At 57.1% G+C, this 47,234-nt stretch carries 44 protein-coding genes and 3 tRNA genes (1 of these 47 running past the window's edge); 19 read left to right on the top strand and 28 right to left on the bottom strand.

Features of this window, described 5'->3' with window-relative positions; translation table 11 throughout:
- Positions 1-450 precede the first annotated feature (450 nt).
- The 9 genes from ACP2AU_RS12880 to ACP2AU_RS12840 all read right to left on the bottom strand — a co-directional run bounded on the left by ACP2AU_RS12880 (position 451) and on the right by ACP2AU_RS12840 (position 10,263).
- Positions 451-738 (bottom strand): helix-turn-helix domain-containing protein, encoded by a 288-nt coding sequence (locus ACP2AU_RS12880; protein ID WP_264995585.1) that lies wholly within the window; start codon positions 736-738, stop codon positions 451-453.
- A 33-nt stretch (positions 739-771) separates the two neighbouring features.
- A complete protein-coding gene (locus ACP2AU_RS12875; RefSeq protein WP_426376608.1) occupies positions 772-1,017 on the bottom strand; it encodes a hypothetical protein in 246 nt (81 codons plus the stop codon).
- A gap of 398 nt (positions 1,018-1,415) precedes the next feature.
- Positions 1,416-2,150, bottom strand: coding sequence for a M48 family metallopeptidase (locus ACP2AU_RS12870; RefSeq protein ID WP_426376607.1), 735 nt, complete (start codon positions 2,148-2,150; stop codon positions 1,416-1,418).
- Entirely contained in the window at positions 2,147-5,287 is a 3,141-nt protein-coding gene (locus ACP2AU_RS12865) for a type I restriction endonuclease subunit R (protein WP_426376606.1), read from the bottom strand. The genes ACP2AU_RS12870 and ACP2AU_RS12865 overlap by 4 nt, the downstream gene beginning before the upstream one ends.
- Positions 5,288-5,453: 166 nt before the next feature.
- On the bottom strand, positions 5,454-6,599 hold the full coding sequence (locus ACP2AU_RS12860; protein ID WP_426376605.1) for a Fic family protein: 1,146 nt from the start codon (positions 6,597-6,599) through the stop codon (positions 5,454-5,456).
- 8 nt (positions 6,600-6,607) lie between these two features.
- Positions 6,608-6,802, bottom strand: a complete 195-nt coding sequence (locus tag ACP2AU_RS12855; protein ID WP_426376604.1) for a hypothetical protein — start codon at positions 6,800-6,802, stop codon at positions 6,608-6,610.
- An 18-nt stretch (positions 6,803-6,820) separates the two neighbouring features.
- Positions 6,821-8,104 carry a restriction endonuclease subunit S gene (locus tag ACP2AU_RS12850; protein ID WP_426376603.1) on the bottom strand — a complete coding sequence of 428 codons (1,284 nt, stop codon included), beginning with the start codon at positions 8,102-8,104 and terminating at the stop codon, positions 6,821-6,823.
- The gene (locus ACP2AU_RS12845) at positions 8,097-9,839 is read right to left on the bottom strand and encodes a type I restriction-modification system subunit M (protein WP_426376602.1); all 1,743 of its coding nucleotides are present in this window, start codon (positions 9,837-9,839) and stop codon (positions 8,097-8,099) included. The genes ACP2AU_RS12850 and ACP2AU_RS12845 overlap by 8 nt, the downstream gene beginning before the upstream one ends.
- Positions 9,840-10,176: 337 nt before the next feature.
- Positions 10,177-10,263, bottom strand: a tRNA-Leu gene (locus ACP2AU_RS12840).
- A gap of 273 nt (positions 10,264-10,536) precedes the next feature.
- Between ACP2AU_RS12840 and rnr the strand changes: the two genes are divergently transcribed.
- The 8 genes from rnr (at position 10,537) to alr (ending at position 18,653) form a co-directional block, all read left to right on the top strand.
- Positions 10,537-12,984, top strand: coding sequence for a ribonuclease R (gene rnr, locus ACP2AU_RS12835; RefSeq protein ID WP_426376601.1), 2,448 nt, complete (start codon positions 10,537-10,539; stop codon positions 12,982-12,984).
- 25 nt (positions 12,985-13,009) lie between these two features.
- Positions 13,010-13,747 carry a 23S rRNA (guanosine(2251)-2'-O)-methyltransferase RlmB gene (rlmB, locus tag ACP2AU_RS12830; RefSeq protein WP_426376600.1) on the top strand — a complete coding sequence of 246 codons (738 nt, stop codon included), beginning with the start codon at positions 13,010-13,012 and terminating at the stop codon, positions 13,745-13,747.
- A gap of 245 nt (positions 13,748-13,992) precedes the next feature.
- The gene (gene rpsF / locus ACP2AU_RS12825) at positions 13,993-14,409 is read left to right on the top strand and encodes a 30S ribosomal protein S6 (protein WP_426376599.1); all 417 of its coding nucleotides are present in this window, start codon (positions 13,993-13,995) and stop codon (positions 14,407-14,409) included.
- Positions 14,410-14,434: 25 nt separating this feature from the next.
- Positions 14,435-14,665, top strand: a complete 231-nt coding sequence (gene rpsR, locus ACP2AU_RS12820; RefSeq protein ID WP_011785848.1) for a 30S ribosomal protein S18 — start codon at positions 14,435-14,437, stop codon at positions 14,663-14,665.
- Positions 14,666-14,690: 25 nt separating this feature from the next.
- Complete coding sequence (locus ACP2AU_RS12815) at positions 14,691-15,557, top strand: hypothetical protein (RefSeq protein WP_426376598.1); 867 nt, start codon at positions 14,691-14,693, stop codon at positions 15,555-15,557.
- A gap of 20 nt (positions 15,558-15,577) precedes the next feature.
- Complete coding sequence (gene rplI, locus ACP2AU_RS12810) at positions 15,578-16,024, top strand: 50S ribosomal protein L9 (RefSeq protein WP_426376597.1); 447 nt, start codon at positions 15,578-15,580, stop codon at positions 16,022-16,024.
- Positions 16,025-16,173: 149 nt separating this feature from the next.
- Entirely contained in the window at positions 16,174-17,580 is a 1,407-nt protein-coding gene (dnaB, locus tag ACP2AU_RS12805) for a replicative DNA helicase (protein WP_426376596.1), read from the top strand.
- Entirely contained in the window at positions 17,580-18,653 is a 1,074-nt protein-coding gene (gene alr / locus ACP2AU_RS12800) for an alanine racemase (RefSeq protein ID WP_426376595.1), read from the top strand. The genes dnaB and alr overlap by 1 nt, the downstream gene beginning before the upstream one ends.
- On the opposite strand, the gene ACP2AU_RS12795 is transcribed toward alr, so the two are convergent.
- Positions 18,622-18,984, bottom strand: coding sequence for a hypothetical protein (locus ACP2AU_RS12795; RefSeq protein ID WP_426376594.1), 363 nt, complete (start codon positions 18,982-18,984; stop codon positions 18,622-18,624). The genes alr and ACP2AU_RS12795 overlap by 32 nt on opposite strands.
- Positions 18,985-19,153: 169 nt before the next feature.
- Here ACP2AU_RS12795 and ACP2AU_RS12790 point away from each other — a divergent pair, with 169 nt between their 5' ends.
- A complete protein-coding gene (locus ACP2AU_RS12790; RefSeq protein WP_426376593.1) occupies positions 19,154-20,026 on the top strand; it encodes an SDR family oxidoreductase in 873 nt (290 codons plus the stop codon).
- Between the two features lie 29 nt (positions 20,027-20,055).
- Here ACP2AU_RS12790 and fnr read toward each other — a convergent pair whose 3' ends face one another.
- Together fnr and ylqF are read right to left on the bottom strand one after the other, a co-directional pair.
- Complete coding sequence (fnr, locus tag ACP2AU_RS12785) at positions 20,056-20,802, bottom strand: fumarate/nitrate reduction transcriptional regulator Fnr (protein ID WP_426376592.1); 747 nt, start codon at positions 20,800-20,802, stop codon at positions 20,056-20,058.
- A 270-nt stretch (positions 20,803-21,072) separates the two neighbouring features.
- Positions 21,073-21,996 (bottom strand): ribosome biogenesis GTPase YlqF, encoded by a 924-nt coding sequence (gene ylqF, locus ACP2AU_RS12780; protein WP_426376591.1) that lies wholly within the window; start codon positions 21,994-21,996, stop codon positions 21,073-21,075.
- Positions 21,997-22,230: 234 nt separating this feature from the next.
- Here ylqF and ACP2AU_RS12775 point away from each other — a divergent pair, with 234 nt between their 5' ends.
- Positions 22,231-22,680 carry a Spy/CpxP family protein refolding chaperone gene (locus tag ACP2AU_RS12775; RefSeq protein WP_426376590.1) on the top strand — a complete coding sequence of 150 codons (450 nt, stop codon included), beginning with the start codon at positions 22,231-22,233 and terminating at the stop codon, positions 22,678-22,680.
- A gap of 56 nt (positions 22,681-22,736) precedes the next feature.
- On the opposite strand, the gene ACP2AU_RS12770 is transcribed toward ACP2AU_RS12775, so the two are convergent.
- The 5 genes from ACP2AU_RS12770 to ACP2AU_RS12750 all read right to left on the bottom strand — a co-directional run bounded on the left by ACP2AU_RS12770 (position 22,737) and on the right by ACP2AU_RS12750 (position 30,276).
- Positions 22,737-25,214 (bottom strand): efflux RND transporter permease subunit, encoded by a 2,478-nt coding sequence (locus ACP2AU_RS12770; RefSeq protein ID WP_426376589.1) that lies wholly within the window; start codon positions 25,212-25,214, stop codon positions 22,737-22,739.
- Between the two features lie 48 nt (positions 25,215-25,262).
- Positions 25,263-26,483, bottom strand: a complete 1,221-nt coding sequence (locus ACP2AU_RS12765; protein ID WP_426376588.1) for a methyl-accepting chemotaxis protein — start codon at positions 26,481-26,483, stop codon at positions 25,263-25,265.
- A gap of 9 nt (positions 26,484-26,492) precedes the next feature.
- Positions 26,493-27,539 (bottom strand): lipoyl synthase, encoded by a 1,047-nt coding sequence (gene lipA / locus ACP2AU_RS12760; protein ID WP_426376587.1) that lies wholly within the window; start codon positions 27,537-27,539, stop codon positions 26,493-26,495.
- A gap of 130 nt (positions 27,540-27,669) precedes the next feature.
- Positions 27,670-28,947, bottom strand: a complete 1,278-nt coding sequence (locus ACP2AU_RS12755; protein ID WP_426376586.1) for an O-acetylhomoserine aminocarboxypropyltransferase/cysteine synthase family protein — start codon at positions 28,945-28,947, stop codon at positions 27,670-27,672.
- Positions 28,948-29,064: 117 nt separating this feature from the next.
- The gene (locus ACP2AU_RS12750) at positions 29,065-30,276 is read right to left on the bottom strand and encodes a serine hydrolase domain-containing protein (protein ID WP_426376585.1); all 1,212 of its coding nucleotides are present in this window, start codon (positions 30,274-30,276) and stop codon (positions 29,065-29,067) included.
- Positions 30,277-30,561: 285 nt separating this feature from the next.
- Here ACP2AU_RS12750 and ACP2AU_RS12745 point away from each other — a divergent pair, with 285 nt between their 5' ends.
- Entirely contained in the window at positions 30,562-31,365 is an 804-nt protein-coding gene (locus ACP2AU_RS12745; RefSeq protein ID WP_426376584.1) for an amino acid ABC transporter substrate-binding protein, read from the top strand.
- Positions 31,366-31,386: 21 nt separating this feature from the next.
- Here the strand turns inward: ACP2AU_RS12745 and ACP2AU_RS12740 are convergent, their stop codons facing one another.
- From ACP2AU_RS12740 to ACP2AU_RS12695, 10 genes are all read right to left on the bottom strand, one after another.
- Positions 31,387-31,821: a PACE efflux transporter gene (locus ACP2AU_RS12740; protein WP_426376583.1), complete on the bottom strand. Its 435-nt coding sequence runs from the start codon at positions 31,819-31,821 to the stop codon at positions 31,387-31,389.
- A gap of 108 nt (positions 31,822-31,929) precedes the next feature.
- Positions 31,930-32,006, bottom strand: a tRNA-Met gene (locus tag ACP2AU_RS12735).
- A gap of 91 nt (positions 32,007-32,097) precedes the next feature.
- Positions 32,098-33,189 carry a redox-regulated ATPase YchF gene (gene ychF, locus ACP2AU_RS12730; RefSeq protein WP_426376582.1) on the bottom strand — a complete coding sequence of 364 codons (1,092 nt, stop codon included), beginning with the start codon at positions 33,187-33,189 and terminating at the stop codon, positions 32,098-32,100.
- Positions 33,190-33,273: 84 nt separating this feature from the next.
- A complete protein-coding gene (gene pth / locus ACP2AU_RS12725) occupies positions 33,274-33,864 on the bottom strand; it encodes an aminoacyl-tRNA hydrolase (RefSeq protein WP_426376581.1) in 591 nt (196 codons plus the stop codon).
- A 33-nt stretch (positions 33,865-33,897) separates the two neighbouring features.
- Entirely contained in the window at positions 33,898-34,536 is a 639-nt protein-coding gene (locus tag ACP2AU_RS12720; RefSeq protein ID WP_426376580.1) for a 50S ribosomal protein L25/general stress protein Ctc, read from the bottom strand.
- A 163-nt stretch (positions 34,537-34,699) separates the two neighbouring features.
- Positions 34,700-35,650 (bottom strand): ribose-phosphate diphosphokinase, encoded by a 951-nt coding sequence (locus ACP2AU_RS12715; RefSeq protein ID WP_426376579.1) that lies wholly within the window; start codon positions 35,648-35,650, stop codon positions 34,700-34,702.
- A gap of 52 nt (positions 35,651-35,702) precedes the next feature.
- Positions 35,703-35,777, bottom strand: a tRNA-Gln gene (locus ACP2AU_RS12710).
- Between the two features lie 22 nt (positions 35,778-35,799).
- Positions 35,800-36,663, bottom strand: a complete 864-nt coding sequence (gene ispE / locus ACP2AU_RS12705; RefSeq protein WP_426376578.1) for a 4-(cytidine 5'-diphospho)-2-C-methyl-D-erythritol kinase — start codon at positions 36,661-36,663, stop codon at positions 35,800-35,802.
- A gap of 3 nt (positions 36,664-36,666) precedes the next feature.
- Entirely contained in the window at positions 36,667-37,293 is a 627-nt protein-coding gene (gene lolB, locus ACP2AU_RS12700; protein ID WP_426376577.1) for a lipoprotein insertase outer membrane protein LolB, read from the bottom strand.
- On the bottom strand, positions 37,290-39,047 hold the full coding sequence (locus tag ACP2AU_RS12695) for a tetratricopeptide repeat protein (RefSeq protein WP_426376576.1): 1,758 nt from the start codon (positions 39,045-39,047) through the stop codon (positions 37,290-37,292). Before ACP2AU_RS12695 ends, lolB begins: the two co-directional genes overlap by 4 nt.
- A gap of 234 nt (positions 39,048-39,281) precedes the next feature.
- Between ACP2AU_RS12695 and hemA the strand changes: the two genes are divergently transcribed.
- Genes hemA through ACP2AU_RS12675 form a run of 4 tightly spaced genes read left to right on the top strand, consistent with a single transcriptional unit; the run spans position 39,282 to position 43,261 of the window.
- Positions 39,282-40,571 carry a glutamyl-tRNA reductase gene (hemA, locus tag ACP2AU_RS12690; RefSeq protein ID WP_426376575.1) on the top strand — a complete coding sequence of 430 codons (1,290 nt, stop codon included), beginning with the start codon at positions 39,282-39,284 and terminating at the stop codon, positions 40,569-40,571.
- Positions 40,568-41,659, top strand: a complete 1,092-nt coding sequence (prfA, locus tag ACP2AU_RS12685) for a peptide chain release factor 1 (RefSeq protein WP_426376574.1) — start codon at positions 40,568-40,570, stop codon at positions 41,657-41,659. The genes hemA and prfA overlap by 4 nt, the downstream gene beginning before the upstream one ends.
- Positions 41,646-42,503 (top strand): peptide chain release factor N(5)-glutamine methyltransferase, encoded by an 858-nt coding sequence (gene prmC, locus ACP2AU_RS12680; RefSeq protein WP_426376573.1) that lies wholly within the window; start codon positions 41,646-41,648, stop codon positions 42,501-42,503. The genes prfA and prmC overlap by 14 nt, the downstream gene beginning before the upstream one ends.
- 11 nt (positions 42,504-42,514) lie before the next feature.
- On the top strand, positions 42,515-43,261 hold the full coding sequence (locus ACP2AU_RS12675; RefSeq protein WP_426376572.1) for a HesA/MoeB/ThiF family protein: 747 nt from the start codon (positions 42,515-42,517) through the stop codon (positions 43,259-43,261).
- Positions 43,262-43,408: 147 nt separating this feature from the next.
- Here ACP2AU_RS12675 and phrB read toward each other — a convergent pair whose 3' ends face one another.
- Positions 43,409-44,800, bottom strand: coding sequence for a deoxyribodipyrimidine photo-lyase (phrB, locus tag ACP2AU_RS12670; RefSeq protein WP_426376571.1), 1,392 nt, complete (start codon positions 44,798-44,800; stop codon positions 43,409-43,411).
- A 150-nt stretch (positions 44,801-44,950) separates the two neighbouring features.
- Here phrB and ACP2AU_RS12665 point away from each other — a divergent pair, with 150 nt between their 5' ends.
- The 4 genes in view from ACP2AU_RS12665 to rimK are tightly spaced (at most 23 nt apart) and all read left to right on the top strand, a layout consistent with a single transcriptional unit that may run on beyond the window.
- Positions 44,951-45,763, top strand: coding sequence for a hypothetical protein (locus ACP2AU_RS12665; RefSeq protein ID WP_426376570.1), 813 nt, complete (start codon positions 44,951-44,953; stop codon positions 45,761-45,763).
- 23 nt (positions 45,764-45,786) lie between these two features.
- On the top strand, positions 45,787-46,671 hold the full coding sequence (locus ACP2AU_RS12660) for a mechanosensitive ion channel family protein (protein WP_426376569.1): 885 nt from the start codon (positions 45,787-45,789) through the stop codon (positions 46,669-46,671).
- Complete coding sequence (locus ACP2AU_RS12655) at positions 46,652-47,143, top strand: ATP-dependent zinc protease (protein ID WP_426376568.1); 492 nt, start codon at positions 46,652-46,654, stop codon at positions 47,141-47,143. Before ACP2AU_RS12660 ends, ACP2AU_RS12655 begins: the two co-directional genes overlap by 20 nt.
- A gap of 2 nt (positions 47,144-47,145) precedes the next feature.
- Positions 47,146-47,234, top strand: partial view of a 30S ribosomal protein S6--L-glutamate ligase gene (gene rimK, locus ACP2AU_RS12650; protein WP_426376567.1) — the start only. 817 nt of this gene lie beyond the right edge of the window; the window shows 89 of its 906 coding nt (coding positions 1-89); the start codon lies at positions 47,146-47,148; the stop codon falls past the right edge of the window.

Here is a 47,234-nt window from a genome sequence, read left to right as displayed (position 1 = left end):
GTCGGTGAATCGAGACTTCTTCATCTGTCGCTCCTTTTGCGATCATTGTAAAAGTCTCTACTCAAAACCTCGATTATTTTCTGGGGGGGTTACAGGAAGAAGTCTTTAATATCCTCGGTGATTAGTACCTTTTTCCCACTGTGTATCTTTGCATGAGCGTGGCAGCTTCGAGGGTTAACAGGGTCGGCAATTCCACCCAGCATGTAATATGGGTACGAGATTTTCTTAAGAATACGGTTTTTGATGCGCTCGTGAATGGTTTTCAGAGGTTCTTCCGCATCGTGAGTTGGTCTGGGATCACCGTTCTTTTTTTTGAGGGTTTTTCCTGGTCGATGATACGAATCAACTGAGTTGGCAATCTGAAGAAGCTGGGCTTCTGGGATGGAAAGCAGTGACGCTAATGACTGGAGGGTCCCATATTTGGGAAGGTGAGCAGTGACGTCTACGCTCCTAAGCGGCGTCATTGCTCATAAGACCTTTGATTGCATCGGTAATTGATTGGAAGTGCTGCTGTTCGAGTTCCGGTGTTTCGCTTTCTTCAGCGGCAAGAAAGACCAAAACGCTAACAGGTATACCGAGTGCTTTCGCTAATGACTCGACAAGCTGAAGGCTAGGATCACGTTTATTCTTCTCGACTAGGCACAAATGCGAGACTGAGACCCCGGCAGACTGAGCAAGTTGGGCTTGAGTCATTTTTTTTAAACGGCGTACTCTGGTTATTGCTCTACCTAAATCCATAAGAGTTACCAATGTAAAATAGGGTTCGTTGCGTCAGTTACCTGACAGCAGTTCCAGAAGTCTTGCGATACCTGGTAGGCTTTGGAAAAACCTGCCAAGACACTCAAGGGCTTTGAGTTTGATCGCCTCGCTACTTTCGTCACTGTCATGAAGGCGCTGAAGTTCGCCAATGGCTTCGTCCAGTGCCTCACTAACGCCGGGTTCCGCTGTATCACGTGTAGCTGCTTTCACTTCTTCGAGAAGAACTAGCAACTTCTTTAAAGACTCTGCATTACTCATGCATCTATCCTCGTGTTGATGGGTTTCCTCGGTGCAATTGCACCAGTCGCCACAACGCAATTGGGACCGAAAGAAACACAGCGGAACGCCACGAACCCTTTTTACCGACCGGAGGTCGCCAGTCGCCCACATCTGTCAATCGAATCGCTGACATGGAGCAATGGCTACGCGCCACCGGAGAGAGATGCCTTAATCAAAGCGCATCGACCAATCAAAATAGGGTTGATCCTTGTCTGGTCACCAATTATCACGAGATAAGTCTTTTAAAGAACGCCTGGACGTTGTCATCCAGTCAGATGCCATCTTACACGAAAATTTGCTTAGAGCAAATAAGTTTGCTCTAAGCAAATCTTGGCCGGGCAGCCAATGAAGCTGAATGAGTTAGGGGGGCGTTTGCCTTATAGGCTAAAGTTGAAGGCGTTGTCCTTCAGCCACTCCCGGCAATGCGGGTACTCCGGCATCACCCGCGCCATTTCCCGCCAGAACTCCGGGGAATGGTCATGGCGTATCAAATGGCACAGTTCGTGTATAACCACGTAATCCACCATTCGGTTAGGCGCCATCATGATCTGCCAATTGAATTCCAGCTTGCCTTTGGCGGTGCAGCTGCCCCAGCGGGATTTGAAGGTGCGGATGCCAACCCCGGCAGGCTCTACGCCAACCATGGGCGCGAAGCGGTTCACTTTCTCGGTCAGCTTCTGTTCAGCCTGCCGTTTGTACCAGCGTACAAGTGCATTGCGGACCATGTGGGGCTGCTCGGTTCCTGTGGGTGCGGTGACCACCAAACGTCCATTCATCAGCTTCACAGGCGCGAAATTGCCCGTTTCCACTTTAAGCCGGTAGTTGCGCCCCAGATAGCTGAACGCTTCGCCAGAGACATAGCGTTTGCTGCTGGCGGGTGTCATCTCCCGGTGCAGGGTGATCTTTTCTTTGATCCAGCGGCGTTTTGCTTCCAGTAGCTGGTCAATCTTTTCAGCAGGGGTGTTCACGGGGACCACCACAGACACGGCACCATCTTCCACGCGAATATCCGCAGATTTCCGTCGGTTGGTGCGGATGACTTCGGCAATGAAGCCGTGTCCGTCCCGGTACTCAGGTTGCCGTGAAGCGGGTTTCTGCGCAGCTGCCATCATTTGAACTTGTTCTTCGCCAGTTCCATGAATCGGTCCTGAACCACGTTAACCAGGGCTTTTTCGCCAAACGAACAATCCAGAACCGCCCGTTTGATTTCTTTCTTCATCCGCTTCACTTCGTCCGGCTTGCTGAAGAAGTCCACAATCTGGGTGGCTTCATCGAACATGCCCACAAGGTCCTGACTGGTTGCCTTGATCTCGTCGTGGACGGCTTCGCTGACGGCATCTTCACCGGCATGGCTGGTCACTTCTGCCATCAGGATGTTGTAGAAGGCGAACTCCGTTTCACTCAGCCCCAGATCATCCGCCGCCTGTTTGTGTTCAGACTCCATGCTATCGACCATCTGAAGCAGCATTTCCAGCTGCTGGTCCCACTTGCCCGCCGTTTTTTCGATAATGTCCCGCAGGCGAAGGCTCAGGGATTTGTAGTATTCCGGGTCTTCATCCAGATTCACGGTGATGTGGTGTTTTATGGCGCTTTCGATTTCGGAAGCGCGGGATTCGGGGGATTTGATCTGCTCCACCGTGTCCTTGAAGTTTGCAGCCATCAGGTCCACCGGCGGGATCTTTGGGTCTACCCCGGTGCTGATGATGTGTTCATCCACCAGCTGGCGGACCTTTGCCCCGGCATCGCTGATGTTCAGTCCGGGGTCCCGGTAGCGATTACGGGCAGCATTCTGCACCTTGCCCCATAGCTTCAGGTCCGGGATGAAGGGCTTGGCGGCAGTATCCGGCAGAATCACATCCATCTGCTTGGCGAATTTCTTGAACGCCAGTTCGAACTGCTGGCGGGTGTCTTCGTCCTTCAGGTGCAGAACGTAATCATCTACGTCTGTGCCTTTAACACCGGCAAAGATCGAAGCCACGCGGGTGTGAGCCGCCTTCAGGCGTGGTATTTCATCCTTCAGCGTGTGGTAGGTGCCTTCCACGTCTTCACTGCTGAACTGGTTCAGAGCGTCGGTCAGGTAGTCCGACAAGCCGTAGTAATCCACCACGTAGCCGCAGGCTTTCCCTTTGTAGGTCCGGTTTACCCGTGCGATTGCCTGCATCAAGGTATGATCCTTCAGGCTCCGGTCGATATACATCACCTGTGCAATGGGCGCGTCGAAACCGGTCAGCAGCATATCTTTGACGATCAGGAAGCTGGTGGGGTCTTCCTTTTCTTTATCCGTACCCAGTGGCTTGGTGAAGTTCCTGATCACCTGTTTCTGGTGGGCGCTGTCGGTGTATTGGCTCAGGTATGCCGGGTCGTTGTGGGCGCCGGAGATGATGACTTCAGAAGGGGGCGCTTCCAGGTCGTCCAGGGTCTTTTTGAATACCGTGGCAGCATGGCGGCTGCCGACCACAATCATGGCTTTGAAGCCATTGGGCTGAATCTTTTCCCGGTAATGTTTCAGCAGGTCGATACACACCCAGCGAATGCGGGCAGGGGCTTCCCGTACAGCGCGCTCCACACCGTATTTCTTTTTGATTTCCCGCTTTTCGTCGTCGCTTTTGTCTTTGAAGTATTCTTCAAACAGCGCGTCCAGCGAATCCCCCACCACATCGCTCTGAACCTGACGACCTTCGTAGATAATGCGCACAGTGGCACCGTCATCCACCGCTTCATTGATCTTGTACTTGTCGATGTACCCGCCGAAGGCTTTGTCCATCTTCTGGGATTTCAGCAGGGGAGTACCGGTAAAACCGATCTTCGGGGCGTTGGGCAGGGCGGCATTGATGGTCATTGCCAGCCCGCCAAACTGAGTACGGTGGGCTTCGTCCGCCAGCACGATGATCTTGTCGCTGGGGTTCAGGTCCGTGAAATCGCCTTCCTGTTCCGCTTCCTGAAATTTCTGCACCATGGCGGTCACAATGTCGGAAGAATCTTTGGACAGCAGTTCCTTCAGTTCCGCCACGGAGCCAGCGTTGTAGATGGTTTCATTCTGGGCATCCCGGAAGGTTTTCGAGAGTTGCCCGTCCAGCTGAGTGCGGTCGGTCACGAACACTAGCTTGTACTGCTTCAACTCCGGATCACGTCGCATCTTAACAGCCAGCATGACCATCGTCAGGGACTTTCCTGACCCTTGGGTATGCCAAACTACCCCGGACCTTTCTTTGCGCGTGGCGCCGTTCTTGAGGCGTTCTATGACCTTGTTCACTGCCCGGTATTGCTGATACCTCGCCACCTTTTTGATCAGGCGGCCATCCACCGGTTCGAACAGGGTGAAGTTCTGCATTAGGTCCAGGAAGCTGGCGGGGTTGAACATACCCGCAAGCAACCGCTGTTGTGGGGTAACTTCGCTGGACCCAGCCCCGACACCAGAAGCGACCTGTTTCGCGGCAACCAGATACTCTGGTGAGGGCACGTCACCGGTCTTGTGGCTGGATGCTGTCGAGCCTGTAGAGATGAAGGCAGGCTGCTGCACCACCGCCTGAATATCCGCATCCGTAAACGGGTAAGCATCCTTCCAGTCCCCGTAATGCTGGGCACTGGAACTGATGGTGCCCACCTTTGCCTGATCCCGACAGGTAGAGACCATCAGCTGGTTGTACCAGAACAGCTTCTGGGCACCTTCATTGTCTTCCGGAGAACGTAGGTTGGCGTATCGGCGCAGCTGGTTGATGCCTTCGGCTACCGCGTCGGCAACATACGGCGATTTGCACTCAATCACCGCCAGCGGCAAGCCGTTCACGAAGCAGACAATATCGGGGATGATGTTCTGGTTGATGCCTTCAACCTTGAACTGGTTGGTGCACAGAAATTCGTTGTTTTCAGGGTTGTCGAAGTCGATGACCTTGACGGTCTGCCCCTTGCGACCGGCTCCCAGGTCCTGTTCCACCGACAGGTAGTTCACCAGCAGGTCATAGATGGACTGGTTGTATTCCATCAAACCCGCGTGATTTGGGTGGGTGAACTCCCGGACCACTTTGCGCAGGTTTTCCTCACTGATCCACGGATTCAGTCGGAGCACGGCAGCTTCCAGGCGTTTGAACAGCACCACGTCCCGGTAGTAGCCCCGTTCGCCTGACTCTGCATCGGGCACAGCGCCTGCGGCTGTCGGAGCCAGCGCCGATCCCGGTAAATAATTCCAGCCAAGGCGGGTTAGTTGCTCAATGGCAGGCAGTTCGACTTTTTCGATTTCGTCCTGGTACAACTTTGTCTCCCGCTAGCGTCTAAAAATAACGTTAGGCAATGTGGAATCGTAAAGAGTCGCTCAAATGGAGATAGAGGAAACCTTGTGTAAGGATTTCAGGGTATCCCTTACATAAGGTTTTCTCTATGTAAGGGATATGATTTCTTCTTACAAAAGGCTGTCAATTTCAGTCTGAGAACAGCTCCAGGTAACGAGGGAACATGAATACCCGATTGCGCTGATACCCGGTGATTTCTGTCAGAATACTATCAGACACCATTTTTTTGAGCAGTGCAGACGCTGCCTGATGGCTTACGTCCAGTAACCTGGCTGCCTCGTTCGCCGTGATAGCGGGACGGCGGTAAAGGCTGCGCATCAATATCTGAGCGTTCTCTGCCCGTTTGCCATAGCTGAGGATCAGTGCGTCTATCTCTTGCCTCAGTACTAAAATACGTTGGAACGTTTCCTTGCCTTTGTTGGCTGTCTCAATGACGGCATTCAAGAAAAAACGCACCCAGTGAGAGACATCGTTGGACTCGCGTACCCGTGTAAGAGCGTCGTAGTAGCTGCCACGATTGCGTTCAAAAAAGTGCGACAGATAAAGTGACGGCTTACGTAACAACCCTTTATTAACAAGGTACAAGGTGATCAGCAGCCGGCCAATGCGACCATTACCATCTAAAAACGGGTGAATCGTTTCGAATTGGTAATGGCTCAAAGCAATACGAACCAATTCTGGTACATTGATGTTCTCGTTGTGCCAGAACATCTCCAGATCACCCATCAATTCGGGCACTTCACTCTGGTGAGGGGGGATAAATGCCGCATCTTTCAATCCACTGCCGCCAATCCAGTTTTGGCTGACACGAAACTCGCCTGGGGTCTTGTTTTCACCACGAACACCTTGCATCAGGATGGCGTGAGTATGCTTGAGTAACCGGTTTGAAAGCGGCAAACGATCCAGCTCATCAATCGCTTCGTTGATCGCCTGGATATAATTTCTGACCTCGCCCCAGTCATCTCGCTTTTCCGGCGAAAGCTGCTCCGCCTCCAGCACCGCTTCATCCATTTGCGTCTGGGTGCCTTCAATGCGCGAAGAGTTGTTGGCTTCCTTGGTAATGTGCATCTGAATGAACAGATCCACATCTGGAACGATAAGAGTGAATGCATCCAGCTCCGCCAGCGCCCTCGATGCCCGTTCCAGCAAGGTGTTGATGACCGGGTCTTCCCAGTGCCACTCGCGGTTAACCGGAACCGGGGAAAAACTCTTATACTGATATTGTTGTACCCAGTCGCCGGATTTGAAGGTTTCAAACTTCACTGGTTCTTCCATGGCTTACTCTATTTTCCTCTGATTGTTCTCGTTTCCAGGCGTTTGGACAGCACCACATCCCGGCAGTAGCCCCTTTCACCAACCGGTGCACCATCAACAGGCAACACCGGCGCAAGGTCTGCACCGGGCACGTAGGTCCAACCAAGGCGGGTCAATTGCTCGATGGCGGGCAGTTCGACTTTTTCGACTTCATCCTGAAACATATCGGGGCAGGTGCCGGGTCAGGCAACCGCTGACTCCTTTTGATCGACTTTGACTCTGACCTTGCCGGTCAGCAGGTCTTGCATAAGGGCTTTCTTTGAGCCGATAAGTGACTGTAATTTCCTGTTTTTATGATACAGAGTGTGGTCAATTTGGGTGATTGATTTAGCTATAATTTTTTGCTCTTCCAAGGAAGGAAGCGGAATAATGAAGTTCCTAATATCTGCTTGACCGATGTTTTTTTGACCGCTTGATCCGCCCCAGCACAATTCAATTTGCTTTCTTGTTGAGCGCGCGTTAAAAACATGCAAAAGGAACTCATTGAAGAGTTTCTCAGTCGGCTTTAAGCGCAATATTTTGTCTGACATCATGAGCTTGGCTTGCGGTTCTCTACGGACGATCACGCATTTCCCGACCAACTCTGCGACTCCGTTGGCGCGCGTCAAAAGCACGTCACCTTTGTGAACCTGAATTTTTTCTCGGGGAGCTAAATGTTCGGGCAATGTCTTCGATTCGCTTTCCAGAAACTCTCCGCGCGTTACAGCACTGACTTTAAGCACGCCCCATTCACTTGTACCGGGGCTACGGTCACCGCAACTAGGGCTCCACCCGGAGTCGATGCCAGTTAGGACTTTGCCTAGCTCGATAAGGCTCCATGCCTTTGGTATCCGCCCCAAAGGCGAATCCTTAAACTCCGTATGCCCAATTCCTTTGGTCAACAACTCCTGCATCATGCCGGTTTTCAGGTCTTTCAGCTTGTCGATCTGTGCGCGTGTTTTTTCGATCACGTCATCGACGGATGACAGGATGGCTGCGATTTTTTGTTGCTCGGGGAGTGGGGGAAGAACGAACTCCAGATCAAAGAACTCTCCAACCCCTACATTCAGTAAGCCGTGATTCCTCGCACCTTCTTTTGCGATTTGGTTGATTTCGTCGATAAACCATTGGCTGTCGAAAAAAAGTTCGGCATATCGTTCATCAACTTCCGATGATGACATGTCGAAACAAATGTATAGCGGTGACAGAATCCCAGATTGATACCGTTTCAAGCGCCTGACTACGCCAACAGGGTACCCATTTGAATAGCTTTTGTTGTACGCAAATTCTCCGCTTTTCAATAGAAAATAATTGGAAAGGTTCTCACTGGCGACGATTTTATTGAAGAACTCTTTTTGGTTTACCAGACCATGAACCGCCGAGATGGTTAGAACGTTAGTATTGCCCGTAGTATTGCGGCGCCTAACACGTTGTCCCAGCGATGATAAGGGGACCCGTCGCCATGCTGCCGGAAGCGTTTCAAACATACCCCAGCTCCTTCAGGTACCCCTTCATAACGCTCTCAGCGTCAGCCACCTGTGAATCCAGTTCGTTCAGTGACATCCGGTACTTGTCCCACCACCGTTCAAGCTGACTGATCACCTTGGCGTCTACATCACCCACGGCTTCCCGAATGGCTTCTTTGGTGTCGATCTCCGGCTTGAAGTCGTAGTACTCTCCATTGGCTGAAGGCTCCGCATCCCGCTTCACGAACACCGTGGACACGTCGAAGTCTTCCAGAATTTCTTCCCGGATGTACTCGCTTTCCACTTCTCGCACCGGAATGCCACCGTGCAGGATGGCTCGCACGTCGAAGATTTCCGGGGGTGGGCTGGTGTCGGCGTAGCGGCGGATGTTCAAGTTGTAATCGTTTTCGGCGATTTCAGCCAGAGTAACCACTTTTGAATAGCGTTTGATTTCCGCGTAGTTGTCGAAAGTCTGGACGATCTTTTCAATGTCCTGCTGGCGGAGTTTGTTCTGGTTCTTGCCTTCTTCGTATTCCAGTTCGCTGTTGATGAACAGCACCTTGCCTCTACGCTCTGCTTGTTTGTTCTTGTTGATGATCAACAGGCAGGCGGGAATGCCGGTGCCGTAGAACAGGGCGGCGGGCAAGCCAACCACGGCTTCCAGCAGATCATCGTTCAGAATGCCCTGGCGAATGGCTTTTTCGCTGGCACCACGGAACAGAACGCCGTGGGGCATCACCACACCCATCATGCCTTCAGAGTTAAGACTGGCGATCATGTGCTGGACGAATGCCAGATCACCGGCATCCTTGGGCGGTGTGCCGTAGGGGAAGCGCCCGTAGGAATCGCTGTCCGCTTCTTCCTTGCCCCACTTCTTCAGGCTGAAGGGCGGGTTGGCAATGACCCGGTCAAAGGTCATCAGTTCGCCGCCTTGGGTGTGCTGGGGTTCGCGCAGGGTGTCGCCCTTGCGAATGTCGGCACTGTAGACCCCATGCAGGAACATGTTCATCTTGCAGATTGCCCACGTATTCAGGTTCATCTCCTGAGCAAACAGGGACAGGTTGGATGGGTTTTCACCGTGGGTCGCCAGATAGTTGCGGGTCTGCACCAACATGCCGCCAGAACCGGCAGTGGGGTCGTATATACGCATTCCGGCATGGGGTTTAAGCAGGGCAACCAGCAGCTGTACCACTTCAGACGGGGTGTAGAACTCACCGCCTTTCTTACCGGCGCTGTCCGCAAACATCTTAATCAGGTATTCGTAGGCGGTTCCCAGTAGGTCCGGGCGCTCAAAGTCTTCGTTGCGCAGACGGTAGCGGCTGAAGTGGCTGAGCAGGTCGCGCAGCTTTTTGTCAGATAGCTTGTTCTTGATGTTGAAGTCGATGGAAACCAGCACCCCTTCCAGAACGGGGTTGTATTCTTCAATGGCTTCGGTGGCGGTATTCAGTTCAGAGCCAATGTCGTGCTTCAGGTCTTTCAGAGCACTCCAGCGGGCAACGGATGGGATATAGAAGGTCTTGTCGTATTCGTCTTCATCGTCCGCCAGTTCGCGGGCTTGTTCTTCGGACTTGCCTTTGTCCATGTAGTACCGGACAACGCCCTCCTGTGCTTCTTCAAAGCGATCCGACAGGCGCTTCAGAAACATCATCCCGAAGATGTAGTCCTTGTATTCAGATGCGTCCATGTTACCGCGCAGAATGTCGGCGGCTTCCCACAGGAAGGATTCAAGTTGCTGAAGGGTGATGTTGTGGCTCATTCAATGGGTTCCATCTACTGCAATGAGCATGGGGCGTGTGGTGCCCATGCGGGTCAAAATGCCTTTGAGTGTAGCGGCGGGGGCGTACACGGGCAATGCTGCAAGAGAGTAGGGTATTGAATGAAGGCGACAAACAGCGTCGTTAGGTGAATAAAGGAAGAAGGAAAAGTGCGTTAACGGCAGCCCAAAGGTGGCTGAACAATCACGGCGGAGTAGGGAAATAGAAATGGTTTAATCAGGTGTGTTAAAGTTAGGCTTTTCTAACCCAAACACCTGTCTGTAAGACCACTTGTGAAGCTTATAAGGTATTGATTCGACCACTTCCTGAGGAAGGAAGTGGTGCCGAGGAGAGGACTTGAACCTCCACGGGGTTGCCCCCACTAGCACCTGAAGCTAGCGTGTCTACCAATTTCACCACCTCGGCAGGTGATTTGCAGATCCGCGTTTAGTTTATTGAAAACTTAGCGTTTCTGCCAGTGGTGAGGAGTTGCCCCTCAACCGATGGCGCGTACTTTAATAATTCCTTCCGGAGCTGTCAAACACTTTCTGCAAAAAATATCAGAGGCGGAGGTTGGACGCCGTCAGGGTATTTGTGCCTATATTGATGCCCTTGTTAGGCAGCACTCCCGTCTCAACGTTATACTGCAGTAAATACGAATGATGCCGCACGGTTTGCGGCGAGATAGAAAGGATCCGAATGGTTTCCAGAAAGAACAAGCAAAATGATCCTCACGCTCAGCGCGAGGCCCAGAAATACGACAACCCCATCCAGAGCCGGGAATACATTCTCGGGCACCTGAAAGAGCGGGGTGCACCCGCCACGCATGAGACCTTGTGTCAGGAGCTCGGCCAGACATCGCCAGAGGGCATTGAGGCTCTGCGCCGCCGCCTGATCGCCATGTGCCGGGACGGGCAGTTGATCTGCAATCGACGGGATGCGTTTCTGCCCATAGAGGAAGCAGATCTTGTAACCGGCCGTGTGGTTGGCCATCGTGACGGTTTCGGTTTTCTGATTCCGGATGATGGCGGCTCCGATCTGTTCCTGACCGCCCGTCAGATGCGGCAGGTTTTTCATGGCGACCGGGTTGCGGCCCGGGTAGACCAGGTGGATGACCGTGGCCGTCGGGAAGGCAAAATCGTGGAAGTGCTCGAGCACCGTACTTCCCAGATCGTCGGGCGCTTCTTCAAGGAAAGTGGCATTGCCTTTGTGGTACCGGAAAATGCCCGGATAAACCATGAAATCCTGGTACCGGACGAGCAAGCCGGAAGAGCGGTTCATGGCCAGTATGTGGTTGTGGAGATTGTGCGTCAGCCGACGATTCGTACTCAGCCGACAGGCCAGGTGATTGAAATTTTGGGTGAGCATATGGCGCCGGGAATGGAAATCGATGTTGCGATCAGATCCTATGAAATTCCCCACGGCTGGCCCTCTGCCGTCGGTGAACAAGCGGCTTCGATTCCGGCGGAAGTAGCCGAGAAAGACAAGGCCAACCGGGTAGATATCCGCAATATGCGGCTGGTCACCATCGACGATGAAAGTGCCCGGGATTTTGACGACGCCATCTACTGCGAGCCGCGTCCCCGCGGCGGTTACCGGTTGGTTGTGGCCATTGCCGACGTGTCGCACTATGTTCGCCCGGGCTCGCCCCTGGATGAGGAAGCCATCCAGCGCGGGAACTCGGTGTATTTTCCCGACCATGTGGTGCCCATGCTGCCGGAGAAGCTCTCCAACGGTTTGTGCTCTCTGAACCCGGATGTTGACCGCCTCTGCATGGTGGCGGACATGACGATCAGCGCCGCCGGTAACATCAGTGGGTACACCTTCTATCAGGCCGTCATGCGCAGCCACGCGCGGCTGACCTATAACAAGGTCAGCGCCATGCTGGAGCATCCGGATACCGAGCAGGGCTACAAGCTCAGTGCCCACTATGCCGATTTGTTGCCGCATCTGCACAATCTCTACGATCTCTACAAGCTGCTGCGCAAGGCCCGTACTGAGCGCGGGGCTATCGATTTCGAGACAACGGAAACCAAGATTGTTTTCGACCCTGAGCGCAAGATTGAGGAAATCGTTCCGGTCACCCGCAACGATGCCCACAAGATTGTCGAAGAGTGTATGCTCTGCGCCAATGTGGCTACGGCCCGTTTCCTCAAGAAGCACAAGATTCCGGCCCTGTACCGGGTGCACGATGGCCCCTCGGAAGAGCGCCTGGGTAACCTGCGCCTGTTCCTCGGGGAGTTGGGGCTACAGCTTGGGGGTGGCGACAAGCCGACCTCGGCAGACTATCAGGCCTTGCTTGGGCAAGTGGCCGATCGTCCGGATGCCAATGTGATCCAGATGGTTATGCTGCGCTCGCTCAGTCAGGCCGTCTACAGTCCGGAAGAGGCGGGGCATTTTGGCCTTGGCTTCCCAAGCTATACCCATTTCACATCGCCGATCCGTCGATATCCGGATTTGGTTGTACACCGTGCTATCAAGTCACAGATCCACAACCCGGAAGTCACCAAGGACGTTGTATCTCCGAAACAGGCCGATCCCGAACTGGCAGAGTATCCTTACGACTATGCCCGGATGGAGAAACTGGGTGAGCATTGCTCCATGACGGAGCGCCGGGCCGATGACGCTACCCGGGATGTCATGGCATGGCTCAAGTGTGAGTTTTTGCGTGATCATGTCGGCGAAGAGTTTGACGGAATCATTGGCGCCGTTGTGCCGTTCGGATTCTTTGTCGAGCTGGCGGATATCTACATCGAAGGGTTGGTGCACGTTTCCACGCTTAATGGCGACTATTTCCACCACGACGCCGCCAAGCATCGTTTGATTGGCGAGCGCACGGCCATCAGTTTCCGTCTGGGTGATGAAGTGCGCGTTCGTGTGGTGCGTGTCGATCTCGAGGATCGCAAGATTGATCTCGAGCTGGTCAGTACGCCCCAGCGGCGAAAGGCTGACCGTGATGCGTTGGAGGTTTCCAAGCGCGAGCCCAGAGGTAAGGGTAAGAGTGACCGCTCGGGTAAAGGACGAAAATCGGGCAAGCCGGCCAGCGCCAAGGAGAAACTGGCCTCGGAGGCTGCCCGAGAGGCCAGGTCCACATCGTCCAAAGGCAAATCATCGAACTCGGGCCGCAAGCGCAAGAGTCGGAAATAACACGCTACGCAGGAATAGATAGTCAGTGTCTCAGGAATATGTGTTCGGCTGGCACGCCGTTGACGGGGTGCTCAAAAAAGAGCCGGAGCGGCTGCAGCAAGTCTGGATTCAGACCGGGCGTCAGGATAAACGGGTGAAATCCATCATGGATGCCCTGGACGGACTGGGCGTTCCGTGGGGAATGGTGCATCGCAAAGAGCTGGATGCGCGGGTGTCGGGTGTTCACCAGGGAGTGGTGGCTGCCGTCTCCGAGAGCCGGGAATGGACAGAGGGTGATCTTCTGGCCCAGCTGGCGGCGGGTAACAAGCCGCCGTTTCTGTTGGTGCTTGACGGTGTAACCGACCCCCACAATCTTGGCGCGTGTCTGCGAACCGCAGATGCGGTTGGCGTTCAGGCCGTGATCGTGCCCAAGGATAAGTCGGCTTCGTTGACGCCGGTGGCCCGGAAAGTGGCCTGCGGTGCTGCGGAAACGGTACCGCTGGTGAGGGTGACCAACCTTGCGCGTTTTCTGCGTGAATTGCAGGAGCAGGGTGTCTGGCTGATCGGGACGGCCGGCGAAGCCAATGCCAGCCTTTACCAGGCGGACTTCAAGGGCCCGGTGGCTCTGGTCATGGGCGCTGAAGGCAAGGGAATGCGACGGTTGACCCGGGAGCACTGCGATCAGCTGATCAATATCCCGATGCTGGGCCATGTCGATAGCCTGAATGTGTCTGTGGCCACGGGTGTTTGCCTGTATGAAGCGTTGCGTCAGCGTTCAGGTTAAACCTTGCACAATAAGGTCTGCAGGCCTAGAATACGTCACCCCTTTTTACGGGGGGTGGTTTTTTATTGTCTGATCTGTGGCAAAACGAACCGCGCTTTTGATCAAGCCTTTCTCGTAAAGCCTTATCGATAAAGCAAAAAAGAAGCCGGCAGCAGCAGCTGTCACCTCCTTGCTTTCATACTCCGGCCACTACCAAGGGTGCGGCCACCAGGAGAAGGAAGCTGTTTAAACCGTAGGGAGAACTCATGCGTCACTACGAAATCGTATTTATGGTACATCCGGATCAGAGCGAGCAAGTGCCCGCAATGATCGAGCGTTATACCGGCGTCATCACCGAAGATGGCGGTAAGGTACATCGCCTGGAAGATTGGGGCCGTCGTCACCTGGCTTACCCGATCAACAAGATCCACAAGGCTCACTACGTGCTGATGAACATCGAATGTTCACAGGCCGCGATGGACGAGCTGACTCACAACTTCCGTTTCAACGATGCCATCATCCGTGAAATGATCCTGCGCCGTGATGGTGCGGACACAGATCTGTCCCCGATGAAAGCTTCCGAGTCCCGTGAAGACCGTCGTGGCGGCGATGATCGCCCGCGTCGTTCAGCCGAATCTGACGAGCCACGTCAGCGTGCTGAAACCCAGGACGAAGAAGAGTAATTAACCGGAGTTGAGGAGTTAAGATATGGCTCGTTTTTTCAGACGTCGTAAGTTCTGCCGCTTCACGGCAGAAGGTGTTAAAGAGATCGATTATAAAGATCTGGACACCCTGAAAGGCTACATCACTGAAACCGGCAAAATCGTGCCCAGCCGCATTACCGGCACCAAAGCACGTTATCAGCGTCAGCTGGCTACCGCTATCAAGCGCGCCCGCTACCTGGCACTGCTGCCGTATACGGACGGTCACGACCACTAAGTTTTAACAGACAGGATCCGGGACCATGCGTGCACTGGCACAGTATGTAATGCGCGGTCCCCTGCAGGCTGGCGGGGTTGCAGCGGCTACAACCGCAGTACCCTTACTGTTCTGGATTGGCGCAGCAGTTACAGGCCTGGTCGTTCTTCGGCTGGGCATTCGCCAGGGCCTCAATATCGGGCTCTGGGCGTTGGCGCCGGCGCTGGGGTGGGCCGTTTACGGCCAGGATCCCACGGCGCTGGCGGTACTGTTGCACGTGATGCTGATGGCATCCATTATCCGGGCAACGCTGTCCTGGGAGCGAGCACTGTTGGCCGGTGCCTTTCTGGCGATACTGACCGGGCTGGTTTTGCCGGTTTTGTATCCGGCACTGCTGAACGACCTGGTTCAGGCCGGAGTCGAGTTTTACCGGCAGTACAACGCGGAAATGGCACGCGCACTCGGTGGTGATCTCGAGGAAGTTATCCGGGACACCATGAACGCCAGTATGGCCGGTACCTATTTTGCTACGGCAATCGGTATGACCATGTTGGCCAGAGCTTGGCAGGCAGGCCTGTATAACCCTGGCGGATTCCGTAAGGAATTCCGGGGCCTCAGATTGTCGCCAGCAGTGGCGGTGGTTTGCGCCATCACGATGGTGATTGGCCCGGTTCTCGGGCTGAATGCCGTTTTGCTGGCCTGGGTCGCGGGTACGCCTCTGGTTCTGGCCGGGCTGGCTCTGGTGCACGGTGTGTTTGCTCGCAAACAATGGGGCGGAAACTGGTTGGCAATGTTTTATGTCGCCCTGGTTCTGCTGGGTCCGAATCTGTTGATGCTGCTGTTGGTTCTGGCTTTTGTGGATAGCTGGCTGGATATCCGGGGGCGTATTTCCCCTGCCGGTCCGGCTGAATAAAGCACGAAGAGGTTAACGAGATGGAAGTTATTCTGCTCGAGAAAGTCGCAAACCTTGGCTCCCTGGGTGACAAGGTAAAGGTTAAGGCCGGTTACGGTCGTAATTTCCTGCTGCCGTACGGCAAGGCCGTTCCTGCTACGGAAGTAAACGTGAAGGCGTTCGAAGAGCGTCGCGCTGAGCTGGAAAAAGCTGCCGCAGAAAAGCTGGCCGCTGCCCAGGCTCGCGCCGAGGCGCTGGAAGGCGCATCCTTCACCATCACCTCCAAGGCTGGTGAAGAAGGCAAGCTGTTCGGTTCTATCGGTGTTCGTGATATCGCAGACGCGGTATCTACCGGTGACACCGAAGTTGAGAAGAGCGAAGTTCGTCTGCCGGAAGGTCCGATTCGGGCAACCGGTGAGTACGATATCGAGCTGCAGCTGCACACCGACGTTGAAGTGACCATCAAGCTGGCGGTTGTGGCCGAGTAATCGGTTAGCCAGTAAAAGGTCAATTCAACCAGCACCGAACCTCCGGGTTGCAGTGCTGAACGACGGGCCCGAACCGGAGACGGTTTCGGGCCCGTTGCTTTCTGGTATTCTTGTCATTCCGTTTCCCCAATTCCACGTTGTCGGTGTCTATGGCCAATCCCACTCTGAAACCCGCATCTATTGATCCGGAAACCCATCGTATTAAAGTGCCGCCGCACTCGGTGGAGGCTGAGCAGGCCGTGTTGGGTGGCCTGATGCTGGATAACCGGCGCTTTGACGAGGTGGCGGAGATTATCTCGGCGGCCGATTTTTACCGGCAGGACCACCGTTTGATTTTCGGCGCCGTTGAGAGCCTTGCCAGTGAAAGTGAACCGCTGGACGTGGTTACCCTGGCGGAGTTCCTGGAGCGAGCCGGCGATATTGAAGACGCGGGCGGCCTGTCTTACCTGGCAGAACTCGCAGAGAAAACGCCAGGGGCATCGAACATTCGCGCCTATGCGGACATCGTTCGGGAGCGTTCGATACTTCGAAAGCTGGTTGAAGTATCGGGCCAGATTTCGGACTCGGCGTTTAACCCGCAGGGGCGCAAGAGTAACGATATCCTGGATGAGGCTGAGCGGAGTGTCTTCCAGATCGCTGAGTCGCGCAGTAAGGAAGGGTCCGGGCCGAAGGCCATCAATCCCATACTGGCCACGACCCTGAGCCGTATCGAAGAGCTGTTTGAATCGGGTGAGCAGACTACAGGTCTGACCACCGGTTTCCGGGACCTCGACGATCAGACCTCGGGTATGCAGCCGGCGGACCTTATTATCGTGGCGGGCCGGCCTTCCATGGGTAAGACCACCTTTGCCATGAATATTGTCGAAAACGCGCTGATCAGCACCGGAACGCCGATACTCGTGTTCAGTATGGAGATGCCCGCAGACGCGCTGGCTATGCGTATGCTGTCTTCGCTCGGGCGCATCGACCAGACCAAGGTGCGGGGCGGTAAGCTTGAGGAAGACGATTGGCCGCGCCTGACGTCTGCTGTGAGTTTGCTGAAGGACAAGCCGCTGTATATCGACGACACTCCGGGCCTGAGCCCTACCGAAATGCGGTCAAGAGCCCGACGGGTAGCGCGGGAGAATGGCGGGAAAATAGGCCTGATTATGGTCGACTACCTGCAGTTGATGCGGGTACCCGGCAACACCGAGGGTCGGACTGCGGAAATTTCTGAGATATCCCGTTCTCTGAAAGGGATCGCGAAAGAGTTGAATTGCCCGGTGGTGGCGCTATCGCAGCTGAACCGGAGTCTTGAGCAGCGGCCCAACAAACGGCCAGTAAACTCGGATTTGCGTGAATCGGGAGCAATTGAGCAGGACGCCGACGTGATCATGTTTGTGTATCGGGACGAGGTTTATAACGAAGATACGCCGGATAAAGGCATTGCCGAAATTATCATCGGTAAGCAGCGGAACGGGCCGATCGGCACCACCCGGCTGGCTTTCATCGGCAAGTACACCAAGTTTGAGGACCTTGCCCACGGTGACTACGGCGATTACGGCGGGGATTACTGATGTCACGCCTTACCGTTGCCCGCATTGATCTTGAGGCCCTGAAGCGAAATTACCAGCGGGCCCGAACACTCGCTGGCCCGGGCCAGGCCATGGCGGTGGTCAAAGCCGATGGCTACGGCCATGGTATCGAGGCGGTTGCCGGAGCCCTGGCCCCGTATGCATCCCGTTTTGCGGTTGCCTGTATTGAGGAGGCTGTTGCCATTCGCGGGTGCGGCCATCGGCAGACGGTGGCGTTGTTGCAGGGTGCCCACGAGCCGGGCGATCTTGCGATATGCCAGCAAGAGGGGTTTGAACCGGTGCTGCATAACCATCAACAAGTGTCCTGGTTGGCAGACGACCGCGCTCCGGCGTTCTGGATCAAGGTGAATACCGGGATGAACCGCCTTGGGTTCCGGCCCGAAGAGCTGCCGGCGGTAATGGCCGGGCTGGAAGACTCGGGGCGGCGACCGCAGGCGCTTGGCTTTGTGACGCACTTTGCCTGCGCTGATGATCTGGATAGCGACATGACCGGGCTCCAGACCCGGCTGTTTGAGGATGCTGTTGCGCCATGGCCGGCACTGATGCGCAGCGTGGGGAATTCCGCGGCCCATTTTCGTCCGGAGCAGCCGCTTTATGAGTGGAGTCGCCCCGGAATCATGCTCTACGGGGGCTCGCCCATGCTGGATAAAACCGGCCCGGAATTGGGGCTGAGTCCCGTTATGACGCTCCAGGCACCACTCATTACCACCCGGGTGGTGCGCGCCGGCGAATCGGTGGGCTATGGGGCCTCGTGGACGGCCGAACAGGATACCCGCATGGGGATGGTCGCTATCGGTTACGGTGACGGCTACCCCCGGCATGCCGGCACGGGAACCCCCGCCGCCGTGGGCGGGCGCCGGATTCGCCTGATCGGACGGGTTTCGATGGATATGCTGGCGGTAGACCTGAGTAACGCCCCGGATGCCCGCGAGGGTGACATGGTGGAGCTGTGGGGTTCTACCGTCAGTGTTGACGAGGTGGCCACCTGCGCCGGTACCATCGGCTACGAGCTGCTGACCGGTGTTACCTCCCGGGTGCCTCGGGTTCATGAATGATTTCTTCGATAAAATCCAGAATGGCCGCCAGGCTATGGTCGTCCAGTTTCTTGAGCACCTTGTGAATCACCATCTTGCTGCCCTTGAGCATACTGCCTATGCCCATCCTCGCCATACCCATCATCATGCTGCCGGCATTCAGGCGCCGTAGTGGTTCCAGGAAAAAGAAATCCAGTCCCGCCTCGGTAAGCTCGATAATGAGTTCGTAAAGTTGGTCAATGGCTTTTTTATCAGCTTTGCCCCGGCCTTTAAGCTCGCTGACCGTGTAGAGTGCGCGGGTTCGAAGCTCATCGGGGATCGGGGCGACAATATGGCTTTGTTGTTTCAGCATAGGGTTTCCTGTTGTTGTATGCTTGTGGGCCGCGTTGCCGTGGGCTTGGCAGCCGTGCTATCGGCATTTCAGGCTGCATGATAGTGCAGTAAAGTAGTGGCTTGGGCCATTGGCCTGAGCGTTTCCTGACAACCGTCACATCAGTGATATTCCGGAGGCTTGGTTTCACGTGCATGTCCTTGTTGTTCACGATTACGGCCCTTTGGGCAAGATTTTGCTGGAGCGTTTGCGGACAACGCATTTGCGGATCAGTCCCCTGCTGGTCAGTGATCCTGCCAATGTCGATCTTCATGCACTGGATAACTGGATTCCCGACGACACCGCGTTGATCATCAATGCGCTCTGGATGGCTGATCCCGAAAAAGCGGAAAACAACCCGGAAGGGACCCATGAAGCCGCCTTTTCGTTGCCGATGGCCCTGGCGGAACACGCCCGGGAGCGCAACATGGCGCTTTTGCAGTTGTCGTCTTGCTATGTGTTTGATGGTCGAAAGCAGGGGGCTTATATCGCGTCCAATCCGGGGCAGCCGGTTAATGAGCTGGGGCGCTGGCAATGGGAATGTGAGCAGGCGCTGCGCACGCAGTTGCCGCGCCACATCATTCTGCGTACCGGCTGGAGTCTGGGCCGCTTTATCCGTAAGGTCCAGCAGAGTACAGCGCAGGGTGGCTTGCCCCTGCCAGGGCGTTGCCAGGGCCAGCCGGTGGCCATCAGGGATCTGGCCCGCGTGATGGTGGCGGTGGCGCTTCAGATCGATTGTGGGGCCGAGGTATGGGGTACTTACCAGTATGCCGGGGCGGAAGAGATCACTCTTTACGAGCTGGGGCTGGCGATTGCCGGGATGCCGGGTATTCCCGAGGGCATTGGTGTTGTCGATGAAGTGCCGGCGTGGGGGCACATCGAGCCGGTAAACACGACCATGGTGTGTACGAAAATACGCAATACCTTTGGCATCAAGCAGATGCCCTGGCGAACCTGGTTGTCGGAGGAAGTGGCCATGCTCAAGGCACCCGGCCAACCAGAGCGGGCCCCGGAAGAAAGCTGAGGCCCGCGAACTGAATCAGCTTTCTGAAGTCACTGCCCCTGTCGGGCAAAGTCCCGGGTCACCATCTGCAGGGCTTCGACATCCAGCAACTCCACTTCCCGGCCACGGGCGCGAATAATGCCCTGGTTCTGAAAACGGGTGAATACCCGGCTTACCGTTTCCACGGCCAGCCCCAGAAAGTTGGCAATGTCATTTCTGGCCATGGGCAGGCTGAAGTTTGTGGCCGACATACGGCGACGGCGAAAGCGGCTGGACAGGGACAGCAGCAGCGCGGCAATGCGCTCCTCGGCGGTATTCTTGCTCAGTAGCATGGCCAGTTGATGACTGTTCTGGATTTCCTGGCTCATCAGGTGATACATGTGGTGCTGAAGTTCGGGTAGTTTACCCGTCAGCTCTTCCAGCCGGTTCACCGGAAATTCGCATACGCTGGTTCTCTCCAGCGCCTTGGCTGTGCAGGCATAGGTTTCACTGCTCATGCTGTCCAGCCCCACCAGCTCGCCCGGCATGAAGAAGCCTGTTACCTGCTCTTCACCGCCTTCGGTAATGATGGCAGTCTTGACCGAGCCGCTCTTGACCGCGAAGCAGGAGCGCACAGGAGTGCTTTGATCAAAGATGTGCTCGCCCCGGTTGTAGATTTTGCCCTGCTGGACAATATCCTCCAGGCGGTCCAGGTCGTTCTCTTCGATAGCAAGGGGCAGACAGAGATTGCTCAGGCTGCATTGATGACAGGAGGCTTTTAGGGGCGAGACTTGGTGGAGTTGAATTGCCTGGGCCATAGCTGAAGAACCATCCGGGTTTGTTCATTCCACACCGCATCAAAACAGCAGCGGTGTGTCCTAGATTCTTGTCCACTCACCGGGTTCAGTGTGTGGAAGATCGGCACCCAGGGCAATCCCGACTGTTCGGATTGCTGACGTCGCTTCTGGGTACCCATGGCTGAAATTTTTGATTTCAATCACTTTGATCGACGTCAAGTATAGCAAAAAAGTCTGGGCTTATGACCAGATTTTGGCCGTTGGCTGCAGGGCTTTTTTGTATCGCCCGGGTTAGCGGCTTCGCTGTTTCCGTTGCTGCTCTTTTCGGGCTTTTTCTTCTGCCTCAGCCTGCTCCCGGGCCCGGGCTTCAACCAGTTCCCGCTCGACCATTGCCGGCGTTTCCAGGCTGATCCGGCCCAGTGTTCCGGCTCTGAATTCGTTCAGCAGCACTTCGGACACCTTGTGCAGATCGGGTACGCCGCCGCGGCCCAGAAAGCGCCGCTTCACCGCAATGGCGTCCATCAGTGCCAGTCCGTCTGCCGGTGTTTCGTCAAGGCCGTAGCGGTTGATGACCTGTTCCGGGTAATGCGCCATCAGATAATCCGCCTCGAACAGCGCCACATCTTCGAAGTCCAGCACCGCGCTGCGGATTGCGCCGGTTACCGCCAGGCGGTAACCGCACTGCTCGGGCGACAGTTTTGGCCAGAGAAACCCCGGGGTGTCGTACAGCAAGACATTGTCGGGCAACTTGATGGCTTGTTGTGCGCGGGTGACTGCCGGTTCGTTGCCGGTTTTGGCGGCCGGCCGGCCAGCCAGGGTATTGATCAGCGTGGATTTGCCAACGTTCGGAATACCCAGAATCATTACTCGCAAGGCGCTTTTCTGGCGGTCGTGCCCGGGGGTCATCTCTTCAGCCAGTTTCAGGATGCCGAGAGCCTCCTGGCGATGGTTATGAGTCAGTGTCACAGCCCGGACTCCGCGCTCCTGCTCCAGCCAGGTCTGCCAGTGCTCCGTGATGTCGGGGTCCGCCAGATCCCGCTTGTTGAGAACCTTGATCAAGGGAGTATCGCCACGCAGTGCAGGGACCAGAGGATTTTCACTGCTGAACGGAATCCTGGCGTCCACTACCTCGATGATGAGATCCATCTGGGGCATGACTTTTTTGATCTCCTTTCGGGCCTTGTGCATATGCCCGGGAAACCAGTTAATGGCCATGATTGTTACTCCGATGATTGATTAGGGCGCCATTATGCAGGGGAATGACCAAATTTTCACATTCATCAAATCCCGCCCGTGCCGCGACCTGAAGGCGAGCCAAACTGAGAACCTGTACAAATTGAGGGGGCATTGGGGTGAAATGCAACGGGAGAATGCTTTAGGGTGTAGTCCTGAACGCTTAAAGCCAATCCGTGGTGGCTCCGACACGCCGCCTCAATAATGGAGAACAGTATGAAGCTTGCAAAATTCATCGGTTCCGCACTTGTGGCCCTGAGTCTTTCCGCGCCGGCACTCGCGCAACAGGCGCCCGGTGGCCAGCCGGACCAGGTTGCCCAGCTGGCCCAGATGGTCGGCCTGTCTGAAGAGCAGCAGACCGAGATTCGCGGCATCATTGATGGAATGCAGGGCGAGATCGGTGAACTGCGCCAGGACGCCCGCTCGCTGCAGGAAGACCTGCAAGAGCAGATCAAACCCGATTACGATGAGTCTGCCATTCGTGACAATGCCGCCAGGCTTGGCGATGTGACCGGTGAGATTGCCGCATTGTCTGCCCTGATGCAGGCGAAGGTAGACGCGGTGTTCACTCAGGAGCAGCGCGATGAGCTGGACCGCCGCATGAAGCAGATGCAGCAGCAGATGCAGCAACAGCGCCAGATGATGCAGCCCCAGGGCCAACAGTGATCCGCTGACCCGGTCTGCAGGAAAACCCCGCCCGAGCCTGGCTCCGGCGGGGTTTTTTATGCTTCGGAAAAGGGCTTTACCAGAATGATCAGCCGGGGCAGCAGGGTCAGTGCCCCGAGCAACGCCATGAACATGGCGAACCCGGTAAACAGGCCGAAGTAAATGGTGGGAATGAAGTTTGACAGCACCAGAATGGAGAACCCGGCGATGATGGTAAGCGAGGTGTAGAACATGGCCTGGCCAATGCTGCGGTGGCAACGGTGCATGGTGGCCAGGTAATCGCCGTCTTTCGAGAATTCCGTCTTGAAGCGGTGTATGTAGTGGATGGTGTCGTCCACTGCGATACCGACGGTGATAGCAGCCACGGTGATGGTCATCATATCCAGCGGAATGCCGAGCCAGCCCATCAGCCCGAGAACCGAGCCGGCGGCAATCAGGTTGGGTGCCATGCCCACCAGGGCCAGCTTCAGGGAGCGGAACAGAATCAGGAACATGAGCAGGATTGCGGCGAACACCACGCCAATGGTTTTGATCTGGGACTCAAACAGGCTTTGCAGCATATTGTTGTACATCACCGTCATGCCCGAGAGCTGAACCCGGCCCGGATCGTAACCGAGTTCGCTACTCAGGTGATGGCGTATTTCGTCCAGCAGTTCCTGCCGGCGAAGGTCTGGCATGGTTTCCAGAATACGAATGCTGAACCGCGCCTTATCCTGTTCCTCGGAAATATAGGGTGTTAACAGAATGTCTTGCAGGTCTTCCGGCACCGCGGCCGGCACAAACGCCAGCTCCAGGGCATCCAGCGGCTCGCCGCCGTTCACCTGCGCCAGCAGTTCCAGGGTGGTTTGAATAGACAATACCTTGCCGGTCTCCGGCAGGCTGTGCAGGTAATCGTGCACTTCACCCAGCTGGCGCATTTTCTGATAGGTGTACCAGGTGTCCCGGTACTCCTCATCGCCACAGTCTTCTACAAACGGGTCGCAATCGCTGGCGAAGGGGTCGGCGTTGGTATTCTCCGGGGCGGGCTCGTCGGTGATCACTACGTCCAGCGGTGTCGTTCCTCCAAGCCGGTCGTCGATGGTGACCATGCCCTGGTGGATTTCGGTGGAGGATTTGAAGTAGTCGATAAAGCTGTTCTCAACAGTTAGCCGATTAAGGCCAATCACGCAGAGCACCGCGATCACACCCGAGCTGATCAGCACCGTGCCACTGAAACGCTCGGTAAACCGGGCGAAGGCGTCGGTGAAGGGTACCTTGTCGGAGCTGACGCGAGTATCGATGGGCGGCGGTAACAGGCTCAGCAGGGCCGGAAACACCAGGAAAGTGATCAGGAACGCGACGGTCAGCCCCAGAATCATCATCCAGCCAAAATCGATCACCGGCCGGATGCCGCTGAAAGTGAGAGAGCCGAAGGCCACCATGGTGGTAATCGCCATGTAGAAACACGGCCGGATCATGGTCAGCAGGGTGTTGCGCAGAACGTGGCGTGGCGAGGCGTCCGGCTCATCGTGCTGGAATTCCCGATAGCGCACGATCAGGTGGATGGTCAATGACAGCGTCATGATCAGCAGCAGTGAGACGAAGTTCGAGGAAATCACCGTCACGGGCCATTGAGCCCAGCCCAGGACCCCGATCATTAGCCAGACCGTGCAGCCACAGCACAGCAAGGGCACCAGCACCCAGCGCCATTGCCGGAAAATAATGGCCAGGGTAAGAAGCAAAAAGGCCAGTACGCCCAGGCCAAAGGTGGAGAGGTCGTTTTCGATAAAGCGAATCATGTCCGCCACGATCATGGGCACGCCGCCAAGGTGAATACTGGCGTGGTCGCGGTACCGGTCGAGAATGGTCCGCACCTGTTCAATGGTGGTATCCCGTGTTTCGCCCAGCTGTTCGGTATAGCGGATAAACTCGGCGCTGATCTGTTCAAGTTGTGCCTGCTCGGCCTCGCTGGCGTTGCCGGCGTTCACCCGGTCCCGAAGCTCGTTGCGGCGGGTGAGCAGGTCGAAATAGCGGTCGGGCGTTGGCAGGTTCACCTGTATGGCGGTGGTTTTGGCATCCTCGCTGATGAGCAGGTTGGGATACATGGGGTTGTTCAGCAGTGCCTGCCGGGCGGTTGCCGGGGACACGTCGTGCTCATCCAGGGTTTTGATTTCGCTGTCAACGGTGTCCAGGGACAGGTCCGGACTGTGCAGCAGGGGCACATTGAGGATGCTGTTGGTGGACCCGACTGCGTCAAGAGTCTGCAGTTCGTCGCGAAGCGCCCTCAGGCGTTCCAGACCTGCGTCGGTGAAAAGCGGGCCTTGCGGCGTGTAGGTAACCACCAGAAAGTCGTCGGAGGTGGTGAATGTTTGGTTTACCTCGCGGTACTGTTCAAGAGAACGATCGTTCTCCAGCACCAGGGATTCGGCTGAGGCATCCAGCCGGAACTGGTCAAAGCGAAAGGCTGCCGCGGTAAGCAGCAAAGCAAGCAGTGCAAGGACAAACCAGGGGTGGGGCAGGAGAAAACGGTCGTAGAAAGCACCAAGGCGATTCATGTATTACAGCTCTACAGTCAAAAACGAGTGCAGAGTGTGCCATAAACCTCAGTGAACTGTGACCTTTGACGAGGCTTCTTCCAGAGAGCGGATCAGGTGTTCCAGCCGCTGGGTCATGTCGGCGCCTTCAGACAGCTGGGTGACCATCTTTTCCGTGGTTTCACGAATACCCTGCACATTGGCCAGAACCCGATCGGTATCGGCGGTCTGTTCGGCAGACATATCGGCAATTTCCTGATTGGTGTGGTCAATCCGGCCAACCACCTGATTGATGGCCTCCAGGGCCTGGCGACCTTCTTCCGATTCCGCGACACAGCGGTCGGCATCGCCGGAGCTGCCGGCCATCTGTTCGGCTGCCGTGTTCATGGCCAGCAACAGGCGGTCGAGGGTCGTCTGGATGTGATCCGTGGAATCCTGAACCCTGCGTGCCAGGTTCCGGACTTCTTCGGCGACCACGGCAAAGCCCCGGCCCTGCTCGCCGGCACGGGCAGCTTCAATGGCCGCATTAAGAGCCAGCAGGTTGGTTTGTTCGGCAATACCTTTGATTTCGGTGATGGTCTGGCCTATTTCCTGGCTGTTTTCAGCCAGCGCCTGGACGCTGTCGGCGGACTGGCGAACCACGCTCGCCAGGTTACGAATGCTGTCGGCACTCTGGCCCACCCGCTGGCTGCCGTTAACGGCTGTTTCCCGGGCCTCGGTGGAAAGCGTCTTGGCGATGCCCGCCTGTTCGGCAATGCCGACGAAGCTTTGGAGCATGGCCTCAACGGTTGCCGCGGAATGATTGGCGCCTTCCTGCTGGCGGGCCAGGCTGTCCCGGCGTGTGGCTGCTCGCTGATTGAGGGCGGCCACCTCCTGATGCAGCTGCCCGGTTGCCGTTTTCATGCTGCGAACCACATCCGATGTGCGGTCTTGCATGGCGTTGAATGCGGTCGCCATCTGGCCGATTTCATCGCGGGAGTCGACGTCAGCGCGGCGGCTCAGATCACCACTGGCCTGGACCGTCACCATGGTGTCTTTGAGACGGTTAACGTGTCGTTCAATAAACGTAATAAGCAGCTGGGAGCCGGCCATTTCCAGCGCCATGAGGGCGGCCACAACCAGCGCGAACCCCGGTGCCGTGCTGGCAAAGACCTGGCTGAAGCTGGCCTCTGTCTCGCCCGCTATAACCTGCATGGCGTAGAGAACCAGCAGGCAGAGCACGGCAAACACGAGAATATTCAGCAACCAGAATTTGTACTTCAGCCGGATATTTCGCAACAGGGTGAGCATCAGTGACTCTCAGTCAATGGCTTTGACCGGGATCTGCATGGCGTTGTCCGGTGCAGGAACTTCCGGAACGCTGAGCCCCAGGTTGTTCTTGTCGAACACCCGGTCGGCCCGGTAACTGGAGCGAACCATCGGGCCTGATGGCACTTCCATAAAGCCTTTCTCCAGGCCAATGTCGCGGTAACGGTTGAACTCTTCCGGAGTAACGTAACGCTCCACCGGCAGGTGGTTCGGTGTCGGGCGCAGGTACTGGCCCAGGGTCAGAATGTCCACGCCGATGGCACGCAGGTCGTCCATGGTGCGCAGAATTTCTTCTTCGGTTTCGCCCAGGCCCAGCATCAGGCTGGTTTTGGTGAGTACATCGGGCCGGTGTTTCTTGGCGTGGGCCAGCACGCTCAGAGTCTTCTCATATCCGGCACGGGGGTCGCGCACCCGGTGGGTCAGGCGCTCAACGGTTTCAACGTTCTGGGCAAAGACGTCCAGCCCGGAATCCACCACTTTTTCAACATCGTTCATCACCGCATCGAAATCCGGCGTTAACGCTTCCACAGCGACTTCCGGCGTGCGTTCTTTGATGGCTGAGACGCAGGCGGCATAGTGTGCCGCGCCGCCATCGGGGAGGTCGTCCCGGTCGACCGACGTCAGCACGATATAGCGCAGTCCCATCAGCTCCACCGACTTGGCGGTGTTTTCCGGTTCTTCCGGGTCGAGCCAGCCCTTCGGGTTACCGGTGTCCACGGCGCAGAACTTGCAGGCCCGGGTGCACACCGACCCCATGACCATGATCGTAGCGGTGCCGTTGGTCCAGCATTCACCAATGTTGGGGCAGTGGGATTCCTGGCAGACCGTGCTCAGGCGGTGTTCGTTCACATTCCGGCGCACGGCATCGTAGCGTTCGCCTCCGGGCATTCGTGCCCTCAGCCATTTGGGCTTGCGTTCCAGGGGCGGCTTTTCCGTGCCTGATGATGAACGCTTGACCCCGTCCTTGATGGCGGAGAAACCGTGTTCATTGCGGAATTTGGAACCACTGGTAATGCGGGGCTTCGCGCTTTCGCTCATTGGCCGGAAACTCTCGGATAAGGATGTGGATAACCTCTAAGAGTAATGGGCCGGCTGAACGGTTACAAGGCGGGTAGGGGCAATCACGGGGTCACCGGGCACGACTTTGGTCGTACCCGGTTGAGGGAGATCAAGCCTGGGATTTTTCCAGAGCCTGAGCGATGTCGGCAATAATGTCGTCGGCGTCTTCAATGCCGATGGACAGCCGCACCAGGTCTTCGCTGACGCCGGCACTCTTGAGTTCGTCGGCATCCAGCTGGCGGTGCGTGGTGGTGGCCGGATGACAGGCCAGAGACTTGGCATCGCCAATGTTCACCAGGCGCAGGATCAGGTCCAGGGCATCGATGAATTTCGCGCCCGCCTCACGGCCGCCCTGGATGCCAAAGCTCAGAATACCGGAGGCTTTGCCGCCGCAGATCTTGTCACAAGTCGCCTTGTAAGGGCTGTTGGCCAAGCCTGCGTAGTTTACCCATTCCACCGACGGGTGATCCTGCAGGAATTGAGCAACCTTCTCGGCATTCTCACAGTGGCGTTCCATGCGCAGAGCCAGGGTTTCCAGGCCCTGCATGATCAGGAACGAGTTGAAGGGCGACAGGGCAGAACCCGTGTTACGCAGAGGTACGACACGACAGCGGCCAATAAACGCGGCGGCACCCAGGGCTTCGGTGTAGACCACGCCGTGATAGGAGGGGTCTGGCTGATTCATCATCGGGAACTTGTCGGCACTGGCGGCCCAGTCGAACTTTCCGGAATCGACCACCACGCCCGCCACGGTGGTGCCGTGGCCGCCGATGTATTTAGTCAGCGAGTGAATCACGATATCTGCGCCATGCTCGAACGGGCGGCACAGGGCCGGCGTGGCTACGGTGTTGTCGACGATCAGAGGAATGCCGTGCTTGTGGGCAATCTCGGCCCATTTCTGGATATCGACTACGTTGCCGGCCGGGTTGCCAATGGACTCGCAGAACAGCGCGCGGGTTTGATCGTCGATGGCGTTTTCCACAGCCGTAAAATCATCGTGGCGCACCATCTTGCACTCGATGCCCTGGTTGGGCAGTGAGTGGGCGAACAGGTTGTACGTGCCACCGTAGAGCTGACTGGTGCTGACGATGTTGTTGCCCACTTTACAGATGGTTTGCAGGGCGTAGGTAATGGCGGCCATGCCAGAGGCGACCGCCAGGGCGCCAACGCCACCCTCGAGTGCGGTCATGCGCTCTTCCAGCACGTTGTTGGTCGGGTTCATGATTCGGGTATAGATGTTGCCTTGCACCTTCAGGTCAAACAGGTCGGCACCGTGCTGGGTGTCGTCGAAGGTGTACGAGGTGGTCTGGTAAATCGGAGTGGTAGCGGCCTTGGTAGTCGGGTCGCTCTTGAAGCCGGCGTGCAGCGCGAGAGTTGCTGGTTTCATCACAACATTCCTTGCGGGTGGATTGTTCATTGTTGGTTCAGGGGGCTGAGTATGCCACAGGGGCTTGCGCTTCGGCACAGTCCCAGCAGTTATACCCATATAAGGTTGTTGGGGGCATCACGCCAGCGCACCGTACACCAGCGCCCTGAGTTGCTGGCGGATGGGGTAGGACGACGATGGCATCAGTTGGGTCATGAAAATGACCACCAGCTCCTCCTGAGGGTCGACAAAGAAGCTGGTGCTGGCCAGCCCTCCCCAACCGAATTCTCCCTCTGAACCAATGGTCGCTGATTTGGCGACATCGGTTTTGACCGAGAAGCCCAGCCCGAAACCACTGCCGGCGTAGGGTGTCTCGCTGAAACCGCCGATTGAGAGGGCAGGGAGATCGTTGCATCCGGGCAGATGATTCAGGCGCATGAACTCGAGAGTTTTACGCCCGATAATGCGCTGGCCCTGATATTCGCCACCCTGGCACAGCGCCTGCGCGAAGCGGAAGTAGTCGTCAGTCGTGGACACCAGGCCGCCACCGCCAGAGAGAAAACGGGGTGGTTTGAGGTAGCGGGAGCGCCGGGGATCGTCCTGCAGCTTCATGGTGTCGCCGGGTTGATGCAGGTAACAGGCGGCAAAGCGCTCCTGTTGCTCCGGGCGCACATGGAACCCGGTCTCGTTCATGCCCAGCGGTGCAAAGATATGCTCGTGGAAATAAGTATCCAGAGACTGGCCAGAGAGTCGCTCGACAAGATAGCCCAATACATCGGTGGATACCGAATAGTTCCACGCTGAACCGGGAGAAAACTCCAGGGGCAATTCGGCCAGGCGGTCGACCAGTTTGTCGAGTGTCAGGATGGTGCTGCCGTCCAGTTTCAGCTTGCGGTAGGCGGCGTCCACTTCGGTTCGCTCGGTGAAACCGTAGGTCAGCCCCGAGGTATGGGTCATCAGGTCCCGGATGGTCATGGTGCTGGTGGCCGGCGCTGTCTCAAAATCCGGGTGGCTGCCCGCCTTGTATACCCGCAAATTCCGCCAGGATGGAATGTACTTGTGCACCGGGTCGCTCAACAGGAACTTGCCCTGTTCGTAAAGCTGCATCATGGCGATGGAGGTGATGGGTTTGGTCATGGAATAGATGCGGAACACGGTATCCCGTTCCATGGGCAGGTTGCGCTCCACGTCCCTCAGGCCTTGAGCCTCGCACCAGAGAATATGGCCGCGCTGCGCCACCAGCGTAACCGCTCCGGGGATTTTTCCCGGATGAAGATAATGCTCGTCAACAAAAGTCTTGATGCGATTCAGTTGGCTTGCGGCTGGTTTGGGTTGCGGGATGCTGGTCATGGGTCTCGGCTAACTCAAAAGGATGCTGACTGTAAGCAGGCGCTTGAACTATGTACTACGATGAAAGAGTTGTTTTGCACTGCACAGGCAAGGAGTAGCTTCAATGGAACGGAATCCGCTACGTCCAGGTTCATTTACGGCACTGGGGCTCACTATACCCATATGCCGATGCTCAGTAAGCACCTGTGGGCGATGTATCTTACGCGTTCTTGGGGTTATATGGTGCGGGGTTGTGTGGTGAGAGTGCCGGCAAATCGAATTTATCGGAATCGACGGCGTCAGCTCATGGCGGTTACTCTGGCTTGTCTGGTCGGTTGGTCGGGCGCACCGGCCTTTGCCGAGTCGGAGCCGGCCCAGTTGCTTACTATCGTAGCGCCTGAAATTCCGGGAACATCCGAACCGGGGCCGCGGGGACGGGATGTCGAGACCGTGGCTGCGGTGTTCAAAGAGTGCGGCTGGGCCGGGGACTTCATGTATTTGCCCTCGGGCAGGCACCTGTTGGCTTTCGACGACCTGCCAGCGGCGGACGGGGTAATGACGGTGCCGATCGGTTCACAAGTGGAAGGGTTCCCGACCTCGCCCTACATTCGTTACCTGAACGGCGCCTTTTACAATGCTTCCAGAGTGGGGCCGATTGACCAGGTTGAAGACCTGAAGGGGTTGCGGGCGGTAACGTTTCGTAATGGTATCAGGAACCTCGGTTTGGCGGGTCGGGCGCATGAGTTCGAGTTGCTCATGGAAATATCGAATCAGGAGTTGCATTCGAAGATGCAGCTTGTGGGGCGCATCGATGTCATTCTGGCTGATGGGTTTGTCATTGGTGCTGTCGCAGAGCGTATTCGGTCGGAGCGCAGAAGTGGCAAAACCTGGCCGTTGGAGGGGGATTCTTTTGTTTTCTCGCCGATTTTTGAGCCAACGCCCTACAAGATGGTATTTCGGAAGCCGGGGCTGGCCATGCAGTTTGATCAGTGCCTTGGACGGGTCAAGGCACGTGGGGAGCTTCAGGAAATCGACAAAAAACACATCGACCGATACCGGGGCCTGCTTCAGTATCGTGCTGAAGGCGGCCCTGAGCGAGATCCGGACTGACAAGATCGTTCTGCTGTGGTCTCAGGAGCTTTGGTCTGAACCGGCATCCCGATCCGGAAAGACGGTGTCGTAGCACCAGGTGAAAACGAACGCATACACCAGATAAAACAACACAAATGCGATATCTACGATCAGTGCCTCGATGACACCGATGCCCATCCACCAGGCAATAACAGGAAGGAAGGCCAGCATCAGGCCAAATTCGAAGCTGATGGCATGCACGAAGCGGATTCTGAGTGATTTTCGCGTTGTGCCGAAGCGCCGTTTCAGTGCGTGGTCAAAGGCCAGGTTGAATACGTAGTTCCAGGTTGTCGCCATCGTTGCGCCGATGGCGGCCAGGACGCCGGTTCTTGCGAGGTCGAAACCAAAAACAATGGCAGCGAGGGGAACGGACAGTATCAGGCCAATGGCTTCAAACATGACGGCCTGGCGAACTCGGTCAAGCGGGGTTCTCATAAAGTGGTTGTCTGCAAATAGCGGGTCGTCCCGCAATGTAGCCGGAAGGGTGGGGTCGTCCCCGAAACTGAAAAAGCCCGGATCTTTCGAACCGGGCTTTCAGAATACTGGTAGCAAGGGGCGGAGTCGAACCGCCGACCCCAGCATTATGAGTGCTGTGCTCTAACCAACTGAGCTACCTTGCCATTTCGCTTTGGGACACGCCCCAAACGAGGCGCGTATTTTCGGTATTTGTGTTCAGCCTGTCAAGGCCTTGCCGGCAAAAAACCGGAAAAACTAAACGTTGAAGCGGAAGTGGATAACATCGCCGTCCTGGATAATGTAATCCTTGCCCTCAAGGCGCCATTTTCCGGCATCTTTGGCACCGGCTTCGCCGTTATACTGAACATAGTCGTCGTAGCTGACGACCTCGGCGCGAATAAAGCCTCGCTCAAAATCGGTATGAATAACGCCCGCGCCCTGCGGTGCGGTGGCGCCGATTTTAACGGTCCAGGCCCGGACTTCCTTAACGCCTGCGGTGAAGTAGGTTTGTAAGCCCAGCAGGCCGTATCCCGCCCGGATCACGCGGTCCAGGCCCGGCTCTTCCATGCCCATCTCGTCCAGAAACATGGATTTCTCTTCGTCTTCCAGCTCGGAGATCTCCGCTTCCAGTTTGTTGCAGATGGGCACCACAACGGCATTCTCGGAGGCGGCAATCTCCCGGACCTTGTCCAGATGAGGGTTGTTCTCGAAGCCGTCCTCGTTGACGTTGGCAATGTACATGGTGGGCTTGACGGTGAGCAGGCACAGCTCCCGGATCAGCGCCATCTGGTCTTTGTCCAGGTTCATGCTGCGCACCGGCTTGCCTTCGTTCAGCACCGGCAGCAGTTGTTCGAACATGGCCAGCTGGGCCTTGGCCTCTTTATCGCCACTTTTTGCAACGCGCTGAACCCGCTTGATCGCTTTCTCCACGGTATCCAGGTCTGCCAGGGCCAGCTCGGTGTTGATCACGTCGATATCTGAGGCGGGGTCTACCTTGTTGGCAACGTGGATGACGTTGCCGTCTTCGAAACAGCGGACGACGTGGGCAATGGCATCGGTCTGGCGAATGTTGGCCAGAAACTGGTTGCCAAGCCCCTCGCCCTTGGAAGCGCCAGCAACCAGGCCGGCAATGTCCACAAATTCCATGGTGGTGGGAAGCACCCGCTCAGGCTTGACGATTTCAGCGAGCTTGTTCAGGCGAGGGTCCGGCATGGGCACCACGCCCGCATTTGGCTCGATGGTGCAGAACGGGAAGTTTTCCGCGCCGATGCCCGCTTTGGTCAGTGCGTTGAACAGGGTGGATTTGCCGACGTTGGGAAGGCCGACGATACCGCAGTTAAATCCCATGGAATGCCTCTGCTGGAACGAAAAATTTGGAGCGGATTATACCGGTGTATCGGTATGGGTGCGAGTAAGGGGTTGTGTCCGGCCTCAGGGGGCTGGTTTGAAACTGTGCAGGCGGTTCATGGCGGCGGCCAGCTGGCCGTTGGCTGCGTCGGGCAAGACCCGTATAACCTCGTCGAACACCGCGTTGAGCTGTTCGCTTTCCTGTTTGCCCAGTCGGCCGAGTACAAAGCCGGTTACTTTTCGGCTGTCGCCGGGATGGCCGATGCCCAGCCGCAGGCGTTGGAATGCGTTCGTGCCCAGGTGAGCAATACTGTCCCGCAGGCCGTTGTGGCCTCCGTGGCCGCCACCTTTTTTCAGTTTGGCGGTGCCGGGCGGAAGATCCAGCTCGTCGTGAGCAATCAGAATCTGTTCAGGGGAGATCTTGAAGAAATCTGCAAGGGCTTTGACAGAGGTGCCGCTGCGATTCATGAAGGTGCTTGGGTTAAGCAGATGCAGGTCGAGGCCCTGCCAGTGGATGCGGGCGTAAAGACCGTGGTATTTCTTTTCGGGGCGGAGCGTCTGGCCCGCTTCGCGGGCCAGCGCTTCGACGAACAGGGCACCGGCATTGTGGCGGGTATTCTCGTAGTCGGCGCCCGGATTTCCCAGGCCGACGATCATGACAATATCCTGTGCCATTACCGGTTTCCCTCGTCAGTACTGCGGGAGCAATTACTCCTCGCCGCCTTCCTCGCCTTCGGCTTCCTCGGCGTCATCCGCCTTGGCACCCTTCGGCTTGTGGATAGAGGCAACCGGCTGGTCGTGGTCTTCGCCCTGCAGCAGAGCAGCAACCTCAACGTCCTTCGGCAGTTTCAGGTCGCTCAAGTGCACAACCTGGTCCATTTCAACGTCGTTCAGGTCGACTTCAATGAACTCCGGCAGGTTCTGCGGCAGACAGATAACCTCTACCTCGGTCATGGTGTGGGAAACCACGCCGCCCTGCAGCTTCACGGCCGGGGCCGTTTCTTCGTTCAGGAAGTGCAGCGGAACGTTAACGTGGATCTTGTGGTTCTTGTCCACACGCAGGAAGTCGGCGTGGGTCAGAATGGGCTTGTACGGGTGACGCTGAAGATCCTTCAGGATCACGCTCTCTTTCTGGCCCTGGATGTCGACCGTCAGGATGTGAGAGAAGAAGGCTTCGTTTTCGATGGCCTTTTTCAGCTCGTTGTGCCAGATGGCAACCGGAGTTGCTTCCTTGTCACCACCGTAGATGATGGCCGGAATTTTACGCTCTTCGCGACGCAGGCGGCGGCTCGCACCCTTCCCCTGATCGTCACGAGGAAATGCTTCAATAACGAAATCCTGAGACATGATAATTACCTCGTTGATCACCTGAACCGCCCGCGACCAGGCATCTGAACAGATGAGTACTTTTAAAAGGCCGGGGTTTTCCGACCGATGAAAAGGGTCGGGAGCCCTGTTGGACTCCCGACCCGGAAATTGCTTTTGCCTTTAAAATCAGCCGGCTGGCTTTTCAGACATTCTCGAACATGGCGCTGATGGACTCTTCGTTGCTTACGCGACGAATGGATTCGGCCAGCAGGCCTGCCATATTGAGGGGGCGGATTTTAGCACAATTTTTGGCTTTGTCACCCAGCGGGATGGTGTCGCACACCACCAGCTCGTCCAGATCAGAGTTGCTGATGTTTTCAATGGCCGGCCCGGACAGTACCGGGTGGGTAATGTACGCGACTACCCGTGAGGCACCACGCTCTTTCAGGGCGTTGGCTGCCTTGCACAGAGTGCCGGCAGTATCGACGATGTCGTCTACCAGGATGCAGGTTTTGTCCTGTACGTCACCAATAATGTGCATGACCTGGGACACATTGGCTTTCGGGCGACGCTTGTCGATGATGGCGAGATCGGCATCATCCAGGCGTTTGGCCACGGCTCGGGCGCGGACAACGCCGCCAACGTCCGGGGATACCACTACAAAATTCTCGAACCGTTGCTTTTCGATGTCCTCGAGCAGAACGGGAGTGGCGTAGATGTTATCCACCGGGATGTCGAAGAAGCCCTGAATCTGGTCTGCGTGCAGGTCTACCGTTAACACGCGATCAACGCCGATGCTGGAAATCATGTCGGCAACGACTTTTGCGCTGATGGCTACCCGGGTAGAGCGAACACGACGATCCTGGCGGGCATAGCCGTAATAGGGAATAACGGCGGTGATGCGTGTGGCGGAGGCGCGGCGCAGGGCGTCGGCCATCACGATCAGTTCCATCAGGTTGTCGTTGGTGGGGTAGCAGGTGGGCTGAATAATGAAAACGTCGTGGCCACGTACATTTTCATTGATCTCAACGGTGGTTTCGCCATCGCTGAAACGGCCTACAGTGGCCTGGCCCATGGGAATATGGAGTTTTCTGGCAATGTCGCGCGCGAGTTCAGGATTGGCATTACCAGCGAAGATCATCAATTTGGACACGACAGTATCCTTCTCGGTATCGGCGTTTGATTCAGAAGAAGCGGGAGAAAGGTGGCTGGGGTGGCAGGATTCGAACCTGCGCATGACGGGATCAAAACCCGTTGCCTTACCACTTGGCGACACCCCAATATCATCGTGCTTTCTTGGCATCATTTCAGCTCTGTTAGCTTTTGGTGTAGAGGTGAAATGTTCACCCCTTTAGCTACGAACCCCGTGATGCCGGAGGGTTTGCTTTCCCAGATAATCCGGGCTGCGGATTCTGTCGGGAAACGTCCAAAAATGCAAGCCCCGGTTCCGGTTAATCTTGCAGGTCCGAATTGTGAAAGCCAGTCCAGGCTCTGGTTAACCTCAGGATACAGTTTACGAACTACATCCTCACAGTCGTTTCGGTACCTCGAGGCGTCTCCCTCAAAAGCGGGGCGTATTTTGATTTTTGCGGTGTCCCTTGTCAACCCTTCTGTTGAAAAAATCTTTCCGGTGTTGATGTTGCAGTCGGGTTTCAGCACCACAAACCAGTCTTCTGGCGGGTTTGCGGGGGTCAGGATTTCGCCGACGCCTTCACCGAAAGCGGCTTGCCCTCTCACGAATACTGGCACGTCGGCTCCCAGGGACAGGCCGATCTCGGCCAGTGCCTCTTCGCTCAGGCCCAGTTGCCAGAGCCAGTTCAGGCCGACAAGTGTGGTGGCGGCGTTCGAGCTGCCGCCGCCAAGACCGCCTCCCATCGGCAGGCGCTTGTCGATGCGGATAGTGACACCGGGGAGCGGGTGTTCGGCGATGCTGGCCAGAGTTTGCGCGGCCCTGATCACGAGATTGTCGCGGTCAGCAACACCGGGAATGGGGCTTTCCAGGCGCACTCCGGGATGCTCTGGGGTCAGCGTGAACCTTATCGTGTCGCCGTAATCCAGAAACTGGAACAGGGTCTGGAGCTCGTGGTAGCCGTCTGGCCGTTTTCCGACCACGTGCAGGAACAGGTTTAATTTGGCTGGAGAGGGCAGGGTGATGGAGCTTGCCACGGTTCAGTCCTCCTGCTGCCACTGACTGATGACGACCCGCACGCGCTTGTCTCCGTTCAGGGCTGTGATTCTTGCGGGCAGGGCAGGGAGGTTGTCGATGAACCCCTGCCAGCGGTCATAGCGGATCTCCCAGCCACCCTGCCGGATGATGGCCAGTTGCCGTTGCTCGTCGAATAGCAGGCGGAAGTCGCCATCGGGTGCCGGCAGCCCGCGAATCCACCAGGCGAGGTTGTCGATAGGAAGATTCCAGCCCGTTGCCGCGGCTACCAGGTGCTCCGGATCGGAAGACTGGTAGATGTCACCGTTGGTGAGTGTCAGCTCGATAAATCCGGGGACACCCTGAAGCCGCGTTGTACCCATGCCAAGAAAAGACGAAGAGAGTGTCAGGTCGTACCGTTCGCCCTGCTGGCGCCAGGCGTTGATGAGGGCGGTTCCGCTGTCGGAAGGTTGTTTTACCGCCAGCTTTCCTTGCAACTGCCACTGATCAAAGCGGCTCAGGCGATGGCTGCGCTCTGCCCAGTCACCCGGAGGTTGGTTGGTCATGCCCTCGGGGAGTGGTTCAAGCTGAATCGTGGTGCAGCCGCTTGCGATGACCGCCAGCAGTGCCAGAAGGAGTGCCCGGGCGATCATTGCCGGGCCTCACCCGTGGTCAGGCGCTCAATGGTTTCCAGCAGGATGTCGTGCTCCGGGTTTTGCTCCATGCCTTGTTCCCAGATAAGGCGCGCCTGTTCCCTGTTGCCGGTTACCCAGAGTACCTCGCCATAGTGCGCGGCGACTTCCGGGTCCGGATATGCCTCCCAGGCGCGGGCCAGGTAGTCCAGGGCCTCTTCGGTATGTCCCTGGCGAAACAGTACCCAGCCCATGCTGTCGAGAATGGCGGGGTTTTCCGGGTCCAGCGACAGGGCTTTCTCGATCTGGGTGCGTGCTTCATCCAGCCGATCGGTTCGAACGGTCAGAATGTAGCCCAGGGCATTCAGCGCGATGGCGTTGTCTGGCTGGGCTTGCAGGAGGGTCTTCAGGTCTTTTTCAGCTCTGGCCGGATCGCCCATGGTATCCAGCAGCATGGCTCTTGCGTAGCGTATCTCGATATTGCCGGGATAGCTTTCGAGGGCGCTGTCGGCGGCGCCCAGAGCCTGTTCGTTCTGCTCCTGGTCAATCAGCAGATTGACCTCCAGTAGCCAGAACTTTTCTGCGTGATTCGGCAGCTTGTCTCGCAGGCTCTGAATGTGGGTAATGGCCTGGTGCAGTTGTCCTGCTTCGGCCTGCAGTTCACTGGCGCGGGCCAGCGAGGGGAAGAAGTAATTGCCGCGTTCCACCTGCTGATAGAATTCGATGGCCTGAAGGGGGTTGCCCGCCTCTTCTTCCAGTCTGCCCAGGTAATAATGGGCTTCATCCTGATGGTGCCCTTGTCCAATCAGGCGGTTGAGTTCTTGCCGGGCAAGCTCCGGGTGATCATTTTCGAGGGCAACCAGGGCATGGGAGAGTCGCAGGCCGGGCGTTTCCGGGTAGCGCTTGACCAGGCGCTCGAATTCGTCCTGCGCGGCCTGGAGTTCACCCTCATTGATCAGCATCCGGCCGTAGAGCGTGCCCATTTGCCGGTTGCCGGGGAAGCGCCGGGTATTGGTGGTCAGGTAATTCAGGGCTTCCTGTTGCCGGCCGGTCTGGTACAGCAGGTCGCCTTTCAGGATGATGGCGGGCTGGAAGTTGGGCTGCCTGGCCAGTAGCGCGTTGATCTGGTCGAGGGCCTGATCCCGGGCCCCGGTTATCTTCTGCAGCAGGGCGATGCTGTACTGGAGTTCGGGATTCTCCGGGTGCTTCTGCGCCAGTTCCATGTAAAGGCCCAGAAGCTCCTGCTGTTGGGCCGGGGGCAGGTTGGAGGCCATCGCTGCCAGGCTGTCGAAGTCTGCATCCTCGCCCTGATTCATAATCTGCTCCATATGGAACAGCGCGTTCTCGAGTTGCTGGCGCTTTACCGACTGGATGGCGGATATCCTGTGGGCCTCCAGGTTATTCGGGTCGACATCCAGCCAGAGTGTTGCCAGTTGTTGCTGGGCGTTGTCTGCGTTCAGAGATTGGGCTATGCGCATGGCGCGTTCGATGACACCCGGGTCCCGCGAGCTTTTGGCGGCCTGCAGATAATTTACCAGGGTAACGTCGTAGCGGCCGCGCTGGCCCGCCACTTCTGCGGACAGCAGCTGGTAGAGTTCGTCTGGCTCGAATTCTGCGTAGTGAGTGGGGCCGCTGGTTGGCCGGGTTGCGGGTGGGCTCATATCCGTTGCCGCATTTTCCGTTGCCGGGGTTGCTTTAAAAACGGTACAGCCGGGCAGGGTGACGAGGGTAAGCCCCAGCAGGCAGCTAACCAGATACGGTGCGGATTTTTGCATGCAACTTCCTGTGTGCTCTCGGCGATAAGTCAATGAATACCATTTTCTGCCTTTTAATTGAGGCAGATCGGGTCGCGGCGACGGCGAGAGCCCTATAATGGCATAAGCGTCTGAACTTGCCCAACCTGTCCGCACTTGCCGAAGCTGACAGGTTTTCGGGTGGCGACCGAGCGGTTGCCCCGTTAGAATGGCGGGTGATTATCCATAATCAGGGCAGGGTTTTCTGTACTCCAAATGGCACTAGTAACGCTGGGAATCAACCATCGCACCGCACCCGTGGAGATCCGCGAGCGTGTGGCGTTTACGCCGGAGCGAATGGCCGCGGCCTTTTCAGAGCTGCGCGCTGCCTCGGGCGCCAGCGAGGCGGCCATTCTGTCGACCTGCAATCGCACAGAACTCTATCTGGCCGGCGACGACGATTGTGCGCCTGCGGTACTGCGCTGGCTGGCCGGTTTCCATGAGCTGGACGTGGCCGATCTGGAAAATGTGCTGTATGTGCACCGGGATTCCGACGCCGTACGGCACATGATGCGGGTTGCGGCGGGGCTGGATTCCATGGTGCTCGGCGAGCCTCAGATTTTGGGACAGCTGAAAGATGCCTACGCCCTGGCCCGGGAACACGCGGCCACCGGCTCCTTCCTGTCGCGACTGTTCGAGCAGACATTTTCGGTGGCCAAGCGGGTTCGCACGCAGACCGCCATTGGCGAGAACCCGGTATCCGTTGCTTATGCCTCGGTCAGCATGGCCCACCACATCTTTGCGGATATGTCCCGCAACAAGGCCCTGCTCATTGGCGCTGGTAAAACCATCGAACTGGTGGCCCGCCACCTGGCAGACGCCGGCGTGCATGATTTTCTGGTGGCCAACCGTACTCTGGAAAGAGCGCAGTCGCTGGCAGAGTCGCACGGAGGGAAAGGCATCCTGTTGTCGGAAATCCCCGACCATCTCTCCGATGTGGATATTGTGATTTCCTCCACCGCCAGCCCCTTGCCCATTCTGGGGAAGGGTGCGGTTGAGCGGGCACTGAAAAAGCGCAAGCATCGTCCTTACTTTATGGTCGATATTGCAGTGCCGAGAGATATTGAGCCGGAAGTTTCGTCACTGGCGGATGTGTACCTTTATACCGTAGACGATCTTCGGCAGGTTATTGAGGAAAATATCCGTTCCCGCGAAGGCGCAGCCCGGGAAGCTGAAAACCTGATTGCCAGTGGCGTGCAGGACTTTCTCGATCAGTTGCGCGCCCTGGACGCCGTTTCTACGCTCAAGCAGTTCCGGCAGCGGGCCGAAATATTGCGGGATGCCGAAACCGAAAAGGCATTGCGTGCCCTGCGGAACGGCACCGACCCGGAGACCGCACTGCGTTCCCTGGCCAGGGGACTCACCAACAAACTTCTGCATCAACCCTCGGTACAGGTGCGCAAGGCGATGGCCGAAGGCCGTACCGAAGTCACCGAATGCCTGAGGGAGCTGTATCAGCTGGACGCACTGGAAGCTGACGAGCCGACCACCACGGAAAAACTATGAAACCATCCATCCAGTCCCGCCTCGAACAGCTTGTTGAACGGTTCGAGGAGGTGAACGCGTTGCTGAGCGATGCATCGGTAATTGCCAATCAGGACAAATTTCGGGATCTGTCGCGGGAATTCGCCGAAATCGAGCCGGTGGTCAAATGTTTTCAGGCATGGCAGCAGTCTCTGGAAGACATAGACGCGGCAACCGAACTGGCGAAAGACGGCGATGCGGATATGCGGGAAATGGCGGAAGAAGAGTTGTCTGACGCCCGCGTTCGCTGCTCAGAGCTGGATGAAGAACTCCAGCGTTTGATGTTGCCGAAAGATCCCAACGACACCAAAAACGTCTTTCTGGAAGTCCGGGCCGGCACCGGCGGAGATGAAGCGGCCATCTTTGCCGGTGATCTCTTTCGAATGTATTCCCGTTACGCTGAAAAACACCGGTGGCAGGTGGAAGTGATCAGCGAAAACGAAGGCGAGCACGGGGGCTACAAGGAAATCATTGCCCGGCTGTCCGGCGATGCTGTGTATGGCACACTGAAATTCGAATCCGGTGCGCACCGGGTACAACGGGTACCGGAAACCGAATCCCAGGGGCGAATTCATACCTCGGCCTGCACGGTTGCGGTAATGCCAGAGGCAGACGAAGCCGAGGCGGTGGAAATCAACAAGGCCGACCTGCGGGTGGATACCTTCCGCTCCTCTGGTGCCGGTGGCCAGCACGTCAACAAAACCGACTCGGCCATTCGCCTTACCCATTTGCCCACGGGCATTGTGGTGGAATGCCAGGAAGAGCGTTCCCAGCACAAGAACCGCGCCAAGGCCCTGAGCCTGCTGGCCTCCCGTCTTCAGAATGCCGAGCTGGAAAAACAGCAGAAAAACCGCGCGGAGACCCGGAAAAGCCTGGTGGGCAGTGGTGATCGCTCCGAGCGAATCCGCACCTATAACTTTCCCCAGGGGCGGGTTACCGACCACCGGATCAACCTCACGCTCTACAAGCTGGACGAAGTGATTGCCGGCGATCTGGACGCGGTGGTGGTGCCCCTGCAGCAGGAACATCAAGCCGAGTTGCTGGCAGACATGGCCAATGAGCAGCAGTGAACGTTCGCTCACCGTTGAGGCCCTGTTAAAAGAGGCGGCCAGCCGGATTACCAGTGAATCGCCCGGGCTGGATGCCGAATTGTTGCTCAGCCACATCACCGGTCTGACCCGCACCAGTTTCCGGGCCTGGCCAGAGCGGGCCGTGCCGGTAGAACAGGCAGAGCAGTTTTTCACCCTGGTGGCCAAGCGTGCCAGTGGCCAACCCGTCGCCTATCTGCTGGGTGAGCAGGAATTCTGGTCGTTACCCCTGAAAGTCAGCCCGTCAACCCTGATTCCCCGGCCAGATACGGAGTGCGTGGTAGAGGCCACGCTGTCGCTGGATTTGCCCGCTAAGGCAAGTGTGCTGGATCTCGGCACCGGCACCGGCGCCATCGCACTGGCGCTGGCCAGTGAACAGCCTGGCTGGCAGATTATGGCCAGTGACCGTGTTGAAGACGCGGTCGCCCTGGCACGGGAAAACAGCCAGCGCCTGAACCTGCCCATTACCGTGACAAAGAGCCACTGGTTCGACCAGATTCCCGCCGGTACATTCGACCTGCTGATTTCCAATCCACCGTATATACCGGCCAGCGACCGTCATTTGAGGGCCGGCGATGTGCGCTTCGAGCCTGAATCTGCCCTTGTAGCCGGCGACGACGGCCTGGACGATATCCGCCTGCTGGTGACCGAAGGCCTTGCCTGGCTCAATCCCGATGGCTGGATGCTGCTGGAACACGGCTACGATCAGGGTAGCGCCGTACGGGATTTGTTTGCCAAAGCCGGATGGCGCAACATAGAAACCCGCAAAGATTACGGCGGCAATGATCGCATGACCCTGGCCCGGAAACCGGCCAGCGACCAATAGCGAGAACAACCATGCTCAGCGACGAAGAACTCCTCCGCTACAGCCGGCAAATTCTGATGCCCCGGTTCGACATCGCCGGCCAGGAAAAGCTCAAGGCCGCCCACGTACTGGTTATCGGCGCCGGTGGCCTGGGTTGCCCGGTTGCCCTGTACCTCGGGGCCGCAGGCGTTGGCCACCTGACTCTGGTTGACGACGACCAGATCGAACTGGCCAATCTGCAGCGCCAGATCGCCTTTGAACAGAGCTGGCTGGGCGATTCAAAAGCCGGGCGTCTGGCCGAGCGGGTTAGGGCGATCAATCCGGAGATTGCTGTTAATGCAGTCAATCGCCGGGTGGATGGCGATGATCTGCGCCAGTTGGTGAGCGAATCCACGCTGGTGCTGGACTGCACGGACAACTTCAACACCCGGTTCGCGCTGAACCGGGCGTCCGTAGCTTCGAAAGTGCCCCTTGTTTCGGGTGCTGCAATACGGGGTGAGGGCCAGCTTTCCGTTTACGATCCGCGCCAGTCGGAAAGCCCCTGTTACCACTGCCTGTATCCTGAACAGGGCAACGAAGACCTGACCTGCTCCGAAGTCGGCGTTATCGCTCCGCTCGTCGGCATGATTGGCTCAGCACAGGCGATGGAAGCCATCAAGGTTATCTCGGAAATGGGCAAACCATTGGTGGGTCGTCTGCTCATTCTGGACGCCTGGCAGATGGAATGGCGAGAAATGAAACTCGCCAAAGACCCGGGGTGCCCGGTGTGTGCAGGCTAGTGCCAGAGTAGTGCTGGGTTGGGGGTGGCCTTCCAAAAATTTGCGGAGCCATGGATGGCGGAGCAGAAGCGCCACAGGGATGTGCCGCAAGGAGCGTTTTTTGGAAGGCCACCCCCAATCCGGCACGGCGGTTCGAACACCAAAAGCTCAGTCTTTCAGCGCCTGAAACCTGGCGATGGCTTCTTTACGGGACTCTTTCAGGTCCACAATGGGTCTGGGATAGCCTTTGGGGATAACACCACCCTTGGAAGGATCATGAATCCGCTTGTTGTCCAGCTTCGCCAGCTCCGGCACCCAGTTCCGAATAAACTCACCCTTCGGATCAAACCGCTCACTCTGGGTCACCGGATTGAACACCCGAAAGTAGGGCGCAGCATCGGTCCCCGTTGAGGCACTCCACTGCCAGCCACCGTTGTTAGACGCCAGAAAGCCATCCACCAGATTCTGCATAAACCAGGCTTCGCCCAGCCGCCAGTCGATGAACAGGTTCTTGGTCAGGAACATGGCAGTGATCATCCGCAGGCGATTGTGCATCCAGCCGGTGGCTTTCAACTGGCGCATGGCCGCATCCACAATAGGGATGCCCGTGCGGCCTTCCTTCCAGGCTTCGAAATGCTCGCCCGGTGAGTTCCACACCAGCGCCTCGGTTTCCTCCTTGAACGCACGGTGCATACTTACCCGCGGGTAGTGGTACAGGATATGAATGTAGAAATCCCGCCAGGCTATCTCGTTGATCCAGGTTTCAACGCCTTCCCCCGATACACCACTGTCCCTGGCCGCAATCAGGCACTGCCGCCCCGACAGCACGCCGTTGGCCAGGTACGGAGACAGGCAACTGGTGCCATCCAGAGCCGGAAAGTCCCGCTCCTCCTTATATTTTTTTGCCTGATCACCAAGGAACGCCTCCAGGCGATCGTGGGCTGCGGCCTCGCCGGTGGGCACCAGCGGCGCCGGCGCATCTTTGAATGGCGCGGGCAAAGTGTCGGTCTGCTCGGGCTGGACCGCTTTGGCGATCGCCGTGGGCGCAGGATGCAGGCTCGGGCGGGTTTCCTCTATCCAGCTACGCCAGCGGCGGGAGAAGGGCGTGAATACCGAATAAGGTTCATTCTGCTGAGTCAGTATTTTGCCGACCGGAGCCACGGTCTGGTCCCGGTACTTGGCAACCCGGATGCCGGCATCGGCCAACCGATCTCGCAGGGTTTTGTCCCGCCGGCGCTCGTTGATGCCGTATTCCTCGTTAAAGTGGACTTCGGCAATCTGGTTTTCCCGGCAAAAAGTTTGCAATTTCTCGGCCCCGTCGTCAAAGCGCTTGGCCTTGAGGAATGCCAGGGGAATGCCGAGTTTGGCCAGTTCCGTTGCCAGGGCATTGGCGTGTTCCAGTACAAAGCGCACCCGGGCGGCAGACCAGTCATGCTGCTGCCATTGTTCCGGGGTGATCAGAAAACAGGCCCGCACGGCATCGCCGGAATTGCACGCAGCGGTCAAGGCGGGGTTGTCTGCCAGGCGAAGATCATTGCGGAACCACACCAGTTGTGTCATCAGAGCATCCAAAGCGTTGTCAGGTTCATATAGGGGTAAATACAACCCAAAAAATCATAGGGTTGTATATTCGCTGCAACTACTGGATTGGATTATAGTGAAAGAACGCTGCCAACGATTTGCCCGAACACAAGGAGTTGTTATCCAGGCATGACCGAGCCAACCGAGCCTCCCCGAGAGGGTATTTGGGCGCACCCCTATCATCTGGTGTCCGGCCAGACACAGCATCATCAATTGGGCCGCGCACGGGTCTGGATTACCTTGTTGGATCAGGAATGGCAGATTCGCGAGCAGCAGCTCGATACCCATTCCGACACACTGAACTGGCAGGAAACGCTGGGCCACACGCTGCCATCTGCAGACTTGCCGGTGCAGCGATTCTTCCGCATGGAAGACGGCGGCGTGGTTCGGTTTAATCCGGCGATGGCGGGGTTGCCAACGGTTATACGCCCGTTCCAGCCCCTGACTATTCCGGCGGGGGGGCGATGCCTGCTGTATGTCGGCACTTCCCTGTGGATGAAAGTCTGTGTCGGGGACAACCAGACCGAACTGACCGAGATTCCCCTGGCAGTACCCTCGATGACCTGGCTTGGCCGGAACACCATGGAAGGAGAACTGTGTTACGCCTCGTCCACGTTTGGTCGGCTGGCTCTGGAAGCGGTACCCAAGCGCCCCTGGCGCGCGGTCACTCCGGTGACCATTGTGAATCGCAGGGAGCAGGCGCTGTTGCTGGAGCGATTCAGCCTGCCAACCCCCTTGCTCTCGTTGTTCCGTAACGAACGCGACCAGCTCTGGACCCCCGGGGTCACCGTTGAATGCGAGACCGATATGAATTCGGCCAGCCTGCACATTGAGCAAACGGTGCCGGCATATGCTGGAGAGTGCCGGCCGGTGGCGCCGGCCAGGGAGAAAATGATCAAGGGGCGCCGCCTGGTGCGGGCGTTTGATCGAATGTTTGGCTGAGGCCGTCAGAGGCAGGATGTTTCATGGAAGCGATTGCAGCTACCTTTAACCAGATTATCAGTGGTATTGCCTGGGGCCAGTGGCTCTCGGCGGGCTTTCTGATGCTGCTGGGTATGTTTCTCGGCACCCTGCTGGCCCGCAGCGCAGGACGCCTGGTCGAAAATCGCACGTCCCGGCACCATCAGGTGTTGATCCGGCGGCTGGTGTTTTACCTGGTGTTCGTGCTGTTTGCCATCGCGGCACTGCGGGAGGCCGGTTTTTCGCTGGAGGTGGTACTGGGGGCCGCGGGTATCCTGACGGTCGCGATCGGCTTTGCGTCACAGACCTCGGCATCCAACATTATCAGCGGCCTGTTTCTGGTGATGGAGCGCCCGTTCGAGATTGGCGATGTGATTGAGGCAGACGCCACCATCGGTGAAGTGGTGGCCATCGATCTGCTCAGTGTGAAGCTCCGGACGCCGGATAACCTGTATGTGCGGATCCCCAATGAAACCTTGATCAAAACGCGGGTGGTGAACCGTTCCCGATTTCCGATCCGCCGTATCGACCTGGTAATCGGGATCGCCTACGCCGAGGATGTGGAGAGGGTTCGCGATCTGTTGCTCAAACTGGCCGAAACCGACCCCCATTGCCTGGAGGAACCCCGGCCCTTTGCGCTGGTGACGGGGTTTGGCCCATCGTCTGTGGACCTGCAGTTCTCCTTCTGGGTTGCCCGCGAGGCGTTCCTTGAGGGCCGTGGCGCCATGATGATCGCGGTCAAGAAGGCGCTGGACGGGGCGGGTATCGAGATTCCCTTCCCGCACACCAGTGTCTATGCCGGCAGTCATTCCGAGCCTTTCCGAATACAGCTGGTAGGATCGGAACAACCGCAAGAAAAGGAATTGCCCGATGTCGACAGCAAAACATGAAACCATCAAAACCATTCCCGCTACAGATGCTGATAACAAAGTCAGCCTGGGGTGGCGTGAATGGGTGGCCCTGCCGGACCTGGATGTTCGACGCATCAAGGCCAAAGTGGATACCGGGGCCAGAACGTCCTGCCTGCATACCTTCCGCACCGAGCCTTACACTGAAAACGGTGAGCGCCGTGTCCGATTCTGGGTACACCCGGTTCAGAACGATCTGCACCATGTGGTGGAATGCGATGCGCGGGTACTGGACGAACGCATGGTCTCCGACTCCGGCGGCCATAAAGAGCAGCGGCTGGTGATCGAAACCACCCTGGTGGTTGGTGACCAGAGCTGGCCCATAGAAATGACACTGACCAACCGGGACTCCATGAGATTCCGGATGTTGCTGGGGCGCACCGCCATGGCGGGGCGCTCAATGGTCTACCCTGAAGCTTCTTACCTTGCCGGTGAGCCGGCACCAAGGAATTGATTATGAAAATTGCGGTACTGTCGCGAAACCGTCACCTGTACTCCACCCGTCGCCTGGTGGAAGAGGGCATCAACCGTGGTCATGAAGTGAA

The organism is Marinobacter sp. VGCF2001 (assembly GCF_049943275.1).
Classification (GTDB): Bacteria; Pseudomonadota; Gammaproteobacteria; order Pseudomonadales; family Oleiphilaceae; genus Marinobacter.
The sequence above is the reverse complement of the archived record's forward strand: the minus strand, read 5'-3'. Positions and strand labels throughout refer to the sequence as shown.

Coding starts and splice junctions, on each gene's coding strand:
- hemA (WP_426376575.1), top strand. CDS start 39,282: ATGGCACTAGTAACGCTGGGAATCAACCATCGCACCGCACCCGTGGAG.
- prfA (WP_426376574.1), top strand. CDS start 40,568: ATGAAACCATCCATCCAGTCCCGCCTCGAACAGCTTGTTGAACGGTTC.
- ACP2AU_RS12795 (WP_426376594.1), bottom strand. CDS start 18,984: ATGCTGAAACAACAAAGCCATATTGTCGCCCCGATCCCCGATGAGCTT.
- lipA (WP_426376587.1), bottom strand. CDS start 27,539: ATGAGCGAAAGCGCGAAGCCCCGCATTACCAGTGGTTCCAAATTCCGC.
- rpsR (WP_011785848.1), top strand. CDS start 14,435: ATGGCTCGTTTTTTCAGACGTCGTAAGTTCTGCCGCTTCACGGCAGAA.
- ACP2AU_RS12815 (WP_426376598.1), top strand. CDS start 14,691: ATGCGTGCACTGGCACAGTATGTAATGCGCGGTCCCCTGCAGGCTGGC.
- ACP2AU_RS12775 (WP_426376590.1), top strand. CDS start 22,231: ATGAAGCTTGCAAAATTCATCGGTTCCGCACTTGTGGCCCTGAGTCTT.
- ACP2AU_RS12720 (WP_426376580.1), bottom strand. CDS start 34,536: ATGTCTCAGGATTTCGTTATTGAAGCATTTCCTCGTGACGATCAGGGG.
- alr (WP_426376595.1), top strand. CDS start 17,580: ATGTCACGCCTTACCGTTGCCCGCATTGATCTTGAGGCCCTGAAGCGA.
- ACP2AU_RS12850 (WP_426376603.1), bottom strand. CDS start 8,104: ATGTTTGAAACGCTTCCGGCAGCATGGCGACGGGTCCCCTTATCATCG.
- ACP2AU_RS12875 (WP_426376608.1), bottom strand. CDS start 1,017: ATGAGTAATGCAGAGTCTTTAAAGAAGTTGCTAGTTCTTCTCGAAGAA.
- pth (WP_426376581.1), bottom strand. CDS start 33,864: ATGGCACAGGATATTGTCATGATCGTCGGCCTGGGAAATCCGGGCGCC.
- ACP2AU_RS12750 (WP_426376585.1), bottom strand. CDS start 30,276: ATGACCAGCATCCCGCAACCCAAACCAGCCGCAAGCCAACTGAATCGC.
- rnr (WP_426376601.1), top strand. CDS start 10,537: ATGGTTTCCAGAAAGAACAAGCAAAATGATCCTCACGCTCAGCGCGAG.
- ACP2AU_RS12880 (WP_264995585.1), bottom strand. CDS start 738: ATGGATTTAGGTAGAGCAATAACCAGAGTACGCCGTTTAAAAAAAATG.
- rpsF (WP_426376599.1), top strand. CDS start 13,993: ATGCGTCACTACGAAATCGTATTTATGGTACATCCGGATCAGAGCGAG.
- ACP2AU_RS12870 (WP_426376607.1), bottom strand. CDS start 2,150: ATGATGGCAGCTGCGCAGAAACCCGCTTCACGGCAACCTGAGTACCGG.
- ACP2AU_RS12665 (WP_426376570.1), top strand. CDS start 44,951: ATGACCGAGCCAACCGAGCCTCCCCGAGAGGGTATTTGGGCGCACCCC.
- ACP2AU_RS12740 (WP_426376583.1), bottom strand. CDS start 31,821: ATGAGAACCCCGCTTGACCGAGTTCGCCAGGCCGTCATGTTTGAAGCC.
- ylqF (WP_426376591.1), bottom strand. CDS start 21,996: ATGGCCATTAACTGGTTTCCCGGGCATATGCACAAGGCCCGAAAGGAG.
- ACP2AU_RS12695 (WP_426376576.1), bottom strand. CDS start 39,047: ATGCAAAAATCCGCACCGTATCTGGTTAGCTGCCTGCTGGGGCTTACC.
- ACP2AU_RS12655 (WP_426376568.1), top strand. CDS start 46,652: ATGTCGACAGCAAAACATGAAACCATCAAAACCATTCCCGCTACAGAT.
- ACP2AU_RS12770 (WP_426376589.1), bottom strand. CDS start 25,214: ATGAATCGCCTTGGTGCTTTCTACGACCGTTTTCTCCTGCCCCACCCC.
- rplI (WP_426376597.1), top strand. CDS start 15,578: ATGGAAGTTATTCTGCTCGAGAAAGTCGCAAACCTTGGCTCCCTGGGT.
- phrB (WP_426376571.1), bottom strand. CDS start 44,800: ATGACACAACTGGTGTGGTTCCGCAATGATCTTCGCCTGGCAGACAAC.
- ychF (WP_426376582.1), bottom strand. CDS start 33,189: ATGGGATTTAACTGCGGTATCGTCGGCCTTCCCAACGTCGGCAAATCC.
- lolB (WP_426376577.1), bottom strand. CDS start 37,293: ATGATCGCCCGGGCACTCCTTCTGGCACTGCTGGCGGTCATCGCAAGC.
- ACP2AU_RS12855 (WP_426376604.1), bottom strand. CDS start 6,802: ATGTTTCAGGATGAAGTCGAAAAAGTCGAACTGCCCGCCATCGAGCAA.
- ACP2AU_RS12675 (WP_426376572.1), top strand. CDS start 42,515: ATGCTCAGCGACGAAGAACTCCTCCGCTACAGCCGGCAAATTCTGATG.
- ACP2AU_RS12755 (WP_426376586.1), bottom strand. CDS start 28,947: ATGAAACCAGCAACTCTCGCGCTGCACGCCGGCTTCAAGAGCGACCCG.
- fnr (WP_426376592.1), bottom strand. CDS start 20,802: ATGGCCCAGGCAATTCAACTCCACCAAGTCTCGCCCCTAAAAGCCTCC.
- ACP2AU_RS12745 (WP_426376584.1), top strand. CDS start 30,562: ATGGCGGTTACTCTGGCTTGTCTGGTCGGTTGGTCGGGCGCACCGGCC.
- ACP2AU_RS12860 (WP_426376605.1), bottom strand. CDS start 6,599: ATGGAAGAACCAGTGAAGTTTGAAACCTTCAAATCCGGCGACTGGGTA.
- prmC (WP_426376573.1), top strand. CDS start 41,646: ATGAGCAGCAGTGAACGTTCGCTCACCGTTGAGGCCCTGTTAAAAGAG.
- ACP2AU_RS12845 (WP_426376602.1), bottom strand. CDS start 9,839: ATGAGCCACAACATCACCCTTCAGCAACTTGAATCCTTCCTGTGGGAA.
- dnaB (WP_426376596.1), top strand. CDS start 16,174: ATGGCCAATCCCACTCTGAAACCCGCATCTATTGATCCGGAAACCCAT.
- ACP2AU_RS12660 (WP_426376569.1), top strand. CDS start 45,787: ATGGAAGCGATTGCAGCTACCTTTAACCAGATTATCAGTGGTATTGCC.
- ACP2AU_RS12765 (WP_426376588.1), bottom strand. CDS start 26,483: ATGCTCACCCTGTTGCGAAATATCCGGCTGAAGTACAAATTCTGGTTG.